General features: G+C 44.3%; 36 protein-coding genes and 1 pseudogene (2 of these 37 running past the window's edge). 13 read left to right on the plus strand and 24 right to left on the minus strand.

Annotated elements, in window-relative coordinates; all coding sequences use genetic code 11:
• The 5 genes from BACINT_RS03805 to prfB form a co-directional block, all read right to left on the minus strand.
• Positions 1-623 carry the beginning of a TonB-dependent receptor domain-containing protein gene (locus tag BACINT_RS03805; RefSeq protein ID WP_007660672.1) on the minus strand. Its footprint begins 1,900 nt before the window's first position, so only the first 623 of its 2,523 coding nucleotides appear in the window; the start codon lies at positions 621-623; the stop codon falls past the left edge of the window.
• Between the two features lie 185 nt (positions 624-808).
• Positions 809-2,101, minus strand: a complete 1,293-nt coding sequence (locus BACINT_RS03810; protein ID WP_007660674.1) for an MgtC/SapB family protein — start codon at positions 2,099-2,101, stop codon at positions 809-811.
• Positions 2,102-2,217: 116 nt separating this feature from the next.
• Complete coding sequence (locus tag BACINT_RS03815; RefSeq protein WP_007660675.1) at positions 2,218-2,685, minus strand: CYTH domain-containing protein; 468 nt, start codon at positions 2,683-2,685, stop codon at positions 2,218-2,220.
• A 7-nt stretch (positions 2,686-2,692) separates the two neighbouring features.
• A complete protein-coding gene (locus tag BACINT_RS24335; RefSeq protein ID WP_007660676.1) occupies positions 2,693-2,830 on the minus strand; it encodes a hypothetical protein in 138 nt (45 codons plus the stop codon).
• Positions 2,831-3,029: 199 nt separating this feature from the next.
• Positions 3,030-4,145 (minus strand): peptide chain release factor 2, encoded by a 1,116-nt coding sequence (prfB, locus tag BACINT_RS03820; protein ID WP_007660677.1) that lies wholly within the window; start codon positions 4,143-4,145, stop codon positions 3,030-3,032.
• A gap of 102 nt (positions 4,146-4,247) precedes the next feature.
• On the opposite strand from prfB, the gene BACINT_RS03825 reads away from it, so the two are divergent.
• Positions 4,248-7,166, plus strand: coding sequence for a M16 family metallopeptidase (locus tag BACINT_RS03825; protein ID WP_044154720.1), 2,919 nt, complete (start codon positions 4,248-4,250; stop codon positions 7,164-7,166).
• Positions 7,167-7,355: 189 nt separating this feature from the next.
• Complete coding sequence (locus BACINT_RS03830; protein WP_007660682.1) at positions 7,356-8,834, plus strand: glycoside hydrolase family 28 protein; 1,479 nt, start codon at positions 7,356-7,358, stop codon at positions 8,832-8,834.
• 79 nt (positions 8,835-8,913) lie between these two features.
• On the opposite strand, the gene xyl3A is transcribed toward BACINT_RS03830, so the two are convergent.
• On the minus strand, positions 8,914-11,502 hold the full coding sequence (gene xyl3A / locus BACINT_RS03835) for a xylan 1,4-beta-xylosidase (RefSeq protein ID WP_007660684.1): 2,589 nt from the start codon (positions 11,500-11,502) through the stop codon (positions 8,914-8,916).
• Between the two features lie 88 nt (positions 11,503-11,590).
• Complete coding sequence (locus tag BACINT_RS03840) at positions 11,591-13,396, minus strand: AMP-dependent synthetase/ligase (protein WP_044154722.1); 1,806 nt, start codon at positions 13,394-13,396, stop codon at positions 11,591-11,593.
• A 225-nt stretch (positions 13,397-13,621) separates the two neighbouring features.
• On the opposite strand from BACINT_RS03840, the gene BACINT_RS03845 reads away from it, so the two are divergent.
• Together BACINT_RS03845 and BACINT_RS03850 are read left to right on the plus strand one after the other, a co-directional pair.
• On the plus strand, positions 13,622-14,245 hold the full coding sequence (locus tag BACINT_RS03845; RefSeq protein ID WP_007660686.1) for a porin family protein: 624 nt from the start codon (positions 13,622-13,624) through the stop codon (positions 14,243-14,245).
• Positions 14,246-14,427: 182 nt separating this feature from the next.
• The gene (locus BACINT_RS03850; RefSeq protein WP_007660694.1) at positions 14,428-15,504 is read left to right on the plus strand and encodes a M20 family metallo-hydrolase; all 1,077 of its coding nucleotides are present in this window, start codon (positions 14,428-14,430) and stop codon (positions 15,502-15,504) included.
• Positions 15,505-15,750: 246 nt separating this feature from the next.
• Here BACINT_RS03850 and BACINT_RS03855 read toward each other — a convergent pair whose 3' ends face one another.
• Genes BACINT_RS03855 through dut form a run of 4 tightly spaced genes read right to left on the minus strand, consistent with a single transcriptional unit; the run spans position 15,751 to position 19,864 of the window.
• Complete coding sequence (locus BACINT_RS03855) at positions 15,751-17,064, minus strand: murein hydrolase activator EnvC family protein (protein ID WP_007660696.1); 1,314 nt, start codon at positions 17,062-17,064, stop codon at positions 15,751-15,753.
• A complete protein-coding gene (locus BACINT_RS03860) occupies positions 17,061-17,657 on the minus strand; it encodes a DUF4292 domain-containing protein (protein WP_007660698.1) in 597 nt (198 codons plus the stop codon). Before BACINT_RS03860 ends, BACINT_RS03855 begins: the two co-directional genes overlap by 4 nt.
• Positions 17,654-19,414, minus strand: coding sequence for a tetratricopeptide repeat protein (locus BACINT_RS03865; protein ID WP_007660700.1), 1,761 nt, complete (start codon positions 19,412-19,414; stop codon positions 17,654-17,656). The genes BACINT_RS03860 and BACINT_RS03865 overlap by 4 nt, the downstream gene beginning before the upstream one ends.
• Before the next feature lie 18 nt (positions 19,415-19,432).
• Positions 19,433-19,864: a dUTP diphosphatase gene (gene dut / locus BACINT_RS03870; protein WP_021968203.1), complete on the minus strand. Its 432-nt coding sequence runs from the start codon at positions 19,862-19,864 to the stop codon at positions 19,433-19,435.
• 90 nt (positions 19,865-19,954) lie between these two features.
• Between dut and BACINT_RS03875 the strand changes: the two genes are divergently transcribed.
• Complete coding sequence (locus BACINT_RS03875; protein WP_044154723.1) at positions 19,955-21,283, plus strand: deoxyguanosinetriphosphate triphosphohydrolase; 1,329 nt, start codon at positions 19,955-19,957, stop codon at positions 21,281-21,283.
• 213 nt (positions 21,284-21,496) lie between these two features.
• Entirely contained in the window at positions 21,497-23,950 is a 2,454-nt protein-coding gene (locus tag BACINT_RS03880) for a glycoside hydrolase family 95 protein (protein ID WP_007660706.1), read from the plus strand.
• Positions 23,951-24,034: 84 nt separating this feature from the next.
• On the opposite strand, the gene BACINT_RS03885 is transcribed toward BACINT_RS03880, so the two are convergent.
• Together BACINT_RS03885 and BACINT_RS03890 are read right to left on the minus strand one after the other, a co-directional pair.
• Positions 24,035-25,021 carry a GNAT family N-acetyltransferase gene (locus BACINT_RS03885; RefSeq protein WP_007660709.1) on the minus strand — a complete coding sequence of 329 codons (987 nt, stop codon included), beginning with the start codon at positions 25,019-25,021 and terminating at the stop codon, positions 24,035-24,037.
• Between the two features lie 54 nt (positions 25,022-25,075).
• Positions 25,076-25,894 (minus strand): 1-acyl-sn-glycerol-3-phosphate acyltransferase, encoded by an 819-nt coding sequence (locus BACINT_RS03890; protein WP_007660710.1) that lies wholly within the window; start codon positions 25,892-25,894, stop codon positions 25,076-25,078.
• A gap of 230 nt (positions 25,895-26,124) precedes the next feature.
• Between BACINT_RS03890 and BACINT_RS03895 the strand changes: the two genes are divergently transcribed.
• The gene (locus BACINT_RS03895; protein WP_007660711.1) at positions 26,125-26,628 is read left to right on the plus strand and encodes an RNA polymerase sigma factor; all 504 of its coding nucleotides are present in this window, start codon (positions 26,125-26,127) and stop codon (positions 26,626-26,628) included.
• A gap of 223 nt (positions 26,629-26,851) precedes the next feature.
• Entirely contained in the window at positions 26,852-27,358 is a 507-nt protein-coding gene (locus BACINT_RS03900) for an RNA polymerase sigma factor (protein WP_007660712.1), read from the plus strand.
• A gap of 234 nt (positions 27,359-27,592) precedes the next feature.
• Here BACINT_RS03900 and BACINT_RS03905 read toward each other — a convergent pair whose 3' ends face one another.
• From BACINT_RS03905 to BACINT_RS03940, 8 genes are all read right to left on the minus strand, one after another.
• Entirely contained in the window at positions 27,593-28,588 is a 996-nt protein-coding gene (locus tag BACINT_RS03905) for a glycoside hydrolase family 16 protein (protein WP_007660714.1), read from the minus strand.
• A 1-nt stretch (position 28,589) separates the two neighbouring features.
• Positions 28,590-30,461: an alpha-L-fucosidase gene (locus BACINT_RS03910; protein WP_007660715.1), complete on the minus strand. Its 1,872-nt coding sequence runs from the start codon at positions 30,459-30,461 to the stop codon at positions 28,590-28,592.
• A 25-nt stretch (positions 30,462-30,486) separates the two neighbouring features.
• On the minus strand, positions 30,487-33,546 hold the full coding sequence (locus BACINT_RS03915; protein ID WP_007660716.1) for a glycoside hydrolase family 2 TIM barrel-domain containing protein: 3,060 nt from the start codon (positions 33,544-33,546) through the stop codon (positions 30,487-30,489).
• Between the two features lie 9 nt (positions 33,547-33,555).
• The gene (locus BACINT_RS03920; RefSeq protein ID WP_044154697.1) at positions 33,556-35,877 is read right to left on the minus strand and encodes a glycoside hydrolase family 20 protein; all 2,322 of its coding nucleotides are present in this window, start codon (positions 35,875-35,877) and stop codon (positions 33,556-33,558) included.
• A gap of 40 nt (positions 35,878-35,917) precedes the next feature.
• Positions 35,918-37,501 (minus strand): sulfatase family protein, encoded by a 1,584-nt coding sequence (locus BACINT_RS03925; protein ID WP_007660724.1) that lies wholly within the window; start codon positions 37,499-37,501, stop codon positions 35,918-35,920.
• A gap of 140 nt (positions 37,502-37,641) precedes the next feature.
• A complete protein-coding gene (locus BACINT_RS03930; protein WP_007660725.1) occupies positions 37,642-39,522 on the minus strand; it encodes a RagB/SusD family nutrient uptake outer membrane protein in 1,881 nt (626 codons plus the stop codon).
• A 21-nt stretch (positions 39,523-39,543) separates the two neighbouring features.
• The gene (locus tag BACINT_RS03935) at positions 39,544-42,753 is read right to left on the minus strand and encodes a SusC/RagA family TonB-linked outer membrane protein (protein WP_007660726.1); all 3,210 of its coding nucleotides are present in this window, start codon (positions 42,751-42,753) and stop codon (positions 39,544-39,546) included.
• Positions 42,754-43,093: 340 nt separating this feature from the next.
• Entirely contained in the window at positions 43,094-44,014 is a 921-nt protein-coding gene (locus tag BACINT_RS03940) for an Rpn family recombination-promoting nuclease/putative transposase (RefSeq protein WP_044154698.1), read from the minus strand.
• Between the two features lie 214 nt (positions 44,015-44,228).
• On the opposite strand from BACINT_RS03940, the gene BACINT_RS03945 reads away from it, so the two are divergent.
• Positions 44,229-48,137: a hybrid sensor histidine kinase/response regulator transcription factor gene (locus BACINT_RS03945; protein WP_007660730.1), complete on the plus strand. Its 3,909-nt coding sequence runs from the start codon at positions 44,229-44,231 to the stop codon at positions 48,135-48,137.
• Between the two features lie 591 nt (positions 48,138-48,728).
• Here the strand turns inward: BACINT_RS03945 and BACINT_RS03950 are convergent.
• The 3 genes and pseudogenes from BACINT_RS03950 to BACINT_RS03960 all read right to left on the minus strand — a co-directional run bounded on the left by BACINT_RS03950 (position 48,729) and on the right by BACINT_RS03960 (position 55,100).
• Positions 48,729-50,687: pseudogene (locus tag BACINT_RS03950) on the minus strand (family 20 glycosylhydrolase).
• A 110-nt stretch (positions 50,688-50,797) separates the two neighbouring features.
• Positions 50,798-52,330 carry an arylsulfatase gene (locus BACINT_RS03955; RefSeq protein ID WP_007660737.1) on the minus strand — a complete coding sequence of 511 codons (1,533 nt, stop codon included), beginning with the start codon at positions 52,328-52,330 and terminating at the stop codon, positions 50,798-50,800.
• A gap of 91 nt (positions 52,331-52,421) precedes the next feature.
• Entirely contained in the window at positions 52,422-55,100 is a 2,679-nt protein-coding gene (locus BACINT_RS03960) for a glycoside hydrolase family 2 protein (RefSeq protein WP_007660739.1), read from the minus strand.
• A 514-nt stretch (positions 55,101-55,614) separates the two neighbouring features.
• On the opposite strand from BACINT_RS03960, the gene mraZ reads away from it, so the two are divergent.
• The 4 genes in view from mraZ to BACINT_RS03980 are tightly spaced (at most 52 nt apart) and all read left to right on the plus strand, a layout consistent with a single transcriptional unit that may run on beyond the window.
• Positions 55,615-56,091 carry a division/cell wall cluster transcriptional repressor MraZ gene (gene mraZ / locus BACINT_RS03965; protein WP_044154727.1) on the plus strand — a complete coding sequence of 159 codons (477 nt, stop codon included), beginning with the start codon at positions 55,615-55,617 and terminating at the stop codon, positions 56,089-56,091.
• 24 nt (positions 56,092-56,115) lie between these two features.
• A complete protein-coding gene (gene rsmH / locus BACINT_RS03970) occupies positions 56,116-57,030 on the plus strand; it encodes a 16S rRNA (cytosine(1402)-N(4))-methyltransferase RsmH (protein WP_007660745.1) in 915 nt (304 codons plus the stop codon).
• A gap of 19 nt (positions 57,031-57,049) precedes the next feature.
• Positions 57,050-57,409, plus strand: coding sequence for an FtsL-like putative cell division protein (locus tag BACINT_RS03975; protein WP_021968182.1), 360 nt, complete (start codon positions 57,050-57,052; stop codon positions 57,407-57,409).
• A gap of 52 nt (positions 57,410-57,461) precedes the next feature.
• On the plus strand, positions 57,462-57,671 hold the start of the coding sequence (locus BACINT_RS03980; protein WP_007660747.1) for a penicillin-binding protein. It continues 1,893 nt past the right edge of the window; 210 of the gene's 2,103 nt are visible here — the first part of the coding sequence; the start codon lies at positions 57,462-57,464; the stop codon falls past the right edge of the window.

A 57,671-nucleotide genomic window follows, 5' to 3' on the forward strand; every position in this document is an offset into this window, starting at 1 on the left:
TTAATAGAGTTGGCAGGCATACTTTTCAGTACTTCTGTCGGATTGTTACTCATCATATTGTTAGGTTTACCATTCACATATACCTTAAAGCTACTACTACCGTTCACCTTGATGTTGTCTTCACCGTCTACCGTAACCAAGGGTACTTTACGAAGCATCTCCAATACAGAATTGGATTTTGAGTCAGGATCATCCTGCACATTATATTCTATTTTATCGATATCGGCTTTCACCAGTGGTTTTTGGGCTACCACTTCTACTTGTCCCAATTCATTGGAAGCATCCGTAATGTACAATGTTCCGAAATCAACAAGTTTCTCTCCGGCTTTCACTGTGAAATCTTTCACAATCGTGTTTCTACCAATGGAAGAAATCGTCATCACAAAATTACCTGTTCCAGGCACTTTCTCCTGAAACTTACCTTTCATGTCCGTAACCAGCATTTTCAAAGCATTCGCAGGAGCTTCTTTTTTTACGATTTTGATTGTGGCGTAAGGTTCTCCCTCCTGCGTCAGCGAGTCGAGCAAGACTCCTTTAATCTGGAACGTAGGCGCCGCATTCTGTGCCGCTACTAATGAGGATACCACCAACATAATGAGCAGCAAAGAGCATTTAATTTTCATTTCTGTTTTTGTTTGTTTGATGAATATTTAGTTGACTGTTTTTGTATTAGACGTATAATGTAGTCATTTTGTCACATGGATGCAGCAAAAATAGGCTCTTTTTCTTTATCTACGAGAATTTCGGAGTTAAAAAAGCACAAAGAAGAGGGGATAATAGAGAATTCTTGTAAGTATCCTGCTAAAATCTATAGCAAATAGAAGAAAAGAAGCAAACAGACATTGATTGCAATCACACCACCAAACCCACGCAATACCCACCGGCGCAACGGACTCTTCCCACCTGCAAAAAACAACGCATAGCACATATTTACGGCAATATTGCTCACAATAGCCTGCATACAGCAAGCCGTCACCACCATAACAGCAACTCCCGAACCTTGCAATAAATTCAAAATAAACGGAGTAATATCACTCAGCCCGGCAATAAACGATAGCACATTCAATCCACCAGTACCCGTATAAAGTAAAGTGTAATGCGTCACAATAGTGAATATCACAAACAGAACGGCAAAAATAAGTGCAACCTTAAATTCCAACGGGTTGCTGCTATCTTCTTCTTCAGCCTCTTCATCTGTTGACGGAACTTGTTTACGTTTCCGATGCAGATACCAGGCTACTCCGGCTGTCACTAAAGACATAATCAGCAAATATGGATAGATAGCGGCAAGAATTTCCTTACTGAATATACCTATTAATATAAGGAAACGGAGAAACATCATACTTACAGCCAACAACATGGCTGCTGCATATTCCGGCGCTTCCTGCGCAGGCGCCTTACGGCTCTTGCGTGCCAGCACGGAAATGGTTGCCGTGCTACTATATAAACCACCGATGATACCGGATACCAGAATACCGGATTCATGGAAAACATACCGCCTCAGCAAGTAAGACAAATAAGAGATGCCGGATACCACCACCGTAGCCAGCCAGACGGTATAAGGAGTGAGATTTATATCCGGTATCAGATTTTCGTTGGGCAACATGGGTAAGATAATACCACTGATGGCAAGGAACTTGGCTAGAGTGATCATTTCGTCATTCTTCATACGCTGCGCAAGTTCCGTAAAGGTATGCTTCAATTCTGTAAAAAGCAATACCGTCACCACCACCATCACATAAAACCAAGAAGGTTGCGTGTCCACAATGGGAGCAATACAATAAGTGATCAGTGCAATAATAATGGTAGTAACTCCGAATACATGGAATTGAGATTGCTTGACGTAATAATTCAGCCCGAGCAGCAGACCTAATATCGCTCCCCCACCCATAAACAAGCGATATTCCACCGGATCGAGAATATAAAGCAAATAACCCAGAATACCTATAAAAGTGAACGTACGGTCCGTACCGAACAAGGTAGTTTCACCTTCACGCTTCAAACTGATTTTCCGCTGTGAAAGACCTATCAATAAAGAGAATAAGGTTACCAGTACAAAAGTTACCAATTCTCTCGGCAGATATTCATAAAGTTTCTCCATTTCCTGCTCTAAATATATCTAATTAGCAGCCGGTTGCAAAGAGTTAACTTTCTGTTGACAAGAACTTAACTTCTTGCGGACAAGGCATTAACTTCCTGTCGACAGGCTGTTACACTTCACCAGGTCGTATAGGGACACTTCCTCAATTGTGAGTTATAGTAACGAATATCACCCGTCACCTCCTCACCTATGAAGTCCGGTTTCTCGAAAGCCTCGTCTTCCGAAGCCAATTCTACTTCAGCAACTACCAGCCCTTCGTTCTCACCGTAGAACTCATCCACCTCAAACGTATGCCGCCCGCTCCGTACCAGATAACGGGTCTTATCTATAACTCCCGGTTCACAGAGCTTCATCAGCTCCTCCGCTTCATTCAGTGGAATTTCTTTTTCCCACTCATAACGGCTGAGGCCTGAGGCATCGGAAGCACCTTTTATCGTAAGGTATCCCTTTCCGCTACGGATACGTACCCGTACGGTTCGGCCCCTTGCGCTACTGATATAACCTTGCACAATACGGCTTTGTTCATACGCCCTCGATTTATAATCCCCCGTCACGAGGAATTTCCGTTCTATTTCTTGTGACATCTATTTCTTATTTCCCCAAGAAAGAGTATCCTATCAGCATTACCAGCACCAATATCAATGCAGATACACCAATAATCAACAACACTTTCTTAGCTTGTTCTTCTTCTTTACGGCTATGCATAACCTTTTTCTTATTCTTTCCCATAATGTGCTTTTAGTATTAAAGTTCAACTGATAACAAAGTAACATGAAATTCGGGAAGTTTCCAAAATAAAAGAGAAAATTTATTCATATCAACTTAATATCTTCTCCCTACCTATCAAATATGATTCACTTAAAAAAAGAATGGGTATCACCTTTCCTTCATCAGGTGATACCCATTTACTGTATAGCAGAGTTTTGATTTATTCTCCTTGTCCTGCAAACTCCATCAGATACGCCTTGATGAAACCGTCTATCTTGCCATCCATCACTCCATTGACATCCGAAGTCTGGAAGTTAGTACGGTGGTCTTTTACACGACGGTCGTCGAATACGTAGCTTCGTATCTGAGAGCCCCATTCGATTTTCTTCTTACCGGCTTCCACCTTAGCCTGTTCAGCCATGCGGTGCTGAAGTTCTTTATCATACAGGATAGAACGCAGCTGACGCATTGCATTTTCACGGTTCTTGGGCTGGTCGCGGGTTTCCGTATTTTCAATCAGGATTTCTTCTTCCTCGCCCGTATACGGGTCTTTGAATTGATAGCGCAGACGAACACCAGACTCCACCTTGTTCACATTCTGACCGCCGGCACCACTGGAACGGAAAGTATCCCAAGAAATATTGGCAACATTAATGTTCACCTCGATAGTATCATCTACCAGCGGAGTGACAAAGACCGAAGCGAAAGAGGTCATACGCTTACCTTGCGCATTGTAAGGAGATACACGTACCAGACGATGCACACCGTTTTCTCCTTTCAGGTATCCATAAGCATAATCACCCGAAATTTCGATGGTGCAAGTTTTAATACCTGCTTCATCACCTTCCTGCAAGTTGGATATCACAGCTTTATAACCATTGGTTTCAGCGTAACGCAGATACATACGCATCAGCATGCTTGCCCAGTCCTGGCTTTCCGTACCACCTGCACCGGAGTTGATTTTCAACACACAGTCCATCTGGTCGGCTTCATCACGAAGCATATTTTTCAATTCAAGCTCATCAATAGCAGTGGAAGCCTTGGCATAAGCCTCGTCTATTTCTTCCTCCGTAACAAGTTCGTCTTTGTAGAAGTCGAAAGCCAGTTGCAACTCTTCCGATAATGTCTTTATTTCATTATAACCGGCTATCCATTGTTGCAAACCTTTCACCTTTTTCATCTGCGCTTCGGCAGCCTTCTGGTCATCCCAAAAACCGGGAGCCTGGGTACGCAACTGTTCTTCTTCTACCTGGATTTTCTTTCCTTCTATATCCAAATAGCGATAGAGTGCTTCGGTGCGCTCCTTTACGTCTTTCAGTTGTTCTATGGTAATCATAATCTATGAAAATAAACCTTCTAGTTAAAATATTTACTTTTTGCGTGCAAAGGTATGAAAAAAACGCATATTTTTGCAGTTATCAATCTAATAAGTCAGCTTATGAACAAACTATTCCGACAAATTGGTTTAATGCTTATCCTACTGGTAGCGATAAGTTTAGGAAGTTGTACTTCAAAGTACAGTTATGAAACAGTTCCTAATGATCCGCTGAAAGCGCGTATCTACACTCTGGATAATGGTCTGAAAGTTTACATGACCGTCAACAAGGAAACACCGCGCATACAGACGTACATTGCCGTACGTGTAGGTGGAAAGAACGACCCTGCAGAAACAACCGGGTTAGCTCACTACTTTGAGCACCTGATGTTCAAAGGTACCACAAACTTCGGTACCCAAAACTACGAGATTGAGAAACCTTTGCTCGACCAGATCGAAGCACAGTTTGAAATCTATCGTAAGACTACCGACAGTCTTGAGCGTAAAGCTATTTATGCAAAAATAGACAGTATCTCTTACGAAGCTTCCAAGTATGCCATTCCTAACGAATACGACAAGCTGATGGCTGCCATCGGTGCCAACGGAACGAATGCCTATACCAGCTTCGACGTAACTTGCTATACAGAAGATATCCCCAGCAACCAGATTGACAACTGGGCCAAAATCCAGGCAGAACGTTTTGAAAATTGCGTAATCCGTGGTTTCCATACTGAGCTGGAAACAGTTTATGAGGAAAAGAACATGTCACTGACCCGCGACCCGCGTAAGGTATACGAGGCTGTACTTTCTTCTCTTTTCCCACACCATCCTTACGGCACACAGACCGTACTTGGTACACAAGAAGACCTGAAGAATCCTTCTATCACCAATATCAAGGAATATTATAAGAAATGGTATGTGCCCAACAACATGGCTATCTGTCTTTCAGGTGATTTCGATCCCGATCAGATGATTGCAACCATTGATAAGTATTTCGGTGGTTTGAAACCGAATCCTGATCTGCCGAAACTGGATTTACCGAAGGAAACTCCAATTACAGCACCTGTTGTACGTGAAATTTTAGGTCCGGATGCTGAAAGCGTTGCCTTGGCATGGCGTTTTCCCGGAGCAGCAGACAAAGACGTAGAAACCTTACAAGTGGTTTCCCAAATACTTTATAACGGACAGGCCGGTTTGATAGACCTGGATCTGACACAACAGCAAAAGACCCTGAGCGCTTATTGTTATCCGATGACTATGAGCGACTACAGTGCATTCATGATGCAGGGACGCCCCAAACAAGGGCAGACATTGGACGAAGTCAAAGACCTCTTATTGGGCGAATTGAAGAAACTCCGCGAGGGTGACTTTGACGAAAAGATGCTGGAAGCCAACATCAACAACTTCAAGCTGTATCAGATGCAACAGTTAGAAAACAATGATGCACGTGCAGATATGTTCGTTGAATCATTCGTAAACGGTAGCGACTGGGCGGATGAAGTGACTGCTCTCGACCGCATGTCTAAACTGACAAAAGATGACATCGTAGCTTTTGCCAACAAATACTTGAAAGATGATAACTATGCCGTTATCTACAAGAAGCAAGGCAAAGACCCGAATGAGAAGAAGATGTCGAAGCCTGAAATCACTCCTATCGTGATGAACCGCGATACAGTCAGCACTTTCCTGAAAGAAATTCAGGCAAGCGTAGTGACTCCTATTGAACCGGTATTCCTGGATTATTCCAAAGACCTCACCCAGTTGAAGGCTAAATCGGATATTCCTGTACTCTACAAACAAAATACAACGAATGACATCTTCCAGTTGATTTACCTTTTTGACATGGGTAACAACAATGACAAGGCATTGGGTACTGCTGCTCAATATCTGGAATACCTCGGCACAGCCGACATGACTCCGGAAGAAGTAAAAAGCGAATTCTACCGCCTTGCTTGTTCATTCTTCGTATCTCCGGGTACAAAACGTACTTATGTAGTGCTCTCCGGCCTCAGCGAGAACATGCCTGCTGCCATGGCTCTCTTCGAAAAACTGATGGCAAATGCCAAAGTTAATCCGGAAGCTTACACCAATATGGCCAATGATATCCTGAAATCACGCAAGGATGCCAAGCTGAATCAGATGCAAAATTTCTCACGCCTGGTGACTTATGCCACTTATGGTCCGAAGTCTCCGTCAACCAACATATTGACCGAAGCTGAACTGACTTCTATGGATCCACAACAACTTGTAGACCGTATCAAGCAGTTGAACAGCTTCAAACACCGTATTCTTTATTATGGCCCCAATAATCAGGATGAATTACTTGCCATCATCAATAAAGAACATCAGGCTCCGGAAACATTGAACGAAATTCCGGAAGGAAATAACTTCGAACCGTTGCTCACACCGGAAACGAAGATTTTCATTGCTCCGTATGAAGCTAAGCAAATTTATATGTCACAAGTCTCCAATAAGGGAGAGAAATTTGATCCTGCTGCAGAATCAGGCCGTCAATTGTATAACGAATACTTTGGTGGTGGTATGAATTCTATCGTATTCCAGGAAATGCGCGAAAGCCGCGGTCTGGCTTACTCGGCATGGGCCGGTATGCTGAGACCGTCTTACCTGACTGATCCCTACACTCTCCGTACGCAGATTGCTACGCAGAACGATAAGATGATAGATGCAATCAATACATTCAATGATATCATCAACAACATGCCTGAATCAGAAGCTGCTTTCAAACTTGCTAAAGATGGTATGATTGCCCGCATGCGTACTGACCGTACCATCAAGATGGATGTCATCTGGGATTACATCAGTGCTCAATACTTGGGACAGAATGTGGATAGCCGCATCAAACTGTACAATGATGTGCAGAACATGACGTTGCAGGATGTTATCGACTACCAGAACAAGTGGATCAAGGGACGTACATATACTTATTGTATTCTTGGTGACAAGAAAGAATTGGATATGGAAAGTCTGAAGAAGGTAGGCCCGGTGATTGAACTGAAACAGGAAGATATCTTCGGATACTAAAATTTCCGATAAATAAAAGCAAAAAAGGCTGTACATAGTGTACAGTCTTTTTTTTGTTAGCAATTTTCCTTGACTTCAATCTATAAATACTCCTTATTACACAAAAAATCCCCCTTCACCGTTGTATGATTCCGTACTTTTGTCCACGTATTCATATTTTATCACATATCAAAGAACATAAGACAACCCATGAAACGTTTATCTATTTTTATTGTGGGAATAATGGTGGCTGTGGTAGCCATGTCCCGCACATTCGACATGAAACAGTTGGGAGCAGATGCCAAAGGTATCAAGTCCTGTACGGAACTGATCAACCGAACCATTGAAAAAGCAGCTTCGGAAGGTGGCGGAACTATTTATTTTCCTGTCGGAACTTATCTGACTGCTACCATTCACATGAAAAGTAACATAACGTTGTACTTGGAATCGGGTGCAGTTTTGCGTTTCTCCGACAAGTTTGAGGATTATCTGCCCTTCGTCACCTTACGTTGGGAAGGTACTGTGATGAAAAGTTTATCACCACTGATTTATGCACACTCAGCAGATAATGTAACCATTTCCGGACGCGGTACACTGGATGGAAACGGATTAAAGTGGTGGCTATGGGAATTCGATACCCGGAAAGTGATAAAAGAAAACGGCGGCAAACTCCCTACCTTGGATAAATTGCAGCAGATGTGGGTGGACGCTAATAAAGATCTGGAAATATCCGACTATTATAAACCCTCATTGGAACGCCGTATGTTCCGCCCGCCTTTTATCCAGTTCTACGAATGTACCAACATCCTTATCGAGAATGTGAAGATCATAAACTCTCCTTTCTGGACTATCAATCCGGCATTTTGTGATAACGTTACAATACACGGGGTTACTATCAATAATCCGTCAAGCAATCCCAAAGGTCCCAATACGGATGGCATCAATCCGAGTTCCTGCCGGAATGTACGCATCTCCGATTGCTTTATCAGCGTTGGGGACGATTGTATCACCATCAAATCCGGACGTGATGCTGATGGACGTAAATATGGAAAAGCCTGTGAGAACATTACAATCACCAACTGCATCATGCTTTCCGGGCATGGTGGAGTAGTCATCGGTAGTGAAATGTCAGGTGGAGTAAAAAGAGTGGCAATATCCAATTGTGTATTCGACGGGACTAATGCCGGTATCCGGTTAAAAGCATCCCGTGGGCGCGGTGGTGTAGTAGAAGATATCCGGGTAGATAATATTGTAATGAAGAATATCCAGGGAGATGCCTTTATCTTCGACTTATTTTATGACCGTTTATCGAAAGTGGAGCCTGTAAGTGAACGTACACCTATCTTCCGCAATATTCATTTGAGTAATGTCACAGGAAATGATATAAAACGAATAGGATATATAAAAGGAATTGAAGAGATGCCTGTATCAGAACTCTCCTTTTCCAATATGAATATAGTAGCCGAACAAGGATTTAAAGCGGAAACAGCAACAGATATACGATTTAACAATGTCAGCTTTACAGTGGGCGAAGGACCATCATTCGACTTCAGACAATGCAATGGCATATTCCTGAATGATGTACGTTCAAAGAAGCCGATTACCAATCAGCCGGTAGTAAATATAGAGAAGGATGTGGAGAATGTGAATATCATTCATTGTGACTCCACACAGATCATGAGAAAATAACTTCCAACAGATGATATACAAATTACGCGGATCTTTAAGTGACCCGCGTAATCTGATATTCAAGAAGTACTCTTTATTACTATTTTATAGTAACTAAAGTTTGTTGCAAAGATTCATCCTCCGAACTACCACCTACCATAATATCATAAGTTCCCGAACAGACTCTCACTGTATTGGTTTGTTCATCCCACCACTCCAGTTCCTTATCTTTCAAATCAAACTCTATGTTAGTAGTCTGTCCGGCTGGGATAAATACACGCTTGAAAGCACGTAGTGTTTTTACAGGACCTTCCGCATCACCTTGTTTTTTAAGATAAACTTGAACGACTTCTTCACCGTCGCGTTTTCCCGTATTTGTGACCGGAACAGTTAACTTCAAAGTTTGTCCGGCAGTAACCTCGCTCTTATCAAGAACAACTTTATCATAACTGAAAGTAGTGTAACTCAGCCCATATCCGAATGGGAACAACGGGGTATCCTGCATGTATCTATAAGTTCTCCCGGCCATATTATAATCTTCGAAATCAGGAAGCTGAGATACATTTCGATAGAATGTTACCGGTAATCTACCCGCCGGATTATAATCGCCAAACAGCACTTCGGCAACTGCTGTTCCACCTTGTTGTCCCGGATACCAAGCCTGCAGAATGGCTTCACATTTCTTAGTTTCAGGTTCCAATCCGATAGGAGATCCGGAGCAGTTAACCAGGACAATCTTTTTGCCGGCACGGTACAAAGCATCAATCAGTTCACGCTGAACTGCCGGAAGTTCAATATCCGTACGGTCACCTTTCTTAAAGCCAGGCAGGTTGACTCCCATTTCTTCTCCTTCAAGACTGGGAGATATGCCACTTGCAAAAATAACGATATCTGCCTCCTTCACTTGCTCGACGGATTTCTGAATATCGACCTCTCTCTTGAAGCCAAGATCGAAGTTTAACTGAGCATCACTCCGAAGATATTCAAAATCGAGTTCTATATCATAGGATTGACCGGCCTGTACTTTCATGGCATGAGTCGTTTTACGGGCACCATGCTTATTAGAGAAACTTTTCACCTCTTCTCCATTTACACGAAGACGCCCGTTTCCATAACAGTATACTTCAAGTACGATTTCTCCGGATTGTACAGGAGTAAATACACTATTATAAGTAGCAGAGAAGTCCGTCAGATTTACTCCCGGAGCGAAAACCGTGGCACCCGAAGTGCAGAAACGGAAAGGAGTGGTGACCTGAGTAGTAGTCACAGGACTACCTTCACGCGTCAGATTATTCCAGTAACGGGCAGTGAAACCAGGGCCATCCACCGACTTACATTGGCTGAATGCACTATGAATCAAGGTTCTTTCTACCCACGGGCAACCTTGTTCATAAATCAGTTTATCATCAGCGCCGAGCAAATTCCGCACTCCATCCAGAATAGTTACGGTGTGCGGCGGCATTCCATTGTAATTTCCCCATTGCATGACAGAATCATTGGCATTGGGGCCCATAACAGCTACTGTCAGCCCTCCACGCCTCAACGGCAAAAAGTTATCCTTATTCATCAGTAACGTCATGGACTTACGGGCTATTTTCAATGCCAATGAATCATGGGCAGCAGAAGCAACTACAGAGAAAGGTATTTTTGCCCAGGATACTTTTTCCAAATCATCCATCTCTCCCAGCTCAAAACGAGCTTTCAACAAACGCCTCACGGAAGTATTTACTTTTTCTTCAGAGATCAACCCTTTTTTTACACTTTCCACCAAAGCTTTATAGCTGGAACCACATTCCAAATCAGTACCACTCACTACAGCTGCGGCAGAAGCAGACTCAGCATCCGGATGCGTGTGGTGTCCACGGTCATTATAAAAATCGGCAATGGCACCACAATCGGACACAACTATACCATCAAATCCCCATTCATCGCGTAAGATTTGCATTAACAAGCGGTTGCTGCCACAACAAGGTTCACCTTCAAAACGGTTGTAAGCGCACATCACTTCTTTTACTTCTCCTTCTTTCACTAAGGCTTCGAAAGGTGGCAAATATGTTTCATACAAATCGCGAGGTTTGATATTCTCTGCATTAAAAGAATGGCGGTTCCATTCGGGACCGGAGTGTACGGCAAAGTGCTTGGCACAAGCATGCAACTTATCATAGTTTCCGTCTGCAGGGCCCTGCAACCCTTTTACTACCATTACTCCCATCCGGCTTGTAAGATAAGGGTCTTCGCCATAGGTTTCGATACCTCTCCCCCAACGCGGGTCACGATAAATATTGACAGTAGGCGTCCACATAGTTAATCCCTGATAACGCTCACGGCTGTCTTTAGATGAATAATAAGTATTCTTGGCACGCGCCTCATCAGACACGGCAGTGAATACATCATATACCGTTTCGGGGCTAAATGACGCAGCCATACCTATAGGCTGAGGAAAAACGGTAGCTAACCCTGCACGAGCAACCCCATGCAGTGCCTCATTCCACCAATTATACGGTTTTATATCCAATCGTTCCACGGGACGGGAACCATCCATCATAAGTTGTACCTTTTCTTCCAGTGTCAGTTCTTTCACCAACAGGTCTGCACGTTCTTCAGGAGACAATGAGGTGTTTTTGTAAGATACTTGTCCACAACCGGTCAAGACTAAAATAGGTAATAGATAAAAAAGTTTCTGTTTCATACTTTAAAGCTCAATTAATAGAACTTTGCAAAAGTACAAAACAGAAACTTCTTTTATGGGGAAATATTAGTTGTTGAAGTGTATTTTTTTACTCTTCGTACATCTTATCTATCAACTCCTTGTAGTTCTTTGCAACTACAGGGCGCTTCAACTTCAAAGTATTAGTCAGTTCACCACGTTCCATGCTGAAAGGTTCGGGTAAAAGAGTAAAGCGCTTCACTTGCTCATAGTGTGCAAACTGCTGTTGCAAGGTATCTATGCGAGCACGGAACAAACCGATCACCTTAGGATGCTGCAGCAGTTCTTCCATATTCTTATATTCAATCCCTTTTTCCTTGGCATAATCTTTCACGAAGCCATAGACCGGAACAATAAGGGCAGACACAAATTTACGCTGGTCGGCAATAATGGCAATCTGATCAATGTAACGATCAATAGCCAGTTTCGTCTCCAACGCTTGCGGACTGACATATTTACCATTGGAAGTCTTGAACAAATCCTTGATACGTTCAGTCAGATAAAGCTGATCACCTTTCAGGTAACCGGCATCACCGGTATGGAACCAGCCATCTTTATCAATAGCAGCAGCAGTAGCTTCCGCTTTTTTATAATAACCTTTCGTGATAGTCTTTCCACGCAGAAGTATTTCGTTCTCCTCGCCGATTTTCACTTCCACATCGGGCATTATCGTACCTACCGAACCTATTTCATAACCTTCGTTGAGGAAACAGGAGACAGTAGCCGTCGATTCGGTCAGACCATAACCAACCAACATGTTGATGCCTACCGAATGAACAAATTCACAGATTTCATCGGGCACGGCAGCCCCCGCAGTAGGGAAGAAATTACCATTCTCAATACCAATCGTCTTTTTCAGTAAAGCATAAACTGTCTTTTCGTAGAACTTATATTTCAGTTGGTTCATCAATGGCGGAGTTTTACCTTTACGCAGATAATCTATGTTATGTATCTTACCTACCTTAATGGCATCCAGCATCATAGCTTTCTTCAAGCCTGTTTCCTGAGCAATCTTCTCCTGCACACCGGCATACACTTTTTCCCAGAAACGGGGAACACTACACATCAATGTCGGACGGATTTCTTTAATGGTAGTCTGGATATCCACAGGACGGAGGTTAATGCAAATCTGCACGCCTTTATGAATACAAAGATATGTCCATGCTTTCTCAAAGACATGTGTCAAGGGAAGGAAATTCATGGAAACATCCTGATCAGTCATATCCACCAGACGGATATCATGGATACGGAAAGCCTCCATATAGTTAGAGTGATGCAACATTACTCCCTTCGGTTCGCCAGTAGTACCGGATGTATAAAGAATGTTCGCAAGGTCATCATCCGATGCACGGGAAGTGCGTTCTTCCACGATATCGTTGTTCGGCAAACCTTTTCCTGTTTCCAGGAACTCGTCGAAATAGATGGAAGTCATATCACGAGGGTCGCGTACAACAGCCCGGTCGAAGATGATCAATTGCTGCAACGATTGACAAAAGCCAAAGACACTGAAAGCCGCATCATACTGGAATTGCTCGCCTACGAAGATGTAACGTATCTGAGCATCATTGATAATGTACTGTGCCTGTGCCGGTGAACTGGTAGCATACAGAGGTATAGTCACTGCACGGTTAGCAAATGCCCCGAAATCCACATAAAGGCATTCGGGCTTGTTCTGAGAAAAGATTCCTATGTTTTCTTCCTCCTGCACTCCTAACTCTATGAGTGCATTCGCAACTTGTCGAACTGTTTGTGAGAATTGATTCCAAGTGATGGGTATCCACTGCGACGTTTCGTAATCCCTGTATTTCAGAGCCACCTTGTCGCCATACTTCTCTGCCCGTCGATGTACGAGGACAGATAAATGATGATAAGTCATATTATTCATATATTGGTAAATACGGCACAAAGGTAGTGGTTTCATTTGAAACTATTTCTATATTGAGAATTAAATATTTAGTATATATTTCCGCAATATTAGTACTATCCTACTATAAAAAGAAGTGATTACCCTACATTTTTGTTCGTTTTTCCAAAGAAATACAAATATATATATATTTGCACCCAATAGTTTTTTAAATATCAACGCAATTACTTAACTAACATGAAAAAGATTTTAGCATTAGTCGCCATATTGGCGATAGGTTTAGGGAGTATCAACGCACAAGATAACCTCAGATGGGGTGTCACAGCAGGTATGAATGTAAGCAGCCTCAACGTAACCGGATTGGACAGTCGCGTAGGTTTCCATGCAGGCGTTAAGGCTGAATTGGGACTGCCTCAGTTTACGGAAGGTCTTTATATGGATTTCGGAGCGCTGCTTTCGCTGAAAGGCGCCAAAGTTGAAGCAGGCAGTATGGCCAGTTTCAAGATCAACCCGTACTATTTGGAGATTCCGGTACACATTGGCTATAAATATGCTGTAAATGAAAATTTCTCCTTGTTTGCCAATGCAGGTCCTTACATTGCAATCGGTCTGTTCGGTAAAGCGAAAATGACAGCTGACGGCAGTTTGGTAGATGGAGGTTCCAAGGTTTCCGAATCAGGGAACGTGTTTGGCGATGACGGATTCAAACGTTTTGACCTTGGATTGGGACTGAAAGCAGGCATAGAAATCAGTAAGAAGTATCAGTTCTCCATCGGCTACGACTTCGGATTTATTGAAGCTGAGGAATTGATGGGCTGCAAGAATAGAAACCTAATGATTTCTTTAGGACTTATGTTTTAAACGATATCAAGAATAGAGAAGGGCGTTGAATAACGCTTTTCTCTATTTCTCTCCCCCTTTCCACACTCTGCCCCTCTCTATTTATCTGCATCAACAGTGGAAGGGTATTTTTATCCTGTCGATTAAGCATATTTCAGTATTTATCCGTAAGTTTGCATCACAATAATTTAACTGATTGAGATATGGCTTACGATATACCAACAATGCTTTCTGAGGCAACCGGAGTTCTTAAGTCTCTGATTGCTATCCCTTCTCTTAGCCGCGATGAAGAAAAAGCGGCTGATTATCTACAGAATTATATAGAATTGCAAGGCATGGCAACCGGGCGAAAAGGCAATAATATCTGGTGCCTCAGCCCGATGTTCGATTTAAATAAACCTACCTTGTTACTAAACTCACATATTGACACCGTGAAAGCCGTGAACGGTTGGCGAAAAGATCCGTTTACCCCAACTCAGGAAAGCAACGGAAAACTATACGGGCTGGGAAGTAATGATGCCGGTGCAAGCGTTGTCAGCCTATTGCAAGTCTTTCTGCAACTTTGTCGCACTACACAGAAGTACAATCTCATTTATCTTGCTTCCTGTGAAGAAGAAGTGTCCGGAAAGGGTGGTATCGAGTGTGTATTACCGGAACTTCCTCCGATCCACTTTGCCATTGTAGGCGAACCTACAGAGATGCAGCCCGCCATTGCAGAAAAGGGACTAATGGTACTGGATGTAACTGCTTACGGTAAAGCCGGACATGCTGCACGAAACGAAGGAGACAACGCTATATATAAGGTATTAGAAGACATCGCTTGGTTTCGTGACTATCGCTTTGAAAAAGTCTCTCCGCTGTTAGGGCCTGTAAAAATGAGTGTAACACAAATAAATGCAGGTACACAGCACAATGTCATTCCCGACCGCTGCACTTTTGTAGTAGATATCCGCAGCAACGAATGTTATAGCAATCAGGAACTATTTACTGAAATACAAAAACATATTTCTTGCGAAGCCAAAGCACGTTCGTTCCGCTTAAGTTCTTCTCACGTAGCAGAACAACATCCGATAGTACAGCGTGCCGTAGCAATGGGACGTGTACCTTTTGGTTCTCCTACCCTCTCCGACCAGGCACTAATGTCATTTCCCTCGCTCAAAATGGGTCCGGGAAAGAGTAGCCGTTCACACACGGCAGATGAGTTCATTTTCATTCAGGAAATAGAAGAGGCTATCGGGTTATATCTGGAACTACTGGACGGAGCAACCATTGATATCTAATCCCTCCCACTTCCATATAAGGGGATAAAGACATCTGACATAAGGGACAAAGACATCAAAGCCAAGAGATTATCGCATCAAGATACTGGCAGTTTCAGGTGCTAACCAAGGTTGACAGGCCTGTTAACCTTGGTCAACGGGCCTGTTAACTGCCGTTGACAAGCCTGTCAACCTTGGTTAACACCCGATTATCCTTTAGGAAAAATAAAAGAATCAATAAGGTAAAACAAAACTATACCTGATACGCTACCTATTCAGCCACGGCTCCGGATTCAGTTTCTCCTTCTCCTTACGCAACTGGAAGTGAAGTACCGTACGTCCATTGTCCGCACCATCCGAGAATACTTGTCCGAGGACTTGCCGGGTAGTTACAGTATCGCCCGTCTTCACTGAGGCTGAAGATAAGTTACAGTAGACAGATATGTAGTTTCCATGACGGATGAGAATATTGAAAAGACCGTTCAGCTGGAAAACAGCAGCCACCTTTCCATTAAAGATAGCACGTGCCTGTGCACCGGGCTTGCCTTGAATATCTATCCCTTTATTATCCAGTTTCACATTACGAAGCCCCTCTACAGAATACTGGCCATAGCGGCTGGTGATAATATAAGGTCCTGTAATAGGCATTGGCAACTTGCCACGGTTACTGACAAAGCTACCGGAAAGTTCCCGGTCTGCCTTATCCATCGTATAGGTTTCAAGAGGCGCCGCTTTCTTCGTTGTAGCCTTTTCGGAAGAAGAAGTTGCAGCCGATTTCGTTTCTTTGGCAGCAGCTTTTTTACGGGCAGCAGCTTCCTTGCGGGCTTCTTCAGCTGCACGTTTACGGGATTTCTCAATTTCTTCGGCTATCAAACGATCGATACGTGCATTCAACTGGTTGGCTTCCTTACGCTTTTTATTGAGTTCATTTTGCAAACCGCGTTGTTTCTTCTGCAGGTTGGCCACCAAAGTCCTCTTTTCTTTTTCCTGAGCTTCCAACTTTTCTTTCTCGACTTCACGCTCTTTCAGTAAACTGGCTTTCGCTTTCTTTACCTGTTGCAGTTCTGTTTTCTTTTGATTGACCTGTTCTTGTTTTTTCAGAATCTCTTCGCCTTGCAGACGCTGATAGTCGGCATATTCGCGCACATAGCGCATACGGCGATACGTCTGCGACAACGTTTTGGCCGAAAGAATAAAAAGAAGCTTTTCCTGGACAGAACGATTCTTATACAAATATTGAACAGAAGCTTCATACTTCTTTTTCTTATCCTTCAAATCGTTTTCAAGGCGAACCAATTGCCGTTCCAGTTTGGAGAGTTCACGGTCTATAGTCTCCATATCATTATTGATGGTAAGGATGTACCGTTTCCGTTCTTCTATCTGTCCGGTAAGGGCGGCAAGCCCGTTCAACTGGCTACCTACATCTTTCTTTGTAGTGTTCAAGAGTGTTTCCGACTCAGCTATCTGCTTTTGCAAAGCGCCCCGTTTACTTTCCAACTCTTTTATCATCTTGTTGGATTGGGCGCAAAGCGGCAGAGCCAGACAGAAACAACCTATGAAGATACAAAGAAAATGTCTCATAACTTCGCCAGCATCTCTAAAAGTTCAGTCCATTCAACTTTAGTATATCTGGAAGACACCTGAGTAGGTGTCAACGATATCTCTTTGTTCGAGAAGTCAGTAAGAACAATTTTACCTTTCTCTAAAGAAGGGATACCCAGTTCTTTGCCCGTCAAAGTGGCCTTACCACCGGGTTTGGCAGCATCAAAAAGAATCTTTTCCAGATAGGCAAAGTCTGCCTTCCTAGGCAGGATGTCTTTCAATTCTTTGCGGGTAGCCTGAACATAACGTTTTCCCATACGATCTACGACCAGTACATCGTTGGGAGTGATTTCCAATCGAGCTATTTCACTGCGAAGAATAGGCATCAAAAAAGAAAGTTGCATACGTTCTCCGCTCACAAGCTTCATTGTACCATTCACTGTAACTGTACCTCCTTTATTAGGAATGGTCAGTTGTACCTTAGAAGACAAATAGCGGGGTTCTCCTGTTGATGAAGTCATTTTCCGGGAAGTCTTACAGCCGGAAAGACCTAGCACTAGACTTAGGAGAAGCAAAAAGGGCAGGATACGAATACATCCTGCTGTGCTGTATTTGCTGTGTAATACTCTCATTCTGGTATATATTTCTTTTTCTCAATCTTCTTTTTCAATGTTTTGGACTCACTGCCCATTTCCTGGGCCTGCTTCCAATACTTCAAGGCACCGTCCACATCACCGGTCATATAATAGATATCACCGCAATGCTCTACAATGGTGTCACTCTTATCACCCTCATTCTTCATAGCATCGTCTATATAAAGGCGTGCTTCAGCATAATTACCTTTCTCAAATAAAATCCAGGCATAAGTATCCAGGTAAGTAGAATTATTCGGCTCAGCCTTCACGGTTTTATAACTCATTTCCTCCGCTTTATCCAGATCACGACGTTCCAGAGAAAGATAATAAGCATAGTTATTCATGGCTCCGATATTCGCCGAATTGTAAACCAATGCAGAATCGTATGCGGCATAGGCCTCTGCATTCATCTTTTTCGTATGATAAATATCACCCATGATGGCATAGAAATCCGAAACGACTTCTTTCTTGCTCTTTTCCGTAATGTTTCCCAATGCCTTCTGGCAAACGGCAAGTGCATCGTCTGCCCGTTCTGCCTGATTATAAGCTATAGCAAGATAGAAATAGAATTCCAACATATCCGGATTGGATTCAACACCTGCCTCACAAAGCCGGATCACTTCTTTATAATCTTCTTTACGAACCGCTTCACCCAGAAGCGTCATACGGGCGGCTGTGTTGGTAGGATCTATGTCCAACACCTGTTCCAGCACAGGCATTGTTTCTTTATTCATCCCTTTGGAAAGGAGATATTGGGCATAGAGCATAGGCATTTGTGCATCGTCCTGATCCTGTTCCAAGATACGGTCGAAAAGAGTAATCACGCGAGTACTATCCTTGCCTGCCCGTTCATTCTCAACCACAAACTGGCGCATCACATTCAATTTAGTATCGGAAGGTACTTTCTTGTTCAGCAAAAGGGTATCCAATTGCTGTTCATAGAGTTCTTTCTGTCCGGTCTGCTCATAGTAGGATGCCAGTGAGTACATGGCCATGGCATTATCCGGCTCGGTAGCAAGTACCTTCTTGTACATGTTGTAAGCTTCATCCTTTTTGCCATTCTGCATATAGACATCCCCCAGCACTACTTGATAACGCATATCCATCGGATATTCTTCCACCAGACTTTCAATCTCACGGAAAGCACTCTGATTATCTTTCATCTGTAAGTAGATGCGGAATTTCTCCATACTGAGCTGCTCGTTCTTACCCATTTTTTCTTCCAGACGATTCAGAGTAGTAATCACATTATCATACTCTTCCAAACGATTATATATTTCCAGCAAGCTGTACAGAGCATCCATCTTATCCGGGAAGCGGGTGACCATGCTTTCCAGCAAGTCAGTAGCCTTTTGCATCTCGTTCTGTTGTTGGTACAGGCTTGCCAGTCCCTGACTATACCAGTAATTATCCGGATCATTCTCCACAGCTTTTTCTAAAGCTGCCTGTCCCTGGGGAACTTGTTTAAGGAACATGTAATATTGCGATATTTCATATAGAGCCGATGACGCATTCGGATTGATGCTCAGACAGTGCTGCAACAAATCGAAAGCAGCTCCATAATCATTTTGCATCTTCAGGCGGGAGGCTTCCAGAAAGAAGTAATCGTATTTACGCTGTTGTTCGGGCGTAAGCATAACCTGCGTCTTCATCCCTTTCCGTTGCTTCTTACCTCCCTGACGGGAAGTGCCACACGATACAAGTAACGCGCACAACAAGAAAAGCGATAGTATGTTAAATCTAATCTTCATCATCAGTTGCAATTATCAATGTTACACTCCCGTATGGCCGAAACCACCGGCACCGCGCACCGTTTCATCCAACACTTCCACTTCCTGCCAGGTGGCTTGTTCGTGGCGTGCTATCACCATCTGGGCTACACGTTCCCCATCTTCTATCACAAAAGTCTCCGATGACAGGTTTACAAGGATGATACAAACTTCCCCACGGTAATCGGCATCAATCGTTCCCGGAGAGTTCAACACAGTAATACCTTTCTTTATAGCCAAACCACTGCGAGGACGTACTTGTGCTTCGAATCCCGGCGGCAGGGCAATATATAATCCCGTAGGTACTAGGCAACGCTGCATCGGAGCTAACGAAATAGGTTCTGAAAGATTAGCACGGATGTCCATTCCTGCGGACAGTTCGGTGGCATAAGCCGGAAGCGGATGTTTCGATTTATTAATGATTTGTACGTTCATATTCAAGTCGTTTACTATATTAACGGGCGAAAATACGGAATTTGAAGCAAAATAATGATACATTTGCAGTTAAATAATAACAAAGTAACCATGATGAATTGGAATACCCTCATATCTGCCAAGCGTTTCGGACTGGAAGAGTTTCATCAGGAGCGTCACGAAAACCGTTCAGAGTTCCAGCGTGACTATGACCGTCTCGTTTTTTCAGCTCCTTTCCGCCGCTTGCAGAACAAAACACAAGTCTTTCCCCTTCCGGGTAGTATTTTCGTACACAACCGCCTGACACATAGCCTTGAGGTATCCTGTGTAGGCCGCTCATTAGGGACTGATGTAGCCAAGGCAATCCTTGCCCGTCAGCCCGAACTGCAAAATTCTTATCTTCCAGAAATAGGTTCCATTGTATCAGCTGCCTGCCTGGCACACGATTTAGGTAATCCCCCTTTCGGACACTCCGGAGAGCGGGCCATCTCCACTTTTTTCTCCGAAGGAAAAGGTATGGCACTGAAAGAGCAACTTCCTGCCGCACAATGGGAAGACTTGACACATTTTGAAGGAAACGCCAATGCTTTCCGCTTACTCACCCATCAGTTCGAAGGACGGCGCAAAGGTGGCTTCGTTCTTACCTACTCCACTCTGGCAAGCATCGTAAAATACCCCTTTTCATCGAGTTTAGCCGGTAAAAAGTCCAAATTCGGCTTCTTCACTACAGAAGAAGAAAGTTTCCGACGGATAGCCGAAGAACTGGGAATGAAGAGGCTAAATGATGATCCACTGAAATATGCCCGCCACCCGCTCGTCTACCTAGTAGAAGCAGCAGACGACATCTGTTACCAGATGATGGACATTGAAGATGCCCATAAACTAAAGATACTCACTACCGGAGAAACACAAGATTTACTCCTTTCTTACTTTCCTGAAGAGCGTAAGGCTCACATGCTCAAAACACTGGATTTTGTCAGCGATGTCAATGAGCAAATAGCTTATCTACGTTCTTGTGTCATTGGATTGCTAATCCAAGAATGTACTCAGGCCTTCCTGAACAATGAAGAAAGAATATTGGAAGGAGAATTCGAAGGAAGTCTCATCAAACATATATCCGAACTGCCTGCCAGTGCTTACAATCATTGTGCCGACATTTCTCTAAAGAAGATTTATCGCTCACGCGACGTATTGGATATTGAACTTGCCGGTTTCCGCATCATCAGCACTCTGCTAGACTTAATGATAGATGCCGTTCGTTCACCTGAAAAGGCTTACTCACAGCTACTCATCAACCGGGTATCCGGCCAGTATAATATAAAAGCGCCCATACTCTATGAAAGAATACAGGCGGTATTGGATTATATCTCCGGTATGACAGATGTCTTCGCTCTCGACCTTTACAGGAAAATAAATGGGAATAGTCTTCCGGCAGTATGAGATAACTGAATTCCAAATTTAGCTATTCTATGTTCAAAAACATCCAATAACGGCATTTGAGACTCCTAAACGATTAATGATGCATCAATAACCTTAAATCTTTTTTTATATTTGCCCAGCCTTCTACCTCATTCAGGTGTCAGCATTTAAAGAAAAGAATTCGAAGGATGATTGATTTATATAGAATAGAACTAAATTAAATATCTACTTATTATGAAGAACTTTTGTGTATTTCTTGTTAGTGCCTTATTCCTACTACCCACAGTACAAGCTGTAGAAACGGATTACAGGCAGGGGCTTTCTATCTGGTTCGACACTCCCAACAGTTTGGCCGGACAAGCTGTATGGTTACGAAGCAATGGTAACCGGGGAGCTAATCTCGACCGGGAATGGGAAAGTCGGTCACTACCAATCGGAAACGGTAGCCTGGGAGCTAATATTCTAGGCTCGGTTGCCGCCGAAAGAATCACCCTCAATGAAAAAACGCTCTGGAGAGGCGGACCTAATACGTCCGGTGGTGCCGACTATTATTGGAACGTTAACAAACAATCCGCCCCTATTCTAAAAGAAATCAGGCAGGCATTCACCGAAGGAAACGGAGAGAAAGCAGCACAACTGACCCGCAAAAACTTCAACGGATTAGCTGCTTATGAAGAAAAAGACGAACACCCGTTCCGATTCGGCTCATTCACCACGATGGGAGAACTTTATATAGAAACCGATTTAAGTGAACTACGAATGAAGAACTACCGCCGCATATTATCTTTGGATTCAGCCATGGCCGTGGTACAATTCGACAAAGAAGGCGTGCAATACCGCCGCAAGTATTTCATATCTTACCCGGACAGTGTGATGGCAATGGAGTTCTCCGCCGATAAAGCAGGAAAGCAGAATCTTGTATTGAGCTATGCCCCAAACCCGGAAGCCCAAAGCAATATACGTACCGATGGAACCGACGGTTTAGTGTATACCGGAGTCCTGAACAATAACGGAATGAAATTTGCTTTCCGCATCAAAGCGATTGCAAAAGGCGGAACCGTTATAGCACAGAATGACCGGTTGATAGTGAAGGGTGCCGACCGGGTAGTATTCCTGCTCACCGCAGACACCGACTACAAGATGAACTTCAATCCGGATTTCAAAAATCCGAAAACTTACGTAGGCGATGATCCGGAACTCACAACGCAATCCATGATGAACCAAGCGTTGTTGAAAGGATATGAGACATTGGCTAACAACCATAAAGCAGACTATACGGCACTGTTCAACAGAGTTAAACTGACCTTAAACCCCGATGTTACCGGGTCCGATTTGCCAACCTACCAGCGTTTGGCAAACTACCGGAAAGGACAACCGGACTTCCGCCTGGAGGAACTGTACTATCAATTCGGGCGCTACCTGTTGATAGCCAGTTCACGACCGGGAAATCTACCGGCCAACTTGCAAGGAATGTGGCACAATAACCTGGACGGCCCTTGGCGTGTGGATTACCATAATAACATCAATATTCAGATGAACTACTGGCCAGCCGGTCCTACGAATCTTAGCGAATGTACCTGGCCGTTGATCGACTTTATCCGGGGATTAGTGAAACCGGGTGAGAAAACTGCACAAGCCTACTTTGCCGCACGCGGCTGGACAGCTTCCATTTCTGCCAATATATTTGGATTTACCTCACCGCTTTCCAGTGAGATAATGGCATGGAATTTTAACCCGATGGCCGGTCCGTGGCTGGCAACGCATATCTGGGAGTATTATGACTACACGAGAGACCGGAACTTCTTGAAAGAGGTTGGCTATGATCTGATTAAGAGCAGTGCACAATTCACTGTAGATTATCTGTGGCACAAGCCAGACGGTACCTATACAGCCGCTCCCTCTACATCCCCCGAACACGGTCCGGTTGACGAAGGCGCCACCTTTGTACATGCCGTAGTGCGTGAGATTCTTCTGGATGCCATTGAAGCAAGTAAAGTACTGGGCGTAGACAGCAGAGAACGCAAGCATTGGCAAGAAGTGCTGGCCCACCTTGTTCCTTACAAAATAGGACGCTACGGACAATTACTGGAATGGTCGAAAGACATCGATGATCCCAACGACAAACATCGTCATGTAAACCATTTATTCGGTTTGCATCCAGGACGCACACTTTCACCAGTAACTACTCCGGAACTGGCAAAAGCAGCAAGAATCGTGTTAGAACACCGTGGTGACGGAGCAACCGGCTGGAGTATGGGATGGAAGTTAAACCAATGGGCAAGACTTCAGGATGGTAATCACGCATATACCCTGTTCGGCAATCTGCTGAAAAACGGCACTCTGGATAACCTGTGGGATACACATGCACCATTCCAAATAGACGGAAACTTTGGAGGAACAGCTGGTGTAACAGAAATGCTCCTGCAAAGCCACATGGGCTTCATTCAGTTGTTACCAGCACTACCGGATGCCTGGAAAGACGGGGTGGTAAGTGGGCTTTGCGCCAAAGGAAACTTTGAGGTTTCCATCTCCTGGAAAAACAACCGGCTGGATGAGGCAATACTTGTATCAAAAGCAGGAGCTCCATGCACCGTCAGATATGAAGACAAGACACTTTCATTCAAGACTGTAAAAGGAAAGACTTATAAAGTCAAAGTAGACGGAGATAAACTGACGCAAATCCAATAAAGAAAATGCTTTAGATATACCGGAGAAAATAAGAAAGCGGAGAATGAGCTCACTCTCCGCTTTCTTATTTTTATTTAGCACCTTTCATCTACTTGGAAAGAAAACTTTATTAGCCCCGGAGGTAAGTTTGCAGGCCTCCGGCTCATTCTCGATAAACGACTGGATATGGCGGATACGTTTTTCTGCCAGAATCTCATCCACAGCAATCAGAATGCCGGTTTCTTCTACATCACCGAAACCATAGTTAATGGCAGTACCGAACATACGCATAGTCGGACTCAAACTCATGTAAGCATTCACCAACGGCGGAATGTTATACCCCAACTTACGTATCTCACAATTCAATATTTTATAGTCTTCCTTAAAGGTATTCTTACAGAACAAAGCAGCCAAATCCTCCTCCTTAGCTTCCATTTCAAGTGGTTTCATCGGAGTTATCAAATTTTCCTTATCCCCAAAATGTTTCTTCAGGAAATAAAGAATCATGTCTCTTCCCTGACGATGATAACTTGGATACATAGTTACTTTACCAAAGAAATACTTCACATTGGGCATTACCACCGTCAGTGCTCCTAAGCCGTCCCACAGATTATCCAATGCAAATAAGCCTTTACTACCGGCACGGGTAGATTGATACTCAACTGTAACAAACGAACGTCCCAACTCAATGGTAGTAGGGAGATACTCCTTCAAAAACTTTTCAGAGAAATTGAACATGTGGGCTGTAGCCAAAATGGGAGCCCCCTTTTCGTCATACCGAACGTCTGTACCAAGAAGGTAACGATAACCACCTAATATCTCTTCCGCCTCCGGATTCCAGACAATCAACTGTTTGTAGGGATTTTCCATGATATCGTATTCATCGATATCCAGCGGTTTTCCTGTACCTCCGCCTGCTGCACGAAAAGCGATCTCACGTAGACGTCCGATTTCTTTCATTATATTCGGAGAATCCTGAGCTGTAATGATATAAATCTGATTATGGCTCTTATTTGTCATACGCAGACGCTTCTCTTCGGTCAATTCCGCTTTCAAAAGCTCCTTACTTATAGGTTCAATAATCTCTTCCATATTTTTTTGTTAGTAGTTCTTTAATTCACTTTATCACCTTGTCACTTTACCACCTTATAACTTATACACAATGTCTTTCACATAAGCCGCCCACTCGGCAGGAGTCTTCGATTTATCAAAAGTCTGCCAGGAAATAGGTTTCCCAATGGTTACGGTAAACGTTTTATGACGGTTCTTCAGCATCTCATCCGCAAGATAGAGCATAGCAATATTAACCTTGATGCCCAAGAATTTACAGATGTTAGCCAAATTATAAAAAAAGTTCGAATTCCGACCCTCGAAATGAATAGGGACAACATCACGATGTGTCTGCACGCTCTTTACAATAAAGGTCTTCTTCCAATCCAAGTCACGGATCACTCCATTCTGACGACGGGAACACAACCCAGCCGGGAACATTATCAATTGATCATCGGATGCAAAACCTGCTTCTACCATTCTCGGAAAGTCTTTTGCCTGTTTTCCGGTCTTATTAATAGGTATACAGAGAGGGGCTAATCCTTGCAGATTCATCAGCAAGTCATTTACCATATACTTCACCTTGCCATTATAAAAAGAGCCCAGTATATATCCCAAGGCCACACCATCCTGGCCTCCCAACGGATGATTGGAGACAAAGGTGTAAAGTCCTTCTTTCGGTAGATTTTCTTCTCCCTTCACCACGATATTGGCATCCAGAAATTCCAGGCAGGCTTTTAAAAAGTCTACGCCCACTTTATCCTTAGAATCGCGCAGGAAAACATTCAGTTCTTCCTGATGAACAATTCTTTTCAGATAAGAAACTACGAATCTGGGGATATACTTATAGTACTTCGGAGCCTTTTCCCGGAGTACTTTATCAATATCAATCAAAAATAAAGAGTCGTCAGCCATTCTTTTTAAGATGAAATGATTGCGCAAAATTAACTCATCTTTTTAATTATACGCAATAAAATTGTCTAAAACTGCACCCAAAAACAAACAAAAGACGCCCAAAAACTATCAATTGATAGTTTTTGCCCTAAAGATTGCTTGAAATGCGTCCGTCGGAGTTAGATAACTTTCGTAAAATTGCAACATCAAAAGTCAAATAAACGAATAACTATATAAAAAAGGAGAACGATATGAACAGTATTACATTCCAAAAAGATTTGCTCGGAGTACAAAACGATTTATTACGTTTCGCATACAAATTAACCTCCGACCGTGAAGAAGCAAATGATTTGCTTCAGGAAACCTCATTAAAGGCATTGGACAATGAAGATAAATATGTACCGGACACTAATTTCAAAGGCTGGATGTACACCATCATGCGCAATATCTTTATTAATAACTATCGCAAGGTGGTTCGCGACCAGACCTTCGTAGACCAGACAGATAATCTTTATCATCTTAATCTGCCACAGGAATCCGGATTTCAAAGCACCGAAAGCGCTTATGACCTGAAAGAGATGCACCGCATAGTAAATGCCTTGCCACGCGAATATAAGATTCCATTCTCTATGCATGTATCCGGTTTCAAATACCGCGAAATTGCAGAAAAGCTGGGATTACCCTTAGGCACAGTAAAGAGCCGCATATTCTTTACACGCCAAAAATTGCAGCAAGAACTGAAAGACTTCAGATAACCTGACAGGCAAGATAAAACCAAGTATTACCTTATTCAACCTAAACCGATAACGTTTTGATATAGCACCTGAAAACTATCAATTGACCACCCAAAAACTATCAATTGATAGTTTTCCCCCCATTTAATGCGAGAATTCCGTCCGTTAAAGTGATGCATTCTTCGTAAAATTGCAAAGTCAAAAGGCAAAACAAAAGAATAACTATTGAAAAGGAGAATTGATTATGAATAACAGTATTACATTCCAAAAAGAATTGCTCGGGGTACAAGGCGATTTATTACGCTTTGCATACAAATTAACCTCGGACCACGAAGAAGCAAACGACCTACTCCAGGAAACCTCTTTAAAGGCGTTAGATAACGAAGATAAATATGCACCTGATACGAATTTCAAAGGATGGATGTATACCATCATGCGTAACATCTTTATCAACAACTACCGTAAAGTAGTTCGCGATCAGACTTTCGTAGACCAAACAGATAATCTCTATCATCTCAACTTACCGCAGGATTCGGGATTCGATTGCACGGAAAGCGCTTATGACCTGAAAGAGATGCACCGTATAGTAAATGCTCTGCCCCGTGAATATAAAATTCCGTTCTCAATGCACGTATCCGGTTTCAAATACCGCGAAATTGCAGAGAAGCTGGGATTACCATTAGGTACAGTAAAAAGCCGTATCTTCTTTACCCGACAGAAGTTACAACAAGAATTGAAAGATTTTGTTTAAGAATAAAGAATAATAATAAGCAGAATCAATACATCATATAAAATTTTAGTTGTGTTAGAGAGATAATGGGCAGGCAGGAGTAATCCGGTCTGCCCTATCTTTTTTAGGGATCTACTCCATACCCGAACCATAGCAAAACCGTACTTGCTCCGTACATTCTCCACTCAGAGGTACTTCTACAAGGAGAAAGTACGGGATTGGTACGGAACAAGTGCAGCCCAGGTAGGTATTTGATTAGTAAAATTTGGGGGCAGGAGGATTTTCTCCTTTATAGTCTTTATTCGTATAAACACGTATCCAGTCGATATACATGGCAGGCATCGCGTCTTTCTTCCATTCGGAAGGTATGATGGCGCCGGGCCAGGCATTCGGATTGGTAGAGATACCTGTACTGAAAATCAGGAAAAAGCCCTGCGGATCACTCCAAGGCCAGTCGGTATTGCCATCAGCCCCTTTGTTATGTTCAAAATAGGCTTGTCCGTTGACACCTCCTACAATACGGTCGGGATACCATTCCAACCAATAGATATTCCACTGGGACATATCAGCAAGATCAATAGTGGAAGTGACACTGCCCGAACCACCTACCACACCGGCATAATGATTCTCGGAATGCAGCGTGAAGTGGGCACGGTCATTCAGCGTCTTCTTCGGATTCTCCAAAAGGTCGATTTCACCGTTCTTCGGCCAGGGACGGTTATTGTTGCCCATAAACCAAAGGGCATCATTAAAGCCTACATAGGAAGTACGTTTGAAGCGGATTTCAATGCGCATATTCTCGGTGAAATTGCACCAAAACTCCTTACTTCCCGGTAAAGAAGTACGGTAACAACCGTGAGAATACTTCACTTTCTTACCAAAACGGTTGTCTATCGAATCTTTCTCTTCCACACTCCAGATGCACAAAACCCCATCCTCTACCTTTGAGCATTTCCGGTTATCGACCTTTGCCGTACGAGACATGTGCATGCCTCTATGTTCTATAAAGCCAAGTGGAAGCCCCTTTTTCGTATCTTTACCATTAAACTCATGGGCTGTATAGAAATACCAGCTATCCACTTTAGGGTGTCTGTCCCCTTCCTTCAGAAGCAACACATCCCCCGGATGATCATAAACCAGCGTTTCATCATCTTTCTGCAATTTCCTTCCTGCTTGTCCGCCATCGGGATAAGACAGACTGCCGGAAAGCCATGCCATAGCGATTATAGCAACGATTGAATATTTCATCATACTATTTTGTCAGAATACCTACTTCACCGACAGATACGGCGTTTTTGTTATTTATCTCCGACAAAGACTCCAGTTTAAAGTAACGGGCAGGATACGTCTTGCCGAATCGTACAAAATAAGGCACGGGATTGTGCATGATATTGCTGAACTCACCACCCGCCTCACATTTAGTCCACGACTGACCATCAAGACTGACGTAGAAAGCATACTTATAGATAGTTCCCGTTAAATCTTCTTCCAGAGAGGGAGCATAGCTGAAACCATTCATACTCACTTCATGTCCCATATCGACTACCAATGGTGTAAGTGCAGAAGCACGCCAAACCGTTTTACGATTTCCATCAATAGCCTTGTGGGAATCTGTATTGCCACCAACCACCTGCCATCCATCAACTGGTACATCGCTGAGTTGTACTTCTTCATTCTTATCTGCAAGAGGTTCTGCGTAGAAAAGGCCGACCGCAGTTACATTAGCCACACCACGGGCAGAACGAATGGTTACACGAATACGCTCCGGACAAGTATCAGAGAAACGTACAAGACGCTTATACCCTACAGTTGTGCCTTCTGCCATATGAATCCAGGAGCCATCTTTATACGCTTCTACAAGGAAACTTTCAATACGTTGTCCTTTGGAGATATCTTCCTGAATCATAAAAGCATTCACCAACGCATCTTTCTGTATATCATATTGGCGGACTGTACCGGAAGTTCCATGCCATGCCTCGTTTCCTTTCAGCACATAATTACAGGCAAAAGTTTTCTTTAAATAACTGGAAAATTCTTTCAGCCGCTGCACATCATTTTCATTGATCAACCCACGAAGGTCGGGCGGAATATTCAATAAAAGAACGGAATTATAGCCTACTGATTTGAAATAAATATCCGTCAGATGATTTAAAGACTTCACCTGCTTGTCCTGATCGGTATGATAAAACCAACCCGGACGAATGGAAACATCCACCTCAGAAGGATACCAGAAAAGTTCGGTAGCGCGAGCCACTATATCACGTCCGCCTAAGTCCTTTGCCTTGCCGAAGATACCCAATTCTTTATTCTGTTCGCCGGAACGGGGATAAATACCCGGAGTCAGAGCTGTAGCACTCCATTCTGTTTCACGACCGATACCTTTTTCATTGCCTACCCAACGAACGTCATCACCCATGATAGCAGTAACTGCTTTAGGTTGCAGGCGGCGGATGGTGCGCAGAATGGCATCCCAGTCATAGATTTGTTTTTTGCCGTTAGGACCTTCACCGTTGGCACCGTCAAACCACACTTCATGGACTTCACCGTAATTGGTGAGCAATTCGGTCAGTTGCTCGATGAAAAACTGGTTGTAGGCAGGGGAATCACCATAGCAAGAGGCATTACGATCCCAAGGGGAGAGGTAAACTCCAAATTTGATGCCATACTTCTTGCAAGCATCGCGCAATTCACGTACCACGTCTCCCTTTCCATCTTTCCAAGAGGAAGAGGCCACGGAGTGACGGGTCGTTTTGGTAGGCCAGAGACAGAAGCCATCGTGATGTTTGGCGGTGATGATGGCCATCTTGAAACCGGATTCTTTAAGAGTCCTCACCCATTGTTCGCAGTCCAGCGAGGTAGGATTAAAGATGGCAGGATCTTCAGTACCATCTCCCCACTCTCGTCCGGTGAAAGTATTTACACCAAAATGCAGGAAAGCGGTCAGTTCCATACGCTGCCACTCCAGTTGTTGGGGAGTGGGTACAAGGCGTGAAGCCATATCTATCTTTTCCGCAACTGTAGCATCAGCGGGAAAAGCAACGTGCTTTTCATAATAAGTTTCTTGTGCCTGCAATCCGGAAAGGATTGTAAGACTAAGAACTGTAGTTAGAATCAGGTTTTTCATGCTATCTTATGTTATAGGTTTCGATCTATTTCAAAGGACGGATTGTAAACCGGAATGTGTAATCCTGCACAGGTACACGATACTGCGGCAACACTCCAGGACCACAGGTAGCCGTACCGACTCCTGCCTGTGCGGCATCCAGATGAACAGTTATCACTCCTTCGCGCCGTAGTTGATTGATATGCGTTGCCGCATCCAGATTCTCATCCGTAAAAGGAACCACACTAAATTGGAACGAGGTATCGGAACGGAATGCCAGCCCCTCACCTGCCTCATCAGCAAGTTGCATCCAACGGACATCTGTACGGTTACCCGTTGCCTGCGGACGAACATAATAGTGGAACATACGCTCCACATCAGTGTGATAAATACCTATTTTACCGGATTGGTTACGATCCATATAAGTTTCATGGTCTCCACGCCCCAGATAAGACACCTGACTGTAAGTATCGGGCATTTCAAAAGTAAACCCTACACGCGCCAGTGAAGAGATAACGGTGGTATCCGGCACGAAGTGTGTCTGTATATCCAATTCGCCGTTTTTCTTTAATGTATAGACGAAAGAAGCGGTTCCCACTTTTTCACCACGGACATTCAATAACTCCACTTCGGCACGTCCGCCACGGGTAGAGGTCTTCACGGTAAGGGCACGCTGTGTCAACTGATCCAACCCGGCTTTCTTCCAAGCTTTGGCTCCTCCTACTTTTTCACGGTTATCATTATCCGTCACCGGACGATAGAGGCTCAATGTAACAGGGGAAAACAGTAATTCTTTCCTATTATAAATATAAGAGCGAAGCGCCCCTGTTGCCGGATCTATATTCATTTCCACCTTACCCGAAAGTTTAGTTTCCGGAGTCCGGTAGTTCTTATTACCCGAAAGAACAAACTGATCATAGGCTACCTCGTAATCCGTATTAATAAACGGAGCAGCATCCACAGGCGTCCAACTTAAGTTCAGATAAGCTTCACGAACATCAGAAGGTAAACGTACAGCACCCAGCGTAACTTCAACGGTGGCGTGCGGAGCAGCATCTACCCGACGAGTACCGTCAGCAATCACTTTCCCATGATCACCTACCACCTGCCAGTGTAAGATATAAGCATTGAGATTCGTAAAATCATACCAATTCTTTATATTTAAAGTCAGGTTACTCTTATCAACTAGTGTAGCCTTTATATATTGATATGCTTTCTTCACTTCCAGCAAATGCGGATGAGGTTCGCGGACGGCATTCACCAGACCATTGCAGCAGAAGTTTCCAAAACTGGGTACATTCTTCGGACCATAATCGCCACCGTAAGTCCAATACCAACGACCATCGGCATCTATTTCACGGAAAGACTGATCTACCCAATCCCAGATACAACCGCCCTGCACTATAGGTTCTGTTTCGAAAACATCCATGTATTCTTTCAATCCGCCTCCGCTATTGCCCATAGCATGCAGATATTCAGTCATGATGAAAGGACGATATACTTTCGGTTCTGTCTGGCGGGCATAGACCAGCAATTCTTCCACACTGCGGTACATACGACAGTAGATATCCGTATTATAATTCTGTTCGGCACGCTCGTATTGTATAGGACGGGTGGTTTCAACGGACTTCATCCAGTCGTATGTCCGTTCAAAGTTGATTCCGTTACCCGCTTCGTTGCCCAACGACCAGATCACGATACCCGGATGGTTCTTGGCACGCTCGTACATACGTTGCGTACGGTCCATGTGTGCAGGTAGCCAGGTGCTATCCTTTGCCAATGAAGCCGGGCCATACCCCATGCCATGCGACTCGATGTTTGCTTCATCTATCACATAAAGGCCGTAGCGGTCGCAGAGTTGATACCAGTACGGATGTGTCGGATAATGCGAGTTGCGCACAGTATTCAGATTATGTTGCTTCATCAGGCGAATGTCTTCTTCCATCAGTTCTTTGCTGACAGTACGTCCCAACTGTGAGTGTTCATGCCGGTTAGCACCTTTTACCAATACAGGTACCCCGTTGATACAGAAACGGCCATCCTTGATTTCGGAAGTACGGAAACCGACTTTGCAACCGGTCAGGTGTGTTATATGTCCTGCATCATCTTTCAACGCCAATATCAATGTATAAAGATTCGGGTGTTCTGCACTCCAACGTTTTACATCAGGAAGGGACTGTTCGTCAAAGGTAATAAAATTACTCAAACCACGGTTCTTGACCGGTATTTCATTTTGTAATATTGCCTTTCCGGCAGTATCTTCCAGACTATATGCCAAAGTAGACACACCAGCCGCACTTCCTTCAACTGTTATATCAAGGCCGAAAATTCCTTCCTTATACTCTTTCTTATCCAAAGAAGAAGTCACTTTATAATCAGCTATAAACTGGCGTGGAGTACTGTAAAGATAGACATCCCGTTCAATACCACTCAACCGCCACATATCCTGACACTCCAGATAGGAACCTGCACTCCAGCGATATACTTCAAGTGCCACGGTATTTTCTCCTGCCTGTACATAGTCCGTGATATCCCATTCGGCAGGAGTCTTTGAACCTTGGTTATAACCCAGCATATGTCCGTTCACCCAGATATAATAGAAAGAGATCACACCTTCACAGCAAATCACGATGCGACGGTCTTTCCAGTCAGCAGGAACCGTGAACGTACGGCGATAAGAACCTACTTCGTTCTCTGCATAAGGTACCAGCGGCGGATTCTTTTTGAAGTTGAACAAAGGATCATCAAATTCATAAGTTTCATTCACATAAATAGCCGTACCATATCCCTGACGTTCCCAGTTGCCGGGTACATCGATATCTGCCCATCCGCCCGTATAAAACGAAGGTTTATAAAACTCTTTCGGACGATGATCGGGATTCTTCACCCAATGGAATTTCCATTTACCGTTCAGACTCATATAGTAAGGTGATTGCTCATAATTGCCTTCACCCACAGCATCAGCATTCGCATAAGGCCATATATAAGTATGTGGTGCTAGTTTGTTTTTTCCGATAGCATACTGGCTCTGCCATTCCGGCTGCGCCACAACAAGCACGGGAAATGAATATAGGGCTATCAAACTCAAAAGTATCTGCTTTATCATAATATGTCTTTACTCTACTATAATTTCATCGAAATATATCCGTGCTTCCTGTCCCGGTCGTACATGAGTGAAAGGACAATCGCCTGCCCCGTATGCCACAACACGGACATAACGTGTTTTCTCTCCCACCTCAAACGAAATATCCTCGCGGAAAATACCTTCACGGAAGATGTCATCCTTCGTGTAAGTTCGTTCGGAGACTTTGCGGAAGTCCGCACCATCTGTCGAAATCAGAGTTTCTATCCTTGCAGGCTTGTGCACCGCCATACCGTAATTGGTGATAGAACCCAGCGTCAATCGGTTCACGGTTTCGGGCTTCTTCAGATCGAGGGTGAAAGAGACGGTATCGTTCTTCATCCATGAACACCATTCGGAGTCGGTATATTTCAGGCTTCCACGCACACCATTCACCAGCAGACCGATGTTGTCGGCACCAATGCTCTTTATAGCCTTTGCCGTTGTCGGATTCCAAACAACAGGCAGTTCCAGCGTTTGTCCCATTTGCTTTCCAGATGCAAAGGTGGCAGCTTTTATTGTTTTTGTACTCGTGAGCATCAATGGCCGGGTATAGAGGGCGGACTGTACTGTGGGCATAGTGCCATCCGTTGTGTAGCGTACCTCTACATCCGGACGAATGCAATCCAGTTGCACTTGCAGGCAGTCATCTTTTGGCGTCACCGTATGCTGTATGTTATACATAGAACGGGCATAAACAATTCCTTTCGCTGTAAGGTGTTCATTGAAATGATCCAAAGCTTTCAGATAGGATTTCCAGTTCTTACGTTCCGGTTTTGCCCAAGCTACCTCGGCCAATGCAGACAAACGGGGAAACAACAAATAATCCACATCCTCGGGAGCGTTGCAGAACTCCGTCCACATGCAGGCCTGCACTCCCATTAACAGGGAAGTGGTATGCTGCGACCAGTCTCTTTGTATCGGTTCGTAGTCGTACACATCCTTCAACGTATTGTTTCCGAAGTATGTCACCGGTTCAAACCATTGCGGTCCCTGATAGCGGATGAGATACATAATCCTTGCGGGCGTCATGATAAAGCGATGTCCCAGTTCGGCAGCTTTCATCGCAGCCTGTCCGTAACCCTGCCATCCCTGAATGATAAAACCTTCCGGGATAGTAGCATTCGTCAGCTCATCCCAGCCTATCACCTCACGGCCTTTGCTCTGCACATAGCGAGCCATACGCCCCATAAAGTAACCTTGCAGTTCTTCTTCATTCTCCAGTTTCTCCTGTTTCATCCGCGCCCGGCACAACGGGCATGCTTCCCAATGCGTCTTCCGAGCCTCATCTCCACCCAGATGGATATACTTTGAAGGGAAAAGTCCGAGAACTTCGTCCAGCACATCTTGCAGGAAAGTGAACACACTGTCGTTTCCGGCACAGTAGATGACATCGGCATTCTCTCCCCCCAAACCGGGCAACACACCGATATATTTATTCACCACCGGACACGCCAATAGCGGATAGGCAGCCAGTGCGGCATTACTGTGCGCCGGCATTTCTATTTCAGGAATTACTTCGATATGGCGTTCCCCGGCATAAGCCACTATCTCGCGGATATCATCCTGTGTATAATATCCCTTTTCTACCGTAGGTTCACCCTGGCGGGGATTGCGGCGTTCCGAAAAATTCTTGCCCGGACGGTCTACGCGGCGGGAACCTATCTCCGTAAGCAACGGGTATTTCTTGATTTCGATGCGCCATCCATTATCATCCGTCAGATGGAAATGCAGTGTATTCAGTTTCAGCATCGCCATGCAGTCGATGATACGCAGCAGGTTCTCCTTAGGGGAGAAGAACCGTGCCACGTCCACCAACAACCCGCGATAGCCGAAACGGGGCTGGTCGGTGATAGTAACAGCCGGAACTGTCCAGTCGATGCCTGTCACTACTTGTCCACCTTCGATGGCGGCAGGCAGCAGTTGGCGGATACTCTGCAAAGCATAGAAGAAGCCTTGTACATCGGCAGCATGAATGTTTATTCTTTTAGCTGTAATTTCCAGTTTATAGGCTTCTTTCTTCAAACCGGCATCCGTCGTCAGACAAACATCTCCTTTCTTGTTTCCCACCTTTATGCGAGGAGTAAATCCTGCCGCACGGGTGAGAAGTGCGGTAAAGCGGCGTACTTCTACAGCTTGTTCCTCGTTCTCCACAGCAAAGGTTGTTTTTTCAGAGAAATGAAAGTTACCCGTGCCCGGCACTATACTGACCGGGCAGGGAACTAAGGGAACGGGTTGTGTCAAGTTATCAGCCTGTATGTTCGCCGCCATCAAAAGCAGGAAGCATACCAGTGTGTGAATAGTTCTATATCTCATAAGGTCTTTTATTATTAGATATGTGAATCAGGGGTTAAAATCACTCTTTGTCTCTCTCGGGCGAAAAGCGTACAGGGTCGTTGTATTGTTCCTGCAATGCGGTTAGTTGCGCTTTCAGGTCTTTGATGATTTCTTCCGTTCCCGGTTGTCCGTAAATGTTACGCATCTCCGTGGGATCGGCCTGCAGGTCGTACAGTTCCCATTCATCAATATCATTATAGAAATGGATCAGCTTGTAACGGTCGGTGCGTACTCCGTAATGACGTTTCACCATGTGCTCGGCAGGATATTCATAGAAATGATAGTACAAAGCTTTCCGCCAGTCAGACGGTTTCTCGCCTTTCAGCAACGGTACCAAGGAAATGCCTTGGATATCTTCCGGCACTTCCACTCCGGCAAGTTCAAGGAAGGTAGGTGCGTAGTCAATGTTCTGCACCATTTCATTGATATCCCCTTTAGCCCGGAAGTCTTTCGGCAGACGCATAATCAACGGGGTACGCATGGACTCTTCGTACATGAAGCGCTTGTCGAACCAACCGTGCTCGCCCATATAGAAGCCTTGATCAGAAGTATAAACCACGAGCGTATTATCATCCAGTCCTTTTTCTTTCAGATAATCCAGCACACGCCCCACATTGTCGTCCAGAGACTTCACGGTTTTCATATAGTCGCGTATGTAACGTTGGAACTTCCAGTTGGCGAGTTCCTTGCCTTGCGGATTCTTCTTATAAAAATCATCAATGATAGGCCCGTAGAATTTGTCCCATGCGGCACGTTGTCCTTCATCCATGCGACCGATGTATTTCTCATAAAGAGATTTCAACCGGGTTTCTTTGTCCGGGCGCAGCATCTTGAGGTCGTAAATCATATCCATATCTTTCGCAATGCTCATCTCCTGTGCCGCAGCGGCGGGACGCCCTTCATAATCATCAAAGAAGTTATCCGGCAGGGGGAAAGTCTTGTCTTCATACAGAGCCAGATTACAGGTATCTGCCAGCCAGTTACGGTGAATGGCTTTGTGGTGGATCAGGATACAGAACGGCTTATTCTTATCCCGTTGGTTCTCCATCCAGTCGATGGCGTCATCTGTAATGAGGTTCGTCACATAGCCATGTTTCTGTATCGTATCATTATCCTGGGTGATGAAGTCCGGGTTATAGTAATCGCCTTGTCCGGGCACAATCTCCCAATAGTTGAAACCGGTAGGCAAACTTTCGAGATGCCATTTGCCGATGAGGGCTGTTTCATAACCGGCTTGTTGCAAGAGTTTAGGGAATGTCTGTTGTGAAGCATCGAACACGCAAGTGGTGTTGTCGTAGAATTTATTGGCACAACTGTGCTTGCCGGTAATCATGCAGGCACGGCTGGGTCCGCTTAGCGAGTTGGCTACAAAACTGTTGGTGAAGCGTACTCCATCGGCAGCAATCCTATCCAGGTTCGGTGTTTCCATATAACGGTGGTCATAGCAGCTCATCATCTGGGCTGTGTGGTCATCCGTCATGATGTATACTATGTTATATTGCTTCTGCTCTTCAGCTTTCTTTTGAGAAGAACATGAGGTTAAGGATGCCACGGCAGCAGCACCGGTCAGGGAATAAAGCAATCCTGATTGTAGGTTTTTCATGGTCGGAAATCTTAAGTAGTTTATTTACCCGATTAAAAACAGAAAGACAAAGCCGGAAGCAGAACAGACAAAAATGTGCTGTCTGCTTCCGGAATATCAGCTTATATCAGCCTATTGAAAGTTTGTATCAAATGCAGCTATTAATAGCCGAAGTTATTGTCATCATTAGTGATGCCTGCATTAGCGGAGATTTCACTGTCAGGTATTGGCATCAACATATTCTTCTTTACAAAGTTATCCGACAAACCTTCTCCACCTTCTTTTGTGACATTGAACACACGGTCGTGCCATACTATATTACCCGATTCAAAATACTGGGCATTGGAAGCAATCGTAAATTCATGCTTGTTATTGAGTTCCAATGCCATCTTGAAGTACTTGGTACCACGAATACGAGGCATTTCGTACGTACCGGGTTCTCCTGCAAGTTCAATAATACGTTCAAAGAATAACTTGGTTCTCACAGTCTCCTGATCTAAAGAGGCAGACCAGTCAGCCGGTTGGGTAGCAGGTGTCAGGCCTGAAGTGCGCGCACGTCCCAGCACCTTATTTGCCAATTCAACGGCTTTTGCCGTATTTCCCAGTTCATTGTATACATCAGCCATCAACAGTAACATCTCGGCATAGCGATATACCATTAGGTTTTTATGACTGGCAGTACCTACCTGGTTCTGATCGTACATTTTAGCGAAATGAGGCCACTTATTCGAACCTCCATCAGTAGAGTACCACTTTGCCATTTTTACAATCGTTGCATTAGGTCCAGAGTTTCCATGAGTCTTTACATAATTCCGGATGATTTCCAGACTTGGATTCTTTGGATCCGGGAAGTCTGCATAAGGCAATTTTACAACATGCAACAGGCCTATTTTTTTACCTTTATCTAAAACGGGCTCTCCGTTCTTCATTATAGGTTCAAGAGGATTATTATCCTTGTCCGCAAGGAAATAAGTCCCATACGGATATACATAAGTGGAATCATTCGGAGTCGGCACATCGCCAATCATCGGCTTCGGATCTTTCTGGTTGTTACCACCACGGGTTTTCCAACTTTTCATAAAAGTGAGTTCAATACGGGGGTCACCCGGATAGGTACCTTCATGCAAATCATAAGCAGCTTTAGTTGCCCTGTAAGTTCCCCATGCAACACCTGCAGTAGATTGGGAAGGAGCGAAACGGTTGCTGGCACGGTTAAAGCAAACAGTAGAAGTGATAGAGAAGTTCAACTGGAAAATAGCTTCCTTAGAGCCCATTACAAAGTCTCCAAACAGGTCTCCAAATTTAGGTTCAAGTGCATACGGCCCATTCTCATACACATCATCAAACATTTCCTTAGCCCTCTGCCAATTAGCTTGTGCATCAATATCCAGACAGGCCATCTTATAATACACTTTTCCTAAGAAGGCTTTGGCAGCCCAGGAGTTAGCACGTCCATCCGTAGATTTTGCAGCAATCAGGGATGCATCTTTCATATCCTGGATAATCTGTGCAAATACTTCTTCTTTCGGAGCCCGTGAAGCTGCAATACCATCGGAAGAAGAGGCGATAACTTTCAAAGGCACATCGCCAAACAGCATCACCAAATTATAATAAGCCAATCCTCTCAAAAATTTGGCTTCCCCGCCCATCTGCACTTTTGCACTTTCACTCAAGCCGCTTTTCTCAAGGCTTCCCAAGAAAGCATTTGCTTCCGTAACCACTTTATACAATCCATTCCAAACAGTTTTAACAGGACTGGCGGATGTAGGAGTTTCCAATGACAGCATGCGACCATCATCATTACTATTACGTTGCCCCCAACCGAAACCGGAACTGATAATAAGTGCTTCCTGCATCATCTGGCCATAAGTAGCACTATTGGTCAGATATCCATAGCAACCCAACAAAGCCAGTTCCGCATTACTCTGGGAACTGAACATCACCGCAGAGTTCTGAGAGTATATAGGATCCTCATCCAAGCAAGAGGATAAGTTACATACAGCAAAAACAGCTGATAAAATATAATATGTCAGTTTTTTCATATTCTTGTATGTTTATTAAATTTAGAAAGTAACATTCAAACCAAACACGAAAGAGCGGGAATTCGGATAAGAACTCATATCCACACCTGGCCGGAGGCCTTCGAATGCAAAGCTATTTACTTCAGGATCATATCCCGTATAATCCGTAATAATAAATGCGTTCCTTACAGAAGCAGATATAGATGCATTCTGGATTCCAATAGCTTTCATCCAGATTTTAGGCAATATATAGCTCAATGTAATATCGGAACAACGCAAGTAACTGCCGTCTTCGATATAACGGTCCATCACCATATTTTCAATAACATACAAAGAGCTCGGATACAAATTACCCGGATTTTCAGCAGTCCACATGCCGTAGAAAGCTTTCTTGGTAATGTTATTTGCCTGTTTGCTCGGCGTTTCATTGTAGCGGACACCCGTATTCATGATATCTCTTCCCTGTACGCCATTGAATGTGGCTTTCAACGAAAGTGATTTATAAGAGACCTCTGTCTGGAAACCATAAGTAAAGTCCGGATTGGGGTTACCAATGATTGTACGGTCTTTGCCATTTATCTCACCGTCTTCATTCATATCCACTAATTTAACATCACCGGCAGAAACCGCCTTTGTGTAAGTGCCTTCGGTACCGTCTTTCTTAATATATTTCACCTTACCGTCGCTCGTGATATCTTCCGCCTGCACAATACCTTGTGTTTTATATCCCCAGAATAATCCCGGAGCCTCGCCCTGCAAAAATGCATTTGCCACACCGAATTGATCGGCCAAAGCTGTACCTTCATATCCGATTCTTTCTCCCAGACATCCCCAATCGGACGGCAACAATCCCAAATCGGTAATCTTGCTCTTATTGGCGCCAATATTGCCGCCTACACTCCATTTCCAATCTTTAGTATCTATAATCTGTGCATTCAGCGAGAATTCCACACCTTTGTTATCCAGACCACCCTGATTGTAGTAAGTGCTTCCAAAACCGGAAGAACCCGGTAAAGGTCTTGAAATCAACAAATCCTTTGTTTTCTTGATATAATAATCAAACGTACCGCTCAAGCGGGATTTAAAGAAGCCGAAATCTACACCAAAGTTCCAGGAAGCAGTCTGTTCCCACTTCAAACTGTTGTTTGCCATATTCGTTACAATCATACTCGTCAACTGATTACCGGAGCCATCAGCATAGGATATGGGAGCGCCGGAAGATTGCCCATACATAGAGAAAGTGGAATACGGACTGATAGACTGATTACCCGTCACACCATAGCTGACACGTACCTTCAACTGACTCAACCAAGACACATCTTTCAGGAATTCTTCCTGCTCCATACGCCAGGCCACCGAACCGGAAGGGAAATATCCCCAACGATTGGACTTAGCAAACTTACTGGAACCGTCGGCACGGATAGATGCGGTAATCAGATACTTGTCATAAAGGTTCACGTTCACACGACCCAGATAAGAAAGAAGCTGATAGTCGTTCTGGGAAGGAGAGGAATAGACGGTATTGCCTGCCATATGTAACCCATTCTCTCTGAACTCAAACATAGTAAAATGGTTACCAATCACATTCTTATTCAAGGAATGATACTCATCGTACGTGACACCGGCCGTAGCATCCAAAGTACCGATACTTCCTAATTTTGTATTATAATTCAAGATATTCTCCACACTGTAATTACTCCTACTCATGTCAGACTGGGCCAGATAACCGTCATTGTTCATACCTTGATACAACTGCAGACCATACCAACGCTTACGATTGTTGATATTGATATTACCACCTGTACGAAGACTGTATGACAAGAATTTGCTGATCTTCCAGTTCAGGTTCAGACTACCTCTAAAGGTCTTATCATCTGCAATATCCACATAGTCATTCAGCCAACTGAATACATTCGTCTTATTTTCATTGGTCAAAGAAGGGTCATCATCCGGTTTTTCAAACGGAGAATAGTCCAAAGCTGTACGAGAGATTGCACTGGTAGGTCCTCCAAGTGTGTTACCTCCGGCCATCATATCATTTTGTTTTAAAGCTCCACTCAGACTCAAATCTATTTTGACTGTTTTAGAAAGTTCCGCACTCAGGTTAGCACGTAAGTCACCTTGCTTCCAACCGGTTTGTTTCGTCGTACCGTTAATATCTTTAAAGTTGGCAGATATATAATAGGTTGTTTTACCACTACCGCCATTTACCGATACTGAATAATTTTGCGAGAATGCAGAGTGGTAAATCTCTTTTTGCCAGTCACGATAATATATCAGTTTGTATGTTCCCGGATTATTAGGATCATATTTAGCCAAAGCATCGTTGTATACATACCTCATTTCATCTCCTACTTTATAATAAGCATAGAGTCCGTCTCCAATCCTGGAGTTCTGATAAGCAGCATATTCATCAAGATCTACCATATCCAGCAGACGGGTAACATTTGCTACGGTAAAAGTTGCAGAAAGATTTACCGTAGTTTTACCTTGTTTACCTTTCTTCGTCGTAATCAAGATTACCCCATTAGCACCACGGGAACCGTAAATAGCGGTCGAAGAGGCATCTTTCAGAACGGTGATGTCCTCAATATCGGCAGGATTCAAAGAAGAAAGAGGATCCTGGGCTATCTGGAAGTCACCACTAATGGCCGACCGTCCGAATTCACCCGTAGAAGCCTGCGGCACATTATCAATTACATACAACGGTTGGTTGTCACCGCGCAGTGAACTGGCACCACGAATAGTGACCGAGGCAGCCGCACCCGCAGTGGAAGAAGCCGTACTAACGACCAAACCGGCTACTTTACCTTCCAACAGCCCGTCAATAGACATCGCTTTAGCGGCATCATTGGCATCAGGCCGCATATTGGTTAATGCTCCCGTCAAATCCCCTTTACGGGATGTACCATAACCTACCACAACTACTTCATCCAGCAATTGTGTGTCATCCTTCATTGTCACATTAATTACCGTTCTGTTACCCACAGCAACTTCCTGTTTCTCATAACCGATGAAAGAAAAGACTAATACGGATTTAGAATTAGGAGCATCAATCTTATAGTTACCATCAATATCAGTGATGGTTCCTAAAGAGCCTCCTTTTACAGACACATTGACACCGGGTACACCTTCATTGGTGCTGTCAATTACTTTACCTGTTACTTTAATTGCTTGCTGTGCAAAAGCAACGGCAGGTGCCGTCAAGCAGAACAGGCATACAAGAAATACATTAAATAGTTTCTGTCTCATAGAATTAAATTTAAATTAAAGACATTTGTTAACAGTGATTTCGATGCAAATGTAAAGCGAGCGGGGAAAGCATCGGTGCAATAATCACTATTTCCAAGTCCAATTTTAGCCATAGACCCATTCCCGGACAGCCCATAGACGAATTTGGAGCTAAAATAGATAAAAATGGAGTAGAAGCATGAAGAAAAACGTGTTAACCACATTTATATTGTGCCTGTTATTATTCCTGCCAGATAAAGTTACAGATCTGTCTCTACGCCGGAAAAAAACAGAACGTCCCGCCTGCTTTTCATAAAACGAAAATCGGGCGAGACGAAAAATAAATAATATCTTGTTATTTTTATAATTCTTCTATGTCTTTGATAGGCAGACCCGTCACCTGGTGGATGACCTCGGAGGAGATATTCAAAGATTTCATTGTTCGGGCGTTCTCTATTTTTTCTTCCTGTCTGCCTTCCTGTCTGCCTTCCTGCCTGCCTTCCTGCCTGCCTTCCTGCCTGCCTTCCTGCCTGCCTTCCTCTCTTCCTTCCTCCGCCGCCGTACTCAGCACATCATTCTGAATCATTACGGCATTGATATGTTCGTCATACGCCAGTTGTTCCGCCCTGTCCATATTGTAATAAATCAGTTTACGGCGTGCCTCTTCCAGTCCGGGAGCTTTCGTATCGGGGCGGATGATGCCGGTCTTCAGATACTCTATCCACTCCTCAAGCGGGGTGACAGCCACTTTGTTGAACTCATTCACACGAATCAGGAAGTATTCGGGGAAGATTTCGGCAGGCAGCTTGCGCACGATGGCATCCTTCTCCTTAGTGGTGACCTCCAGAAAATCGCCCGTATGCACGCCCACAAAGGAATTCTGACCGTGGTACAAGTAATCGTTGCCCTTGCCAATGTCGAAATAGAGAATGCTGATGGAGTATACCTTCTTCACTTGGGAGTAAAGTTCTCCCAGCTCGATATGCTCCGTGATGGCCTTGGCAACGCCGAAGAGGATGCGCTCCAGATAGTATATCTCGCGCGTGTTCTGCACCTCGACGATAATGATTTCATCCTTACTGTTGCGCGCCTTGATGTCCACACGGTTGAACTTATCGTTTTCACGTTGCTGGTTGCCCTCGCTTTCCAGTATCTCGACAATGCGGATAGGCTCGCCCAGCAACACGGTGAGGAAGCCTTCGAGCACGCCGAAGTTGGCTTTGTTGCGCAGCAAGCGCTTCACCGCCCAGTCAAAACGTATATATCTGTCTTTCTGTACCATAACTTCTGTTTTTTCTGCTTACGCACAAAGGTAAGCATAATTTCTGTTCCCAACGTGTCGGGAAGCGATTATTTGTTTGATTCATTTCCAATTAAAATTGACTTTTTACAGCCCAAACAGATAAAAACAGGGACCATCATCATGAAATACCTGTTTTTTGTTTTGTGTGGCTCGAAACAAAAGACTATTTTTGTTCCAATCTTTGTATAGCACCATGAAGAAAAACATGTTAACCGCATTCATATTGTGCCTGCTATTATTCCTACCGGGTAAAGTTACAGGTAATAAACAATATGCTTTCCAGCAGATTAGTACCCAGGACGGTCTGTCCTCTTCTGTTCGTTGCCTGGTAGTAAGCCACGACAAAGGATATGTATGGATCGGAACCAAGTCCGGTATAGGGCGTTTTGACGGTTACGAGCTAAGAAAATACTTGTTGGGAAATATCACCCATATCATTGAAGACGAAGAACATACCATCTGGGCCATCACGCCGAAAGGACTCTTCCACTATAACTATCAGGAAGACACTTTCCTGCAAGCGCGCGATGAAGACCAGAACCCGGTTGTGGTGTCTTCTATTTGTCCCTGGACGGACGGAGTAATATTCGGAGGCAATGGAAGGCTATATAAATATGATTATGCCAATCACAAAATCAGATTCCTATGTCCGCTGACTCCCAACAGTCATTATAACATCACCAATCTGCAAAAATGGGACGACCGGACTCTGCTTTGCACCAGCCGTTGGAGCCATGCACTGCTCGTCGATATACCTACGGGACGGACTCACCCTGTTCCTTTTGAAAGTAATGAAATCATAACCAGCCTGATAGACAAAGACGGACATATATGGCTCGCCCCCTATCATCAGGGAGTGAAATGTTATGACCGCCAAGGTAAACTTTTGCATTCCTATCACACCGGGAACTCCCTCCTGCAAACCAATGTAGTGCTTTCCCTGGCTGAGAACAACGGACAGATATGGATTGGAACAGATGGTTCAGGCATTTATATCCTGAATCCGGAGAATGATGAGATATCCACCATAGCCCACGCACCCGGTAATCCTTATTCCCTGCCGGTCAACTCCATCCTCTGCTTATATTCCGACTCAAACAACAACATGTGGGCAGGCAGTGTACGCGGCGGACTGATAAATATCAGGGAAGTGGGAATGAAGATATATTCGGATGCACTGCCCGGCACAGAATACGGACTGAGCGAAAAAGCAGTGTTAAGCATCTATCAGGGCGAAGAAAAGGATATATGGATAGGAACAGACGGCGGCGGGATCAACCGTTTCTACCCCGACGACAATAGATTCTACCATACAAAGTCTACCTGGGGAGACAAAATCTCTTCCATTACGGAAGTGGACAAAAGGCACCTGCTGGTCTCTTTGTTCAGTAAAGGATTATTCTTCTTTGATAAACAAACCGAAGAGTATCGGCCATTGATTATCGTGAACGACAGTATCAACGCCCTCTTGTGCCAACGCGGAAAGGCTGTAAATGTCTTCCGGAACTCTCAGGAAACAGTGCTGCTACTCTCTGAAATACCTTATAGCTATCACATAGAAAAGAAAGAATTCACCCCTATCTCCTTAGATAAACATACTCCGACAATCATTGGTACTGTCTTACCAATATGCCAGAATGGTCCCATCTCCTATTTGCACGACATCAAATGCATCTATCAGATAGACTCCCGGACCAACCGATTAGAGACGCTGTATCATTGCACAGGAGACACGATATTCAATACTGTTTCAGTTGATGAAAACGGCATTTTCTGGATAGGAAGCAATTATGGACTCAGCCGGTATTCCGCAGAAAAGCACGAACATGTCAACATCCCCAATAAGCTGATTAATGAAATCAACTCACTGATTTGTGACAGACGGGGACGTGTATGGATAGGGACGGACGGAAAACTGTTTGCCCACCTCATCCATGAAGGAGAGTTTATCCTATACGGAGAATCGGACGGCGTTATCCAAAACGAGTATCTGGAGAAACCACGGCTACTATCCGCAGAAGGGGACATTTATATGGGAGGGGTCAACGGCTTGCTTTGCATTGACAAACAACTGCCGGACGAAGATACAGTTCCTCCTGTTCTTGAGTTGGCCGACGTGGCTGTGGGCGGAGAACGAATGAATGCCTTTATAAAAAACGGACGCAGCCTAACCGTACAGGAACACAGCAAACCCATCTCCATCAAAATCATTGCCCATGACAGAGATATTTTCCGCAAGCCCATGTACCGGTACACCTTGCGCGGCATGGATGGGCAAATCATGTACTCTTATCAACCGGAACTGACGTTCAACGGGCTACCGGCAAAGACCTATCAGGTGTTAGCCTCGTGCAGTACCCGTAGCGGCGGGTGGACGGAAGACTATCGGATACTGGAATTAGTGGTACTTCCACCGTGGTACAAGTCCGTCTGGTTCACTATTTGCTGTATTGTAGTAGCCTGCATAGGCATTATACTGGCTTTCTTCTCCCTGCTGCGCCGCAAAGAGAACAAGCTGAAGTGGGCGATGAAAGAACATGAGCAGCAGGTATATGAAGAAAAAGTACGTTTCCTCATTAATATCAATCACGAACTGCGTACGCCGCTGACCCTGATACATGCACCACTGAAACAACTATTGGGAACATTGTCGCCTGAAGATGAAAAGTATCCGGTAATACAAAGCATCAGCAGGCAATCGGGGCGCATGAAGAAGCTACTTGACATGGTGCTGAATGTACGGAAAATGGAAGTGGGACAAAGTTCGCTGAATATCGAAAGCGTAGAATTAAATTCATGGATTGAGCAACTCATAGCCGACTTCAGGCCGGAAGCCAACATGAAAGGCATTTCCATATCCTATACCCCGGATAAAGATGTGGATACCCTTTGTTTCGACAAAGAGAAATGCAGCACCATCTTAACCAACTTACTAATCAACGCATTGAAATACAGTGATGAAAACAGTCTGATTGAGGTATCTGCAAGTTTATCGGAAGACCAAACCCGTGTCCGCATTTCCATCTCAGACCAAGGTCCGGGCTTAAAGGATGTAGACATAAACAATCTGTTTATCCGGTTCTATCAGGGCAACAACAGTCGCCCCGGAACGGGTATCGGACTCTCCTACTCCAAAATCCTCGCAGAACAGCATGGTGGAAGTATCGGTGCCTACGATCATGGAGACTCTCCCGGGTCCACCTTCTGGTTCGAACTGCCGCGGGATACGCAACCGGGAAAAGTTACGCTACAACCCCAGCCTTATCTGAATGAGTTATTAGCTCCTACCGAAGAGCTGGAAAGCATCCCGGACGGAAAGGACGGAAAGGAAGAAACCCAGGGCAACACCTTACTTATTGTAGATGACAATAAAGATTTGACCGATTACCTGTCCGATGCTCTCAAAAATAAATTCAAAAAGATATGGGTGGCTTATGATGGCGAAGAGGCTCTGCGCATCTGCCGTGAATCGCATCCGGATATTGTTGTCAGCGACATCCAGATGCCTCGCATGAACGGTTACAAATTATGCAAGCATATCAAAGAAGACCTGGAAATCAGTCATATTCCCGTTATTTTGCTCACAGCCCGCAATGATGAAGAGAGCAAGACATTCGGCTACAAAAATGGGGCAGATGCTTATCAGACCAAACCCTTTGAAGTCGATATTCTCTATACAATTATTCAAAGCCAGCTAAAAAACCGAGAGCGAATGCGGATGCGTTACTCCGGCACAGAGCCGCTTCCTCAACCACAAGAAAGTACATTCAGTTCGGCAGACGAAATATTTCTCAAACGAATGAATAAAACCATTTCAGATAATCTGGAAAATCCGCAAATGGGAGTACCGCTACTTTGTACAGAACTGGGCATCAGCCGCGCATCCCTCTACAACAAGTTGAAGGCACTGACCGGAATGGGGGCAAATGATTATATTACTAAAATCCGAATGGAAAAGGCTGTATGGTTGCTTACACATAGTTCCCTCAGCATAAATGAGATAGCGGATCAGACAGGATTCTCTACATCACGCTACTTCAGCACGGTGTTCAAACAGTATATGGGATGTTCACCGACGCAATATAAGGAGGAGCATTCGTAAAAAAGGCTGTTATTTGCTGTAAACTCAGCAGCTTCATTGCGTTCGCATAGGTAGTTTCTTAGTTCAGAGTGCTTCTTTTTGCAACGGCCACGAATGTCGTTCAGCTGCTTCACGGCGATGAGGCTCGTGCTCCACAGCCATGAAGCACAAGCCCCACGAATGTACGTACTACCAAAACACTGCATATCAACACAATAGACATGCACGATTTTCACAAAGAACAAAGGAGATTGACATCTACAATCCCTATATAGGATGGATAAAAGTAGGTAAGAAACGGAGTACTATCTGAATAAAAAGCAGGTAATCCGGTATCTTTTACATCAAAATAAGCAGGAAATGAGAAGATAGAGAATGAAAGGTCTTATACAAATATAAATGATAACAAAAAGATAATCAGAAATATACATTCAATTAAGAGTGGTGTAGGCAAATTTGCCTACACCACTCTTATTATTTGCTTCCACCATGCTCTATCACCGATGAACAGGGAGATACAGAGCGCTGGTGTAAGCGTGTAGGTAAAAGTGGAGATAAAGTCTGTGTAACAAGACAAGCATGGATAAGAAAGAGATGATAAGTATAAGCAGTTCACTCTAATTTCTTGTCGGGCGAATAAATCAATCCGTCCACTGCCTTTTCTCCATCAAGAGTAACAAACACTACAGTAAACATCCATTTTACTAATCGCACCTCCGGCAAAGTAAATTTGCCTACAGGAAGTTTCAGTAATACCTTATTCCAGCCTTTATGCAGTTGAACCGATAAGGGGGGACGGGACACGCAGTTTTCATTCCCGAGAGGAGTCTCAGGATTTTTTATACGATGAGTGGCCGTCCATACCGGCGGTAACACTTCTTCTTCATTCAGCCAGATGCGACTCTCTTTATAATCCCATTTGCCGGGCAAAGGCGGGAGATCAGCCTCCGAACGACCATAATTTTGAAACTCAGCCCATAATCCAACAGTCTGTTCTTGGGGAGAATAGACATAAGTATAGGCATAAGCCGTATGATTTTCCTTCGGATCTTTATAAAAAGTTGGGACAAACGTTCCCCACACATGGCGTAAGTAAATTCCGGCACCTACGGCAAGATGGGTATCATACTTCTTTCCATTATACTGATAGCTATCCTGCAATTTTCGTTCAGGAGGAAATACCCTTGTCAAATCTCCCTCATTGGGAAATGCATCGGTAATCTTCCACCAGACATTGGTTTGTTTGACATAAGCAAACGGATATCCCCGGAAAAGATGTTCTTTATATCATAACATCCGCTCTTCAAAATCAACGAAAGAATGATATGTTGCATTATTCTTATCCGGCGGAAGAATGGTACCGTTCTTGTCGAAATATTCAGTTCCTCCACCCAGCCAGGCGCGTTCTGCAATGGCCAGCATATTGGGGTAAAAACCATTCTCACGGATAATGTTTTCCTCTTTGTTGACGCAGCGGTCGTTCCATACAGCAAGGATAGCTCCGGCAATGTCATCGTTGCCCTGTTCTACATCGCAGATATGGCTGTTATATAGCCCTATGATATCTCCAAAGGTATCAAAATGATTCAGATAGTGCAGACGCGAATCAATAGCAGGAATACCTTTCTGCGCTTTTCCGCGCGAACTCCACAGATGTGTCATATCAATTTCACCCGTTTGATAATGCCAACCAGGATTCCAAGAAATAGCTTTCTTCCCCAAAGCACGGATAAATGCCACCATTTCGGGCACAAACTGAGGATTGGTAATCTTCACTTCGTCCGTGCCGATATGCAGATAAGGTACATCAAAAGTTTCACAAACTTCCTCAACTAAGAGTTTTAATATTTTCATCCCTTCCGGACTCTGCATATCGTGGCGAAATGTACGCATAAAAGCCGCACTGTGTCCCGGCATATCTATCTCCGGAATCAGTAACATTCCATGAGCCTTGCAGAAAGCTACCAGTTCTTTCGCTTCAGCCTGCGTATAATATTTTCCCGGCATGCGGGTAGTATTAGCACTGTCGTTCAGCATCGGAAATATTTTACTTTCCAACCGCCAGGACTGATTCTCCGTCAAATGCCAATGGAACACATTTATCTTGAATCTGGAAAGCATCGTGATTTCACGTTTCAATTCGCCCATAGAAATATACGTACGTCCCACATCGTGCATAAAACCCCGGATGCGAAAAGCCGGCCAATCGGTTATCGTACATCCCTGAAAAGTAGTCTTTTTACCTGACGAGTCGGCTAATTGCCTTAAAGTTTGCATAGCCCAATAGACTCCCCTTTCGCTCATTGCTTCTATAGAAATCTTCTTAGCCATTACTTTAAGTTTATATGCTTCATCTCTATTTAAAGGCGCTTCATCCAGCGACTCCACTAATTTCACTTCAATCACTGCCGCAGATCTTCCATCTATCCGACCGCCCAGTTCAGAAATAAAACATTCCCATTCATCCTGCAAAACAGGAGTATCAAGGCGTGTCTTATCCAGTACAAAATGGCCACGTTCTTCTGTAAACTTCTGCGGTCGAGGCAGCAAATAATATTCGCTCGCCTGCATATGACACGCAAACAAAAGACAGCATAAATAAAAATATAAGAAATATAAGCCTTTCATAATATAGTGATTAAGATTACATTATAAATATACATTTCCTTATAGCTAATAAACTATTCCAACTCCGGCAATGTCACCGGAAACATATTATTTTCTCTATGTTCCTGGCGGATAACTTCAAGCATCTGTTTCACAATATCCGGATGTTGCGCCACTATATCAGTATCTTCGTGGATATCCCTTGAAAGGTCGTACAGATAAGGCTTTCCTTTCTTGACTACCAGTTTCCAGTCGTCCATACGAACACCGAACTGATCGGTTTCATGGAATTCCCAATAGAGGAAATCATGTTTCTGCTGTTTGTCGGCATTGCCTAATAAGGTAGGGGCAAAGGAAATGCCATCGAAACAGTCATTTTCTAATTTCTTATTGATATACTTTTTCGGGAATCCTTTGTCACCCATCAGTTCACAGAATGTAGGCATGATGTCGTAAAATGCCAGTTGATGGTCGTTTACCGAACCGGCGGAGATGCGTTCCGGCCAGCGCACAATGAAAGGTATCCGAATGCCCCCTTCATAACACTGACGTTTCAGGCCGCGCAGTTTCCCATCCCGACCGAAGAACTCCGGGTCTGCCCCTCCTTCTTCGTGAGGACCGTTGTCACTGCTGAAGATGACGATGGTGTTCTTGTCCAGCCCTTTTTCTTTCAGTTTCTTCAAGACTTCGCCCACGTAATAGTCCAGACGGGTAATCATACCGGCAAACTGGGCATGGGTATGCTCCGAAACATTATAACGTCCTTTCTCGTACCCGCCCCAGGTTTTATCTCTAAAGAACTTCTTCTTGTAGCTTTTCAGAATAGAATCATTCGGCTGTGCAAGTTCCGCATGCGGCAGGGTGTAGGTGAAAAAGCCATAGAAAGGCTGCTCTCCGTCCTGTTGGTCCAACCATTCCAGCGCCTTACCGTGAATCAGGTCAGCCGAATATTGTGTACGTTTCTTGTAATCATCGCCAAACATCGGATAGTTGATATTAGCTTCCATCAGGATGCGTACAACTCCTGTGTCTCCTTCCTGTTTACTGTATCTGTTCAGAAAATTGGGATAATACAAATGAGCTTGAAACTGACATATATAACCATAGAATTCATCAATACCCCGTTTATCCGGTGTGGAACAAGAGCCTTCATAACCACCTGCCCACTTGCCGAAGACTCCTGTTGTATAACCGTTCTTCTTCATGATTTCAGGGAGAATGATATGATTTTCATCGTATGGTTCTTGACCGACAACGGTGAATTCGTCATTAATCCCATATTTCACGGTTGGAACTCCCTGCCAATACTCTTTATTTCCACGCACATGAGTGTGTCCCGTATGTTGCCCCGTCATCAGCGAAGCACGGGAAGGGGCGCTCACCGGACTACCGGCATAGGCTTGAGTAAACAGCATACCTTCGGCTGCCATACGATCTATATTAGGCGTTTCAATGTATTTCTGTCCGTAGCACCCCAAATCCCCGTATCCCATGTCATCGCAGAGGATAAAGATAATGTTAGGTTTGGGATTCTTGTTTGCCGCATTAGCGCACAAAGCAACAGCAGCCAACAAGCCTGTTCCTAAAGTTATACCTATCTGTTTCATGCTAAATATATTTTCTTATTTATTTCAACTTCCTTTCACCGCCAACACAGCGTAGCAACTTGTAGCCCTTAGCTTGTAGCTCGTAGCTTACTCACTTATTCTTCTCCCCGAAATCTTCTTGTTGCTGCTCCACTTCTTTCAGTCTTTGAGCATTCTGCACTTTCAGAATCCTCTCCTGCTCCAACTCCACAGCCGATTTTGCGGACGTTCCGGCAGACTGTAAAGAAGATGAACCGGCAATCAGCGCCGCATCTTTCTCCGAATAAACCAACGGATGAGCAGCAGGATAGCTTTCCAACTCCAAAACAGCACTTACAGGCATCTGCGAGCCTTCAAAGAGCACACTTGCCGTTACCTTTATCTTACCCGGCTTCAAGGTGGACTGTATCAGCACCGGAGCTGTCCCCCACTTCACCGGAGCAGGATTTGCCAGTATTCCGGCATCACCCAGAATACGTCCTTCACCTTCCACATGAAACTTCACATAGTAATTGTTCAAGCGTTTGATGTTCCCATTCTTATCGGCTATAGCAGCTACTACAGTAACAAAGTCGGAGCCATCGGCTTTCAGATTTACATTCTCATTGTCAACCCAGAGCAATACTTTCTCCGGACGACGGGCAGGGTGAACTTCGTGCGTAGCAACCACCTTGCCATCTATCAAACCTTCTGCCCGCAACAATACTTCATCCTGCTTTTTCTTCCGTGACATCGCTTTATCAACCATGAAATCGTAAACATCGGAGAAGGTTATAACAGGCGAAGGCATACCTTCTTTAACTACCGGTTTATTATAAGTATAAGTCTTTCCATCTTTCAAGAAGGTGAGGCGCACTTCATCGCAATTGGAATAAACAGTGACATCCTTGCCGGAAAACGGTGTCATTTCATGAGCGATATAAACCACCGGACCGGTTTCAAAAAGCCGCTCTTCTTTCCGGGGCGAACGCTGCGCCTTGAACATATAGTACGAATACTTGGGCTGGCGGAATACATCCATCAGTCCGCCATAAAATGGATCGGGATGATAGCCACGCTGATGGTCGAACGAATGCCACAGGCAGCCGCCCACATGTTGGCGGGGAGTGCGATAAAGGGCATCGTAGCAGGTATAAGTATAACTGGGATTTGCATAATGCTGTGCTTGGATAAGCATAGGTTGTTCTCCCCAATTGCGGGCTACACGACTGGGAGAGTTATGTGAGCTCCAGTCGTCTACATTGTCACCCCATTCACGGGTAAAATAGGTTACCTTAGGGTCAGCATCCTTGTCGCCCCACGACTTGCCATCGAAGGAGGGATGCGTGAAAAGTACCGGGAAATGCTCGCGTCCGCGTGCACCGCTATCACAACCGGAATAGCAGTAGGGATAAGGATACTCCTGGTCTACAATGTCACGGGTGTTCTTGGCAAAGTCTTCCGGATACCAGGTTTCATTGAGGATAGGTTCCCACATCCACACACAAGCATGGTTGCGGTCGCGTCGCACAAGGTTGCGGATATCACTGTATACACGTTGTGCAAATTCGGGAGCATCATTCCAGAACTGCCAGCCCGGAGTATTAACAATTACAAACAAACCGAGTTCATCGCATGCATCCATGAATGCCGGGTCTTGCGGACAATGGGCGTTACGGATTACTTTCATTCCGGCATCACGCAGTTTCTTGGCATCACGCCAATGAATACTGTTAGCCACGGCATTACCTACCACCGCAAAGTCCTGATGACGGTTAGCGCCAATCAACGGACTTTCATAAGGTTTACCATTCAGCCAGAAACCGTCCTTACCCTTAAACTCTACGCTACGGATACCGATACGACGGCGATAGCCGTCCACCACATTACCTTCGCGGTCACGGATGCGTACAATCAGATTATATAAGGTGGGAGTTTCCGGACTCCACAGTAATGGATTCTTTATCGTGATTTTATCTTGTGAAGTAACAGCCTTTCCCGGCCGTACTTGAACCTTATCATTCAAGAAAGCAACCTGTGTACCATCCGGTTGCTGCAATTCATATTCCACAATTCCGGCAAAAGTTTTACGGCTATCATTACGTAAGTGAGCTTTCAATAATACTTCAGCCGAAGTATCCGATACTTTATCATAAGCCACAAACAAGCCGCCGCCCGCTACTTCGTCCTCAAAATTCGGATCAGTAATAAAGACCGGATTATGAGCTACCAACCAGCAATCACGATAAATGCCACCGAAGTAGGTAAAGTCGAGCACATCCTGTGCCTTTCCGGGAGGATAGCTCGTATCATCGCTATTATCCGCCCACACGGCTATCACATTATCCTCTCCCCAGTTCAATACGTCAGAGATATCGACCACCACAGGCAAATAACCGCCAAAATGTTCAGTCAGCAACTTCCCGTTGACAAATACCTTGCTCTTTCCCATGATGGCTTCGAAGTGCAGGAACAGTTTCTTCCCCTTCAAAGCATCCGCAGGGGTGAAGTGCTTACGATACCAGACTTCTCCCTGATAATTGATGCAACCACTGGCTTCTGTCGGCAAATATTCAATGCCATTGGGCAGAGAGACTACCGTCCATTCCGCATCATTAAAGTTCGCAGCTTCAGCACCCGCAACGGCTCCTTTATAAAAGCGCCAGGCAGGATTCATGGAAAACACTTCACGCCCGGAATTGGGCAGTTGGAAGAAACCGGCAGTAGAAAACTCGGGTTGATGAGATGCCTGCACAGCACAGCAGGGAATTAAGAATAAAGCGATCAGGATGAAATGAATGATTCTCTTCATAAGGATAGTATTATTTTAAGTATATAGATTGGAGCAATGACAATGTCTATAGCATCCGATACAAATGTAGGGCAAAACCCAGAAATACAATTACAATAATCGCTATTTTTAATCCAATTTTATCTAATCAGCCATTCATAGCCGGAATTTATTGACGGTATATGCTCTTCATCCTACAAAGCAGAACTAACTATGGGGATTAACCAACTCCATACCAAAACCGAATCCGAACCATACTTGCTCCGTAGTAAATTCAGTCAAAGGTACTTCTACACAGAGAAAGTACGGGATTGGTACGGAGCAAGTATGCCCCAGGTATGGTCCGGATACAAAACTAAGACTATAAAACCACCTCAATTCCCCGCCCAAAAGCCCTTTCAGCACTATGTTCATTATCAATGAAATAAACAATAAACAGGGTGTTGAAAACTTCTCAAAAAGTTTTTAGTTAAAACTTGTGGGGAATTGTGGGGAAATGTGTACTTTTACCGTCGCTTATTATAATAAGGTAACAATGATACGTTTTTTGGGCAATATAGAAGCGAAAACCGACGCTAAGGGACGTGTATTTATCCCTGCCGGTTTTCGGAGGCAACTGCAATCTGCTTCCGAAGAGAAGCTCGTGCTGCGCAAAGACGTGTTCCAGGACTGCCTGGTACTCTATCCAGAAAGCGTTTGGTTCAAGACGCAAAACCAACTAAGGAAGCGCCTGAACAAGTGGAACGCAAAACACCAAGAAATCTTCCGGCAATTTGTGAGCGATGCGGAAATCATGGTTCCCGATGGGAATGGACGCATCTTGCTGCCCAAACGTTACCTGCAAATGGCCGGCATACAGAGCGATGTACGTTTCATCGGTGTGGACAATACGATAGAAATCTGGGCAAAAGAGAAAACTGAACAACCGTTCATGAACCCGGAAGAGTTTAGCGAAGCTTTGCAGGATATTCTGGGAGACGAAGACGATTGGGAAGAAGACGAGGATGAGTGATTAACGATTAGTGATTAGTGATGAATGGGAAATGAAGAGTTGACATATCATGTACCGGTGTTGTTGATGCCGAGTGTGGACGGAATGAATATCCGGCCGGATGGAACGTATATAGACGTTACCTTCGGAGGTGGAGGGCATTCACGGGAAATACTGTCACGGCTGGGAGACGGCGGACGGTTACTGGGATTCGACCAAGACGAAGATGCGGAACGGAACATTGTGGATAATCCGCACTTCACTTTTGTACGCAGCAACTTCCGATATCTGCACAATTTTCTACGTTATCACAACATCGAGGAAGTAGATTCAATACTGGCTGATCTGGGTGTATCCTCCCATCACTTCGATGATAGCGAAAGGGGATTTTCGTTCCGCTTTGACGGTGCACTGGATATGCGCATGAACAAGCGTGCGGGGGATACTGCAGCAGATATCATAAACAACTATGATGAGGAACGGTTGGCTGACATCTTTTACCTATACGGTGAATTAAAGAACAGTCGCAAACTGGCATCTGTAATTGTGAAAGCACGTGCCGGACAGAAGATTACAACCATCGGTGAATTTCTGGAAGTCATTAAACCGCTTTTCGGTCGGGAACGGGAGAAAAAAGAACTGGCTAAAGTTTTTCAGGCACTGCGCATCGAAGTGAACCAGGAAATGGAAGCTCTGAAAGAGATGCTATATGCAGCAACCGAGGCTTTGAAACCGGGCGGACGATTGGTAGTAATTACCTACCATTCACTGGAAGACCGGATGGTAAAGAATATCATGAAAACCGGAAATGTGGAAGGTAAAATGGAAAAGGATTTCTTCGGAAATGTACAGACTCCATTCCGGTTGGTTAACAATAAAGTGATTGTACCGGACGATGCGGAAATAGAACGGAACCCGAGATCGAGAAGTGCAAAACTGAGAATAGCAGAGAAAAAGTGATGGTAAGATAATGAAGGATATGGAAGAAAAACAGGTAAACGAAAAAACAGAGAAAGCGAAGAAAGCCAAAAATCGCACATCTCTGAAAAACATTATTGGTGGCGACATTCTGGCTACGGATTTTTTTCGCCGTCAGACGAAGTTGCTCGTAATGATAATGCTGCTGATTATATTCTATATACACAATCGTTATGCTTGCCAGCAGCAAATGATAGAGATTGATAAATTGAAAAAAGAGCTGATTGACATCAAATACGATGCTCTTACCCGTAGTTCAGAATTAATGGAGCGGAGCCGGCAGTCACGTATCGAAGAGTATATTGCAAGTAAAGAGAGTGACTTGCAGACATCCACTCATCCACCGTATTTGATTAAGTAATTATAGAATCATTAAATTGTAGACAGATTTGGCAGTAAATAAGAAAAATATCATGACCCGCTACTTCTTTGTAGTCCTCGTAATGGGATTGCTGGGAATAGCTATTGTCGTTAAAGCCGCAGTCATCATGTTTGCGGAGCGACAGTATTGGCAGGATGTAGCCGACCGTTTCGTGAAAGAAAACGTGACGGTAAAGCCTAATCGTGGTAACATTCTTTCATCCGACGGCAAACTGATGGCAAGTTCCCTGCCCGAATATCGT

This window comes from Bacteroides intestinalis DSM 17393 (assembly GCF_000172175.1).
GTDB classification, from domain to species: domain Bacteria; phylum Bacteroidota; class Bacteroidia; order Bacteroidales; family Bacteroidaceae; genus Bacteroides; species Bacteroides intestinalis.

Coding starts and splice junctions, on each gene's coding strand:
- BACINT_RS03955 (WP_007660737.1), bottom strand. CDS start 52,330: ATGAAACAGATAGGTATAACTTTAGGAACAGGCTTGTTGGCTGCTGTT.
- BACINT_RS03850 (WP_007660694.1), top strand. CDS start 14,428: ATGGCTTACGATATACCAACAATGCTTTCTGAGGCAACCGGAGTTCTT.
- BACINT_RS03905 (WP_007660714.1), bottom strand. CDS start 28,588: ATGATGAAATATTCAATCGTTGCTATAATCGCTATGGCATGGCTTTCC.
- dut (WP_021968203.1), bottom strand. CDS start 19,864: ATGAACGTACAAATCATTAATAAATCGAAACATCCGCTTCCGGCTTAT.
- BACINT_RS03885 (WP_007660709.1), bottom strand. CDS start 25,021: ATGGAAGAGATTATTGAACCTATAAGTAAGGAGCTTTTGAAAGCGGAA.
- BACINT_RS03960 (WP_007660739.1), bottom strand. CDS start 55,100: ATGAAGAGAATCATTCATTTCATCCTGATCGCTTTATTCTTAATTCCC.
- BACINT_RS03920 (WP_044154697.1), bottom strand. CDS start 35,877: ATGAGATATAGAACTATTCACACACTGGTATGCTTCCTGCTTTTGATG.
- BACINT_RS03860 (WP_007660698.1), bottom strand. CDS start 17,657: ATGAGAGTATTACACAGCAAATACAGCACAGCAGGATGTATTCGTATC.
- BACINT_RS03890 (WP_007660710.1), bottom strand. CDS start 25,894: ATGGCTGACGACTCTTTATTTTTGATTGATATTGATAAAGTACTCCGG.
- BACINT_RS03830 (WP_007660682.1), top strand. CDS start 7,356: ATGAAACGTTTATCTATTTTTATTGTGGGAATAATGGTGGCTGTGGTA.
- BACINT_RS03810 (WP_007660674.1), bottom strand. CDS start 2,101: ATGGAGAAACTTTATGAATATCTGCCGAGAGAATTGGTAACTTTTGTA.
- BACINT_RS03825 (WP_044154720.1), top strand. CDS start 4,248: ATGAACAAACTATTCCGACAAATTGGTTTAATGCTTATCCTACTGGTA.
- BACINT_RS03875 (WP_044154723.1), top strand. CDS start 19,955: ATGATGAATTGGAATACCCTCATATCTGCCAAGCGTTTCGGACTGGAA.
- BACINT_RS03900 (WP_007660712.1), top strand. CDS start 26,852: ATGAATAACAGTATTACATTCCAAAAAGAATTGCTCGGGGTACAAGGC.
- BACINT_RS03895 (WP_007660711.1), top strand. CDS start 26,125: ATGAACAGTATTACATTCCAAAAAGATTTGCTCGGAGTACAAAACGAT.
- BACINT_RS03940 (WP_044154698.1), bottom strand. CDS start 44,014: ATGGTACAGAAAGACAGATATATACGTTTTGACTGGGCGGTGAAGCGC.
- BACINT_RS03915 (WP_007660716.1), bottom strand. CDS start 33,546: ATGATAAAGCAGATACTTTTGAGTTTGATAGCCCTATATTCATTTCCC.
- BACINT_RS03975 (WP_021968182.1), top strand. CDS start 57,050: ATGGAAGAAAAACAGGTAAACGAAAAAACAGAGAAAGCGAAGAAAGCC.
- BACINT_RS03930 (WP_007660725.1), bottom strand. CDS start 39,522: ATGAAAAAACTGACATATTATATTTTATCAGCTGTTTTTGCTGTATGT.
- BACINT_RS03855 (WP_007660696.1), bottom strand. CDS start 17,064: ATGAGACATTTTCTTTGTATCTTCATAGGTTGTTTCTGTCTGGCTCTG.
- prfB (WP_007660677.1), bottom strand. CDS start 4,145: ATGATTACCATAGAACAACTGAAAGACGTAAAGGAGCGCACCGAAGCA.
- BACINT_RS03815 (WP_007660675.1), bottom strand. CDS start 2,685: ATGTCACAAGAAATAGAACGGAAATTCCTCGTGACGGGGGATTATAAA.
- xyl3A (WP_007660684.1), bottom strand. CDS start 11,502: ATGAAACAGAAACTTTTTTATCTATTACCTATTTTAGTCTTGACCGGT.
- BACINT_RS03945 (WP_007660730.1), top strand. CDS start 44,229: ATGAAGAAAAACATGTTAACCGCATTCATATTGTGCCTGCTATTATTC.
- mraZ (WP_044154727.1), top strand. CDS start 55,615: ATGATACGTTTTTTGGGCAATATAGAAGCGAAAACCGACGCTAAGGGA.
- BACINT_RS03845 (WP_007660686.1), top strand. CDS start 13,622: ATGAAAAAGATTTTAGCATTAGTCGCCATATTGGCGATAGGTTTAGGG.
- BACINT_RS03840 (WP_044154722.1), bottom strand. CDS start 13,396: ATGACTTATCATCATTTATCTGTCCTCGTACATCGACGGGCAGAGAAG.
- BACINT_RS24335 (WP_007660676.1), bottom strand. CDS start 2,830: ATGGGAAAGAATAAGAAAAAGGTTATGCATAGCCGTAAAGAAGAAGAA.
- BACINT_RS03865 (WP_007660700.1), bottom strand. CDS start 19,414: ATGATGAAGATTAGATTTAACATACTATCGCTTTTCTTGTTGTGCGCG.
- BACINT_RS03925 (WP_007660724.1), bottom strand. CDS start 37,501: ATGAAAAACCTACAATCAGGATTGCTTTATTCCCTGACCGGTGCTGCT.
- rsmH (WP_007660745.1), top strand. CDS start 56,116: ATGGGAAATGAAGAGTTGACATATCATGTACCGGTGTTGTTGATGCCG.
- BACINT_RS03880 (WP_007660706.1), top strand. CDS start 21,497: ATGAAGAACTTTTGTGTATTTCTTGTTAGTGCCTTATTCCTACTACCC.
- BACINT_RS03910 (WP_007660715.1), bottom strand. CDS start 30,461: ATGAAAAACCTGATTCTAACTACAGTTCTTAGTCTTACAATCCTTTCC.
- BACINT_RS03935 (WP_007660726.1), bottom strand. CDS start 42,753: ATGAGACAGAAACTATTTAATGTATTTCTTGTATGCCTGTTCTGCTTG.